Source organism: Methylobacterium sp. J-070, from assembly GCF_022829385.1.
Classification (GTDB): domain Bacteria; phylum Pseudomonadota; class Alphaproteobacteria; order Rhizobiales; family Beijerinckiaceae; genus Methylobacterium.
In genome coordinates, this window is record NZ_JAKSXX010000129.1 from 1 (window position 1) to 53557 (window position 53557).

The 53557-nt window shown below is 71.9% G+C and carries 45 protein-coding genes, 1 tRNA gene, 1 pseudogene and 2 riboswitches; of the genes and pseudogenes, 30 read left to right on the forward strand and 17 right to left on the reverse strand.

Annotated elements, in window-relative coordinates; translation table 11 throughout:
- Positions 1-57 precede the first annotated feature (57 nt).
- From MKL01_RS12485 to MKL01_RS12500, 4 genes are all read left to right on the forward strand, one after another.
- Positions 58-134: transfer RNA gene (locus tag MKL01_RS12485), tRNA-Met, on the forward strand.
- A gap of 522 nt (positions 135-656) precedes the next feature.
- A complete protein-coding gene (locus MKL01_RS12490; RefSeq protein WP_243905540.1) occupies positions 657-1142 on the forward strand; it encodes a MucR family transcriptional regulator in 486 nt (161 codons plus the stop codon).
- 133 nt (positions 1143-1275) lie between these two features.
- Positions 1276-2745, forward strand: coding sequence for a Do family serine endopeptidase (locus MKL01_RS12495; protein WP_243905541.1), 1470 nt, complete (start codon positions 1276-1278; stop codon positions 2743-2745).
- 99 nt (positions 2746-2844) lie between these two features.
- The gene (locus MKL01_RS12500) at positions 2845-4176 is read left to right on the forward strand and encodes a replication-associated recombination protein A (RefSeq protein ID WP_243905542.1); all 1332 of its coding nucleotides are present in this window, start codon (positions 2845-2847) and stop codon (positions 4174-4176) included.
- 6 nt (positions 4177-4182) lie between these two features.
- On the opposite strand, the gene MKL01_RS12505 is transcribed toward MKL01_RS12500, so the two are convergent.
- Positions 4183-4647 carry an Lrp/AsnC ligand binding domain-containing protein gene (locus MKL01_RS12505; protein ID WP_243905543.1) on the reverse strand — a complete coding sequence of 155 codons (465 nt, stop codon included), beginning with the start codon at positions 4645-4647 and terminating at the stop codon, positions 4183-4185.
- Positions 4648-4843: 196 nt separating this feature from the next.
- Between MKL01_RS12505 and MKL01_RS12510 the strand changes: the two genes are divergently transcribed.
- Positions 4844-5854, forward strand: coding sequence for a 1-aminocyclopropane-1-carboxylate deaminase (locus tag MKL01_RS12510; RefSeq protein ID WP_243905544.1), 1011 nt, complete (start codon positions 4844-4846; stop codon positions 5852-5854).
- A gap of 125 nt (positions 5855-5979) precedes the next feature.
- On the opposite strand, the gene MKL01_RS12515 is transcribed toward MKL01_RS12510, so the two are convergent.
- On the reverse strand, positions 5980-6414 hold the full coding sequence (locus MKL01_RS12515) for a cupin domain-containing protein (protein ID WP_243905545.1): 435 nt from the start codon (positions 6412-6414) through the stop codon (positions 5980-5982).
- A 30-nt stretch (positions 6415-6444) separates the two neighbouring features.
- Entirely contained in the window at positions 6445-7464 is a 1020-nt protein-coding gene (locus tag MKL01_RS12520; protein ID WP_243905546.1) for a zinc-binding alcohol dehydrogenase family protein, read from the reverse strand.
- A 482-nt stretch (positions 7465-7946) separates the two neighbouring features.
- On the opposite strand from MKL01_RS12520, the gene MKL01_RS12525 reads away from it, so the two are divergent.
- Positions 7947-9995 carry a methyl-accepting chemotaxis protein gene (locus tag MKL01_RS12525; RefSeq protein ID WP_243905547.1) on the forward strand — a complete coding sequence of 683 codons (2049 nt, stop codon included), beginning with the start codon at positions 7947-7949 and terminating at the stop codon, positions 9993-9995.
- Between the two features lie 85 nt (positions 9996-10080).
- On the opposite strand, the gene MKL01_RS12530 is transcribed toward MKL01_RS12525, so the two are convergent.
- Together MKL01_RS12530 and MKL01_RS12535 are read right to left on the reverse strand one after the other, a co-directional pair.
- Positions 10081-10335, reverse strand: coding sequence for a hypothetical protein (locus MKL01_RS12530; RefSeq protein WP_243905548.1), 255 nt, complete (start codon positions 10333-10335; stop codon positions 10081-10083).
- A gap of 108 nt (positions 10336-10443) precedes the next feature.
- Complete coding sequence (locus MKL01_RS12535) at positions 10444-11355, reverse strand: TrmH family RNA methyltransferase (RefSeq protein WP_243905549.1); 912 nt, start codon at positions 11353-11355, stop codon at positions 10444-10446.
- Between the two features lie 838 nt (positions 11356-12193).
- Here MKL01_RS12535 and MKL01_RS12540 point away from each other — a divergent pair.
- From MKL01_RS12540 to MKL01_RS12550, 3 genes are all read left to right on the forward strand, one after another.
- Positions 12194-13282 carry a replication protein RepA gene (locus MKL01_RS12540; protein ID WP_243905584.1) on the forward strand — a complete coding sequence of 363 codons (1089 nt, stop codon included), beginning with the start codon at positions 12194-12196 and terminating at the stop codon, positions 13280-13282.
- A 114-nt stretch (positions 13283-13396) separates the two neighbouring features.
- Positions 13397-14035 carry a winged helix-turn-helix domain-containing protein gene (locus tag MKL01_RS12545; RefSeq protein WP_243905550.1) on the forward strand — a complete coding sequence of 213 codons (639 nt, stop codon included), beginning with the start codon at positions 13397-13399 and terminating at the stop codon, positions 14033-14035.
- A 238-nt stretch (positions 14036-14273) separates the two neighbouring features.
- Entirely contained in the window at positions 14274-14486 is a 213-nt protein-coding gene (locus MKL01_RS12550) for a hypothetical protein (RefSeq protein WP_243905551.1), read from the forward strand.
- 32 nt (positions 14487-14518) lie between these two features.
- Here MKL01_RS12550 and MKL01_RS12555 read toward each other — a convergent pair whose 3' ends face one another.
- From MKL01_RS12555 to MKL01_RS12570, 4 genes are all read right to left on the reverse strand, one after another.
- Positions 14519-14809, reverse strand: coding sequence for a hypothetical protein (locus MKL01_RS12555; protein WP_243905552.1), 291 nt, complete (start codon positions 14807-14809; stop codon positions 14519-14521).
- 279 nt (positions 14810-15088) lie between these two features.
- Positions 15089-15763 (reverse strand): carbonic anhydrase, encoded by a 675-nt coding sequence (locus MKL01_RS12560; protein WP_243905553.1) that lies wholly within the window; start codon positions 15761-15763, stop codon positions 15089-15091.
- Between the two features lie 501 nt (positions 15764-16264).
- Positions 16265-18229, reverse strand: coding sequence for a sensor histidine kinase (locus MKL01_RS12565; RefSeq protein WP_243905554.1), 1965 nt, complete (start codon positions 18227-18229; stop codon positions 16265-16267).
- Between the two features lie 190 nt (positions 18230-18419).
- Complete coding sequence (locus MKL01_RS12570) at positions 18420-18728, reverse strand: hypothetical protein (protein WP_243905555.1); 309 nt, start codon at positions 18726-18728, stop codon at positions 18420-18422.
- A gap of 198 nt (positions 18729-18926) precedes the next feature.
- Here MKL01_RS12570 and argE point away from each other — a divergent pair, with 198 nt between their 5' ends.
- Together argE and MKL01_RS12580 are read left to right on the forward strand one after the other, a co-directional pair.
- Positions 18927-20141 carry an acetylornithine deacetylase gene (argE, locus tag MKL01_RS12575; protein ID WP_243905556.1) on the forward strand — a complete coding sequence of 405 codons (1215 nt, stop codon included), beginning with the start codon at positions 18927-18929 and terminating at the stop codon, positions 20139-20141.
- Positions 20142-20309: 168 nt separating this feature from the next.
- Positions 20310-20783 carry a DoxX family membrane protein gene (locus tag MKL01_RS12580; RefSeq protein WP_243905557.1) on the forward strand — a complete coding sequence of 158 codons (474 nt, stop codon included), beginning with the start codon at positions 20310-20312 and terminating at the stop codon, positions 20781-20783.
- Between the two features lie 85 nt (positions 20784-20868).
- On the opposite strand, the gene MKL01_RS12585 is transcribed toward MKL01_RS12580, so the two are convergent.
- The 3 genes from MKL01_RS12585 to MKL01_RS12595 form a co-directional block, all read right to left on the reverse strand.
- Positions 20869-21474, reverse strand: coding sequence for a glutathione S-transferase (locus tag MKL01_RS12585; protein WP_243905558.1), 606 nt, complete (start codon positions 21472-21474; stop codon positions 20869-20871).
- A gap of 85 nt (positions 21475-21559) precedes the next feature.
- A complete protein-coding gene (locus tag MKL01_RS12590) occupies positions 21560-21799 on the reverse strand; it encodes a hypothetical protein (RefSeq protein ID WP_243905559.1) in 240 nt (79 codons plus the stop codon).
- A 230-nt stretch (positions 21800-22029) separates the two neighbouring features.
- Positions 22030-22365: a hypothetical protein gene (locus MKL01_RS12595; protein WP_243905560.1), complete on the reverse strand. Its 336-nt coding sequence runs from the start codon at positions 22363-22365 to the stop codon at positions 22030-22032.
- A gap of 156 nt (positions 22366-22521) precedes the next feature.
- A riboswitch (glycine riboswitch) is annotated at positions 22522-22625 on the forward strand.
- A 3-nt stretch (positions 22626-22628) separates the two neighbouring features.
- Positions 22629-22741: riboswitch (glycine riboswitch) on the forward strand.
- A gap of 64 nt (positions 22742-22805) precedes the next feature.
- Between MKL01_RS12595 and MKL01_RS12600 the strand changes: the two genes are divergently transcribed.
- The 6 genes from MKL01_RS12600 to MKL01_RS12625 all read left to right on the forward strand — a co-directional run bounded on the left by MKL01_RS12600 (position 22806) and on the right by MKL01_RS12625 (position 30130).
- Positions 22806-24080, forward strand: coding sequence for a D-amino acid dehydrogenase (locus MKL01_RS12600; protein WP_243905561.1), 1275 nt, complete (start codon positions 22806-22808; stop codon positions 24078-24080).
- 163 nt (positions 24081-24243) lie between these two features.
- Positions 24244-25377 carry a pyridoxal-phosphate dependent enzyme gene (locus MKL01_RS12605; protein ID WP_243905585.1) on the forward strand — a complete coding sequence of 378 codons (1134 nt, stop codon included), beginning with the start codon at positions 24244-24246 and terminating at the stop codon, positions 25375-25377.
- Positions 25378-25413: 36 nt separating this feature from the next.
- The gene (locus tag MKL01_RS12610; RefSeq protein WP_243905562.1) at positions 25414-26535 is read left to right on the forward strand and encodes a DSD1 family PLP-dependent enzyme; all 1122 of its coding nucleotides are present in this window, start codon (positions 25414-25416) and stop codon (positions 26533-26535) included.
- A 54-nt stretch (positions 26536-26589) separates the two neighbouring features.
- Positions 26590-27528 carry an ornithine cyclodeaminase family protein gene (locus MKL01_RS12615; RefSeq protein ID WP_243905563.1) on the forward strand — a complete coding sequence of 313 codons (939 nt, stop codon included), beginning with the start codon at positions 26590-26592 and terminating at the stop codon, positions 27526-27528.
- Between the two features lie 48 nt (positions 27529-27576).
- Positions 27577-28338 carry a precorrin-6A synthase (deacetylating) gene (gene cobF, locus MKL01_RS12620; RefSeq protein WP_243905564.1) on the forward strand — a complete coding sequence of 254 codons (762 nt, stop codon included), beginning with the start codon at positions 27577-27579 and terminating at the stop codon, positions 28336-28338.
- 61 nt (positions 28339-28399) lie between these two features.
- Entirely contained in the window at positions 28400-30130 is a 1731-nt protein-coding gene (locus MKL01_RS12625) for a DEAD/DEAH box helicase (protein WP_243905565.1), read from the forward strand.
- 362 nt (positions 30131-30492) lie between these two features.
- On the opposite strand, the gene MKL01_RS12630 is transcribed toward MKL01_RS12625, so the two are convergent.
- Positions 30493-31965, reverse strand: coding sequence for a hypothetical protein (locus tag MKL01_RS12630; RefSeq protein WP_243905566.1), 1473 nt, complete (start codon positions 31963-31965; stop codon positions 30493-30495).
- 1155 nt (positions 31966-33120) lie between these two features.
- On the opposite strand from MKL01_RS12630, the gene MKL01_RS12635 reads away from it, so the two are divergent.
- From MKL01_RS12635 to MKL01_RS36200, 6 genes and pseudogenes are all read left to right on the forward strand, one after another.
- Positions 33121-33912, forward strand: coding sequence for a Tn7 transposase TnsA N-terminal domain-containing protein (locus MKL01_RS12635; RefSeq protein WP_243905567.1), 792 nt, complete (start codon positions 33121-33123; stop codon positions 33910-33912).
- Between the two features lie 12 nt (positions 33913-33924).
- The gene (locus MKL01_RS12640; RefSeq protein ID WP_243905568.1) at positions 33925-36153 is read left to right on the forward strand and encodes a hypothetical protein; all 2229 of its coding nucleotides are present in this window, start codon (positions 33925-33927) and stop codon (positions 36151-36153) included.
- A 1-nt stretch (position 36154) separates the two neighbouring features.
- Entirely contained in the window at positions 36155-37204 is a 1050-nt protein-coding gene (locus tag MKL01_RS12645) for an ATP-binding protein (RefSeq protein WP_243905569.1), read from the forward strand.
- Positions 37205-37238: 34 nt separating this feature from the next.
- Entirely contained in the window at positions 37239-38300 is a 1062-nt protein-coding gene (locus tag MKL01_RS12650; protein WP_243905570.1) for a hypothetical protein, read from the forward strand.
- A 517-nt stretch (positions 38301-38817) separates the two neighbouring features.
- Positions 38818-40860: an AAA family ATPase gene (locus MKL01_RS12655; RefSeq protein WP_243905571.1), complete on the forward strand. Its 2043-nt coding sequence runs from the start codon at positions 38818-38820 to the stop codon at positions 40858-40860.
- Positions 40861-41230: 370 nt separating this feature from the next.
- Positions 41231-41462, forward strand: a pseudogene (locus tag MKL01_RS36200) (AAA family ATPase); the annotation flags it as partial.
- A gap of 922 nt (positions 41463-42384) precedes the next feature.
- Here MKL01_RS36200 and MKL01_RS12665 read toward each other — a convergent pair.
- Positions 42385-43317: an alpha/beta hydrolase gene (locus MKL01_RS12665; RefSeq protein WP_243905573.1), complete on the reverse strand. Its 933-nt coding sequence runs from the start codon at positions 43315-43317 to the stop codon at positions 42385-42387.
- 188 nt (positions 43318-43505) lie between these two features.
- Here MKL01_RS12665 and MKL01_RS12670 point away from each other — a divergent pair, with 188 nt between their 5' ends.
- Positions 43506-44051: a cupin domain-containing protein gene (locus MKL01_RS12670; RefSeq protein ID WP_243905574.1), complete on the forward strand. Its 546-nt coding sequence runs from the start codon at positions 43506-43508 to the stop codon at positions 44049-44051.
- Positions 44052-44058: 7 nt separating this feature from the next.
- On the opposite strand, the gene MKL01_RS12675 is transcribed toward MKL01_RS12670, so the two are convergent.
- Positions 44059-45192, reverse strand: a complete 1134-nt coding sequence (locus MKL01_RS12675) for a hypothetical protein (RefSeq protein WP_243905575.1) — start codon at positions 45190-45192, stop codon at positions 44059-44061.
- A gap of 100 nt (positions 45193-45292) precedes the next feature.
- Positions 45293-46525, reverse strand: coding sequence for a sensor histidine kinase (locus MKL01_RS12680; RefSeq protein WP_243905576.1), 1233 nt, complete (start codon positions 46523-46525; stop codon positions 45293-45295).
- 208 nt (positions 46526-46733) lie between these two features.
- Here MKL01_RS12680 and MKL01_RS12685 point away from each other — a divergent pair, with 208 nt between their 5' ends.
- The 6 genes from MKL01_RS12685 to MKL01_RS12710 all read left to right on the forward strand — a co-directional run bounded on the left by MKL01_RS12685 (position 46734) and on the right by MKL01_RS12710 (position 52432).
- Positions 46734-46997 (forward strand): hypothetical protein, encoded by a 264-nt coding sequence (locus MKL01_RS12685; RefSeq protein WP_243905577.1) that lies wholly within the window; start codon positions 46734-46736, stop codon positions 46995-46997.
- 251 nt (positions 46998-47248) lie between these two features.
- Entirely contained in the window at positions 47249-47473 is a 225-nt protein-coding gene (locus MKL01_RS12690; RefSeq protein WP_243905578.1) for a DUF2945 domain-containing protein, read from the forward strand.
- A 113-nt stretch (positions 47474-47586) separates the two neighbouring features.
- Positions 47587-48090 carry a (2Fe-2S)-binding protein gene (locus MKL01_RS12695; RefSeq protein ID WP_243905579.1) on the forward strand — a complete coding sequence of 168 codons (504 nt, stop codon included), beginning with the start codon at positions 47587-47589 and terminating at the stop codon, positions 48088-48090.
- Positions 48087-49130, forward strand: coding sequence for an FAD binding domain-containing protein (locus MKL01_RS12700; RefSeq protein WP_243905580.1), 1044 nt, complete (start codon positions 48087-48089; stop codon positions 49128-49130). The genes MKL01_RS12695 and MKL01_RS12700 overlap by 4 nt, the downstream gene beginning before the upstream one ends.
- 10 nt (positions 49131-49140) lie before the next feature.
- Positions 49141-51405 carry a xanthine dehydrogenase family protein molybdopterin-binding subunit gene (locus MKL01_RS12705; RefSeq protein WP_243905581.1) on the forward strand — a complete coding sequence of 755 codons (2265 nt, stop codon included), beginning with the start codon at positions 49141-49143 and terminating at the stop codon, positions 51403-51405.
- Positions 51406-51496: 91 nt separating this feature from the next.
- Positions 51497-52432, forward strand: coding sequence for a dihydrodipicolinate synthase family protein (locus MKL01_RS12710; protein WP_243905582.1), 936 nt, complete (start codon positions 51497-51499; stop codon positions 52430-52432).
- 70 nt (positions 52433-52502) lie between these two features.
- On the opposite strand, the gene MKL01_RS12715 is transcribed toward MKL01_RS12710, so the two are convergent.
- On the reverse strand, positions 52503-53557 hold a 1055-nt coding region (locus MKL01_RS12715), incomplete at its 5' end, for an efflux RND transporter periplasmic adaptor subunit (RefSeq protein WP_243905583.1).

Consider the following 53557-nt stretch of genomic DNA (forward strand, 5'->3'; position numbering starts at 1 on the left):
ACGGCAGGTCGCACCGGACCAGCCGCACACGCTTGCGGGTCGACCGCACACACTTGGCGCGGGGTGGAGCAGCCCGGTAGCTCGTCAGGCTCATAACCTGAAGGTCACAGGTTCAAATCCTGTCCCCGCAACCAAAATCACAAAGCCCGCGCCTCCGCGCGGGCTTTGTCGCGTTCAGGACCGCGCCGTCGTGGGGCGCGACGCTCGGCCGCCGCATCCCGAGCTCGACCCGTCCGGGATGAGCTGTTCCTGCAGTTCATAACCCGAGGTTGCTTGAGCATCGTCCGCCGGCAGGGGGCATACCTGCGCCGCCGGCTCTCACAGGCGCGCGATCCCTGCGTCCGGCATGCTCGCGACACGCGGCGATCCGTGTCGCTGGCCGGATTGTGCCTGGGTGCCGCGCATAAAGAGCTTCCGTCGTCGCCGGAAGGTGGGAACGGACATGTCGGTTGTGCACAAGCAAAGACGTGACAGACTATTTTCCTTGAGGTTGAACCTTCAAGGTCGCTCTTCTCGGACAGTCTGCGCCTGTATCACCGGTTCTAAATTTAAGACTTGACCCGATTTGCGGATGCGATTGTATCGTTCTGCCGAATCGCGACGCAGTGCTTGCGTTCTGGCGAGTTTCGTCATCACGAGAAGGCAACACGCGGGAAATGGTCCGATCAGATGGCGGTGACAGCCGCTTCGTTGCACTCGCATCCGAGATCGTCTCGGCCTATGTGAGCCACAATCACGTGCAGAGCCTGGATCTGCCAAAGCTCATCAGCGATGTTCACGATACGATTCGTGGACTCTGCGCCGCAGGCCGCGGCCCGACGGCCGCCAAGGCCACGCCGCAGGAGATCCGGCGCTCGGTCACCCAGGACTTCCTGATCTCGTTCGAGGACGGGAAGCCCTACAAGACCCTGCGCCGCCACCTCACCCTGCGCGGCCTGACGCCGGAGGCCTACCGTGCCAAGTGGGGCCTCGCCCCCGACTATCCCATGACGGCCCAGAGCTATTCCGAGCAGCGCTCGCAGCTGGCCCGCTCCCTGGGCCTCGGCCAGCAGCGCGGGAAACCCGCCGCGCCGGATCCCGAGCCCGAACCGGCGCCGCAGCCCGCGGGACGGCGCCGGTCCCGCAGCAAAGAGGTCGCCTGACGGCGCGCGCGCCATCCCGCCTGCCGTGAAGGTGTCGCGGGCCTGCCGCAATCGGCCTCGATAGCGTAGGGCTGCACGGTGCGCCCGCCCGGATTCGACCCGGACGGCGCCCATCCCGACGCCGGAGCCCTGCATGCTGACCCGCCTCTTCCTGCCCGCCCTCGTCGCCGCCCTGCTGGCCGCCGGCCCGGCCGGGGCGCAGATGGCGCGCACGGAGGCCAGGGAGCCCGTCAAGGACATGGCCCGGGACGGAACCGCCAAGGCCGTGCCCCTCAGCAAGGCCGACGTGCAGCTGTCCTTCGCCCCCGTGGTGAAGCGGGCTTCGCCCTCGGTGGTGAACGTCTACGCCTCCCACGTGGACAAGCGTTCCGACGCGCGGACCAGCGCCATGGAGGAATTCATGCGCCGCTTCTTCGGCGAGCCGGAGGGCGGCCGCGGACCCCGGGGCGACCGGGCGCAGCGGTCCCTGGGCTCGGGCGTGCTGGTGGATGCCGACGGCCTCGTCATCACCAACAACCACGTCATCGACAACATGAACGAGGTGCGGATCGCCCTCGCGGACCGGCGCGAGTTCGAGGCCGCGATCGTGCTGCGCGACACCCGCACCGACCTCGCGGTGCTCAGGATCAAGGAGCCGCCGAAGGGCCTCGTGCCGATGCCGTTCGGCGATGCCGACGCCCTGGAGGTCGGCGATTTCGTGATGGCGATCGGCAATCCGTTCGGCGTCGGCCAGACGGTGACGCAGGGCATCGTCTCGGCGCTGGCGCGCACCCAGGTCGGCTCGGCGGACTACCAGTACTTCATCCAGACCGACGCGGCGATCAACCCGGGCAATTCCGGCGGCGCCCTGGTGGATCTGCGCGGCCAGCTCGTCGGCATCAACACCGCGATCTACTCGCAATCCGGCGGCAGCCACGGCATCGGCTTCGCGATTCCCGTGGGCATGGTCAAGGCGGTGGTCGAGGCCGCCCGCGACGGGGCGGGCGTCGTGCGCAGGCCCTGGCTCGGCGCGCGCATCCAGAGCGTCACCCCCGACATCGCCGACAGCATGGGCCTCGACCACCCGACCGGCGTGCTGGTGGCGAGCCTGCAGCCCAAGAGCCCGGCCGACGAGGCCGGCCTGAAGCGCGGCGACCTGATCCTCGCGGTCGACGGCCAGGAGGTGGCCGACCCGGAGGCGTTCGGCTACCGCTTCGCCCTCAAGGGCGTCCAGGGGCAGGCCCGGTTCGGGATCCTGCGCGGCACGAGCCGCCAGACGGTGGCGATCAAGCTCGCCCCCGCCCCGGAGTCGCGCCCCCGCGACGTGCTCAAGGTGAAGACCCGCTCGCCCTTTCTGGGGGCGACCCTGGTGAATACCTCGCCGGCGGTCGCCGAGGAGATGCAGGTCGATTTTCCCGCCGACGGCGTGGCCGTGCAGGCGGTGGACGAGAATTCCGTCGCGGCCCGGGTCGGGCTGCAGAAGGGCGACGTGATCCTCTCGGTCAACGGCGTGCCGGTGCCCACCACCAAGGATCTCGACCGGGCCACCCGCAACAGCCTCAATTCCTGGGAGGTGGCGATCAACCGCAACGGTGAGATCCTGACCTCGGTGTTCGGGGGCTGAGCCGGCCCGGCGCGCGGCCGGCGCGCGATCGGCTCAGGGCCGTGGGCAAGGCCCGCCACCCGGCTTGCGCCCGCCGCCGGCCCCGGTGTTGATGCGCGGATGTCCGACCTGTTCGCCTCCGCGGAGCCACCAGGGCCCCTCGATTCCAGCACGGAGACGGCCCGCCCGCTGGCGGACCGCCTACGCCCCAAGAGCCTCGCCGAGGTGGTCGGCCAGGAGCACCTGACCGGCGCGGGCGGCAGCCTCACGCGCCTCCTGCGCGGGAAAAGCCTCGGCTCCCTGATCTTCTGGGGACCGCCCGGCACCGGCAAGACCACGGTGGCGCGGCTGCTCGCCCAGGGCACCGACCTGCATTTCGAGCAGATCTCGGCGATCTTCTCCGGCGTGTCCGACCTGCGCAAGGTGTTCGAGGCCGCGCGCAGGCGCCGCACGGCCGGGCAGGCGACCCTGCTGTTCGTCGACGAGATCCACCGGTTCAACCGGGCGCAGCTCGACGCGTTCCTGCCGGTGATGGAGGACGGCACCGTCACGCTGGTCGGCGCGACGACGGAGAACCCCTCGTTCGAGCTGAACGCGGCGCTCCTGTCCCGGGCCCGGGTGCTGCTGTTCCGGGCCCTCGATCCGGGCGCCATCGCGCGGCTGCTGGTCCGGGCCGAGGCGCTGACCGGCCAAGCCTTGCCGCTCACCGAGGAGGCGCGGGGCGTGCTGGTGCGGATGGCCGACGGCGACGGCCGCGCGGCCCTGACCCTGGCGGAGGAGGTCTGGCGCTCGGCGCAGCCCGGCGAGGTCCTGGATGCCGAGGCCCTTCAGGAGATCGTGCAGCGGCGCGCGCCGATCTACGACAAGGCACAGGAGGGCCACTACAACCTGATCTCGGCCCTGCACAAGACCGTGCGCGGCTCCGACCCGGACGCGGCGCTCTACTATCTCTGCCGGATGCTCGATGCCGGCGAGGATAGGCTGTTCATCGCCCGGCGGCTCGTGCGCATGGCGGTGGAGGATATCGGGCTCGCCGACCCGCAGGCGCTGGTGGTGGCCAACGCCGCCAAGGATGCGTTCGACTTCCTCGGCAGCCCGGAGGGCGAATTGGCGCTCGCCCAGGCGGCGATCTACCTCGCCTGCGCGCCGAAATCGAACGCCGTCTACGAGGCCTACAAGGCCGCCACGCGCCTCGCCAAGGAGGCGGGCTCCCTGCCGCCGCCGCGCACCATCCTCAACGCGCCGACCAAGCTGATGAAGCGGATCGGCTACGGCGAGGGCTACCGCTACGACCACGACGAGCCCGACGCCTTCTCGGGCCAGGATTACTGGCCCGACGCGCTCGGGCGCCGGCAGCTCTACCAACCCACCGAGCGCGGCTACGAGACCCGGCTCGCCGAGCGCCTGGAGCGGTGGGAGGCGCTGCGCAAGCAGCGGCGCGGGGAGGGGTAGGAGGCCTCAGAGAGCGAGCGGCGCGTTGTCGACCACCTCCTTGATCACGAAGAAGGTGCGGGCCTGGTGCACCCCCGGCAGGCCGATCAGCGTGGCGCTGTGGAGCCGGTTGAAATCGGCCATGTCGGAGACCCGGATCTTCAGGATGTAGTCGAAGTCGCCGGCCACGAGGTGGCAGTCGAGGAGCACGGGGATCGCCCGCACGGCGGCCTCGAACGCCGAGAAGCTCTCGGGCGTCGAGCGGTCGAGCACGACGCCGACGAAGACCAGGGTGCCGCGGCCGACCCGGGCCGGGTCGATCAGCGCCCGGACCGCCCGCACGAACCCGTCGGCGAACAGGCGCTGGATCCGGCGGTGGCAGGTGGCCGCGCTGGTGCCGGAGCGCTCGGCGATCTCGGCATTGGCCATGCGCCCGTCCGCCTGGAGCAGGCGCAGGATCTTCAGGTCGATCCGGTCGAGCCCTGCAAGCATGGCGCTTTCTTTCAGATTATGCCGGTTTATCGGATGATTTCTCACTCGATCCGTCGATCGATGCAAGGCAGTGGCCAAACACCGGCCAAGATCGAGAGCACCTTTCGAACGATCCGGGTTACTTTTCCCCGTGCCCGAAAGGCGCGCCCCGCCGGACGCGGATCGGTCCCGGCGCTTCGAGACCCGGAGAGACCCGATGCTGCAGACCTTCGAGCGCTATCCCCTGACCTTCGGCCCGACGCCGATCGAGCCGCTGAAGCGCCTCACCGCCCATCTCGGCGGCGACGTCGCGCTCTACGCCAAGCGCGAGGATTGCAATTCGGGTCTGGCCTACGGCGGCAACAAGCTGCGCAAGCTCGAATACATCGTGCCGGACGCGATCAGGAGCGGGGCCGACACGCTGGTGTCGATCGGCGGCGTCCAGTCGAACCACACCCGCATGGTCGCGGCGGTCGCCGCCAAGCTCGGCATGAAGTGCCGGCTGATCCAGGAGGCCTGGGTGCCCCACGAGGACGCGGTCTACGACCGGGTCGGCAACATCCTGCTGTCGCGGATCATGGGCGCGCAGACGCAGCTCGTCGATGACGGCTTCGACATCGGCATCCGCGACAGCTGGAAGCGGGCGCTCGCCGAGGTCGAGGCCGAGGGCGGCAAGCCCTACGCGATCCCGGCCGGCGCCTCGGTGCACAAGTATGGCGGGCTCGGCTATGTCGGCTTCGCCGAGGAGGTGCGCCAGCAGGAGGCCGAGATGGGCCTGCGCTTCGACTACGTGGTGGTCTGCACGGTGACCGGCTCGACCCATGCCGGCATGGTGGTGGGCTTTGCCGCCGACGGGCGCGCCCGCAACGTCATCGGCATCGACGCCTCCTGCACGCCGGACCAGACCAAGGCCCAGGTCCTCGACATCGCCCGGAACACCGCCGCGCTGATCGGCGCGGGCGACATCGTCGCCGACGACGTGGTGCTCAACCCGGACTATGCCTACCCGGTCTACGGCGTGCCCTCCAAGGAGACCGTGGAGGCGATCCGGCTCTCGGCCCGGCTCGAGGGCATGATCACCGACCCGGTCTACGAGGGGAAGTCGATGCAGGGCATGGTCGACCTCGTGAAGAAGGGCTTCTTCCCCAAGGGCTCGAAGGTGCTCTACGCCCATCTCGGCGGCGCCCCGGCGCTGAACGGCTACAGCTACACGTTCCGCAACGGCTGAGGCGGGGCGACCCGCCCCCATCGGGCCCCCATCGGGCCGCCTTCCGGGGCGCCTTCCGGGGCGCCCGGGTCGGCTCCGCCCGGGCTTCGGCACCGGGCGGAGCCGACCGGAACGCCCGGCGGCTCTCAGCCCTCCGCGTTGCGCGCCATGAAGGTCGCGGGGGTGCCGTCCTCCGGGTTCACGAAGACGATGTCGGTGGGCGCCCGCCGGGGCGTGTCGATCGACAGGAACACCACCGGCACCCCCGGATCGATCTCCGGCATCGCGTGGACCGTGCCCTTCTCGAAGACCAGGAGCTGCCCGGGGCCGAACGCCGTCGCGGCGGCCGGGTCGCCCAGCCAGACCGTGCCCCGGCCGGACAGGCAGTAGAGGTACTCGTCGCAGGTGGCGTGGTAGTGCGGCGGGGTCGGCCGGTAGACCCGGAACACCCGGGCGCTCGCGGCCGGCCGGTCGGTCAGGTAGGTGTCGACCAGCAGGGTCCGGGCGCTGTCGGGCAGCGCCGCCGCCAGCGCCGCCACGTCGAAGATGCCGGTCCCCGGTTTCGGCCCCGCCTCCGCCATCGCGTCCTCCCGTCTCCGAAAACCGCTCGCCTACTCGGAAAAGCCCTCGAGCACGATCTTGCCCTTGGCGCGCCCGCTCTCGATCAGCGCGTGGGCGCGCCGGAGGTTCTGGGCGTCGATCCGCCCGAAATGCTCATTCAGGGTGGTGCGCAGCCGCCCCGCATCCACGAGACGGGCGATCTCGTCCAGGAGCGCCCCCTGGGCGGCGATGTCCCGCGTGCCGAACATCGAGCGCGTGAACATGAACTCCCAATGCAGCGACAGGCTCTTGCGCTTGAGCAGCGCCACGTCGAGGCGCTCCGGATCGTCGATCAGGGCCAGCCGCCCCTGCGGGGCGATCAGCTCCACGATCCCGGCGAGGTGGGCATCCGTGGCGGTGGTCGAGAAGACGAGGCCCGGTGCGCCGAGGCCCAGGGCCGCCACCTCGGCGGCGAGCGGCCTCGCATGGTCGACGACGTGGTGGGCGCCGAGATCCCGGCACCACTGCGCCGTGTCGGGCCGCGACGCCGTGGCGATCACGGTCAGGTCCGTCAGTTGCCGCGCGAGCTGGATCGCCACCGAACCGACGCCCCCCGCCCCCCCGACGATCAGGATCGCCGGGGCGGCCCCCGGCACCGGCTTGGCCGTATCGAGCCGGTCGAACAGGGTCTCCCAGGCGGTGATCCCGGTGAGCGGCAGGGCGGCGGCCTGCGCCCAGTCGAGGGACGCGGGCTTGTGCCCGACGATCCGCGCGTCGACACAATGGAGCTGCGCGTTGGTCCCCGGCCGGGTGAGGTCGCCCGCGTAGAACACCGCGTCGCCCGGGGAGAAGCCCGCGACCTCCGCGCCGACGGCGGCGACGGTGCCGGCCGCGTCCCAGCCCAGCACCTTGACGCCGCCGGGCTCCGGCTCGGCCCGCCGCCGGACCTTCGTGTCGACCGGGTTCACCGAGATCGCCTCGACCTTCACCAGCAGGTCGCCCGGGCCGGGCTCGGGCGCGGGCAGGTCGAGATCGATCAGGGATTCGGGATCGGTGATCGGCAGGGATTTCCGGTATCCGACGGCGCGCATGGCGGTCTCCTCGGGCTGTCGCGGAGGGAGATGCCGCGCCCCTTCACGGACCGCAAGCGCGCACAGGAAATGCCCGGCCTGCCCGCGGCGATACCGCACCAGGATGCCATGCCCCGCACCCGCCACCAAGCCGGCGATCGCCGCGGCGCCTCCGGGGATCCGGGGCCGGCCGACCCGCGCGACCCGGCGCATGCCGACCGACCCGTTGCGCGAAGTCGAGGCGGACGGGCCGCTCACGCAGAGGATCGACCCGCAAGTCCTGCCGAAGGTGGAGACCGGCGCGATGGAGCGCGACGGGTCCCGGAACCCGTCATCCGCGCGCCGAAGACCTGGGATACCTGCACACCAGGCAGGCAGACCTGATGACGGTTGCCGCCTGATCTGGCCGGTCTGCAGTGTCGGGGTGGGGAGACCCATAACTCTATCTTTAAGGATCGGCCGGATGGTGACGCGTTGCCTGCCGGACCGGCCCGGAAACTCCGATGCTTCTGCTCTCCTCGCTCCGCGCCCGCATCCTGGCGGTGGCGCTCGCTCCCTGCCTCGCCTTCGCGGGGGCGGCGGGCCTCGCGGTCTCGGACCAATGGGCGCGCCGGGCCGAGATGGACCGGGTGGAGAGCCTCGTCGGCCTCGCCTCGCGGATCAGCGCCTTCGTGCACGAGGCCCAGCGCGAGCGCGGCGCCTCCAGCCTGTTCCTGGGCGCCAAGGGGGCGCAGTTCGGGCCCGAGCTCACGATCCAGCGCGGGCGCACCGACGCGGCCCTGGCCGGGCTGCCGGAGGCCATGGCGGTGGCCACGGGCTTCGGACCGGCCTTCGCGGCGCGCGGCGCGGGCTTCGCGCGGGTGCTTCCCGGGCTCGCGGCCCAGCGCCGCGCCATCGACGCCCTTACCCCGAGCGCGCCGCAGGCGACCGCCTTCTACACCGGACTGATCGGCGAGGGGCTCGGGATCGTGCGGGCGCTGGGCGGGGTCATCGACGAGGCGGGGCTGGCCGCTCGGGCGAACGCCTACGCGGCCTTCCTGGCGCTCAAGGAGGCCGCCGGCCAGGAGCGGGCCGCCGCCGCGGCCGCCTTCGCCTCCGGCAGCCTGGACCTCGCCGGCGCGCGCCGGCTCACCACGCTCTCGGCCGAGCAGGCGACCTACGCGGGCCTGTTCCGGGCCGGGGCCGAGGCCGGGCAGGCCGCCCTGCTCGACGCCGCGGAGGCGACCGAGCCGGCCCGGGAGGTCGCGCGCCTGCGCAGCGCCGCCCAGGAGACGATGCCGGGCGCGGCCCTCGCGTTCCGCGACGCGCCGGCCTGGTTCCGCCTCGCCACGCAGCGGATCGATGCCCTGAAGGGGGTCGAGGACCGGCTGACCGCCGATCTGGTGGCCGCCGCCGGCACCGTGCGCGCCCGGGCCGACCGGATGCTCGCCCTCTGGGCCGCCGGCGGCCTCGCCCTGTTCGCCCTCTCGGCCGGCCTCGCGGTCTGGCTCGGCACGGCGATCGCCCGGCCGCTCGTCCGGATGGCGCGGGTGCTGACCGCGATCGGCCGGGACGAGGCGACGAAGGATCTGGCGATCCCGTCGAACGGCCCGCGCGAGGTTCGGGCGATCGCCGCCGCCGCGGTCGCGTTCCGCGACAGCGTCGCCGAGCGGCGGGCGGCGCGGGATGCGCAGGAGCGGCTCGCCGCCGAGGGCACGGCCGCCCGGCGCGCGGCCGCGCTCGGGCTCGCCGACAGTTTCGAGCGTCAGGTCGGCGGCATCGTCGAGGCGGTCTCGGCGGCCGCCGCACGGCTGGAGGCCTCCGCGCACGGCATGGCCCGCGCCGCGCAGGACGCGACCGATCTCAGCCAGGCGGTGGCCGGCTCGGCGGATTCGGCCGCGCGCTCGGCCGACACGGTGGCGTCGGCCACCGAGGAGCTCACCGCCTCGGTGCGGGAGATCGGCGGGCAGGTCGGGGCCTCGGCCGACCTCGCCGCCGCCGCGACCCGGGACGCGGACGGGATGGCCGGGGAGGTGCACCGCCTCGCCCAGGCGGCGGGCAGCATCGGCGAGATCGTCGCGATGATCGCGCAGATCGCCGGCCAGACCAACCTGCTGGCGCTCAACGCCACCATCGAGGCCGCCCGGGCGGGGGAGGCGGGGCGCGGCTTCGCCGTGGTGGCCGCCGAGGTGAAGCACCTCGCCGAGCGGACGGCCAGGGCCACCGGGGAGATCGCCGCCAAGGTCGCCGAGATCGCCGGCTCCACGGAGGCCTCGGTCCAGTCCATCGGCGGGATCACCGAGGTGATCCGCAACCTCGCCCGGATCGGCGCCGAGATCGCCACCATGGTCGACCAGCAGGGCGCGGCGACCGCGGAAATCGCCCGGACCACCGCCCAGACCTCCCAGGACACCCGCGGGGTTTCGGGACACATGGCGGCCGTCGGCGCGGCGGCCGGCACGGCGAGCCAGGGCTCGGCCCAGGTTCTGCAGGCGGCGGGCGACCTGTCCCGGCAGGCGGCCGACCTGCGCGGCGCCGTGGAGGGGTTCCTGGCCCGGGTCCGGGCGGCCTGACGATCCCGGTTTCCGGAAGGCGGGCCGTCCGGCCCCCGAGGCGCCGCCCGGCGGCAGGGCTCCGCCGCCCCCGCGATCACCCCGGTCAGTCGGGGATCGCGAAGCCGATCGACAGGCACAGGGCCGCCACCGCGGTGAGCGCCATCGCGGCCTGGCGGACCTGGTACCAGCGCGCGCAATGCGCCCGCTCCTCCGGCGTGGCGCTCAGGCCGAGTTCGTCGTCGAACCCCCGCACGAAGGATTCGAAGCTCGGGACGGCCCGCCGCGCGAGCCACAGCCAGACCCCGACGGCGATCAGGCCGAGGGCCCAGCCCCCGTAGGTAAAGGTATCGTCCAGCATCAGGCGCATGCGTCCGGCCTACGCCCCCTCGCGGGCCAGTCTACGGCAGGTTGAGGACATTGCCTACAGCCTCGTCCCGACAGGGCGCCGCAGGCCCGGCGGGCGGGCTCAGGGCAGGTCCGGGTCCGCGGTCCGGCCCAGGGCGTAGAGGGTGATGGCGGCCGCGTTCGAGACGTTGAGGCTGCGGATCGCCCCCGAGAACGGGATCCGGGCGAGCACGTCGCAGCAGTTCCGGGTGCGTTCGCGCAGGCCCTTGCCCTCGGCGCCCAGGACGATCACCAGCGGCCGGGCCACCGTCAGCCCGTCGAGGCTCGCCGGCGCGTCGGAATCGAGCCCGACCCGCGTGAAGCCCCGCTCGCCGAGGGCGATCAGCGCCTCGGCGAGGTTCCGGACGGTCACGAACGGCACGTGCTCCAGGCCGCCGGAGGCGGATTTCGCCAGGACGCCGGTGGCGCCGGGGGCGTGGCGTGCCGTGGTGACGATCCCCGCGACCCCGAAGGCCGCGGCGGTGCGCACGATCGCCCCGACATTGTGCGGATCGGTGATCTGGTCGAGCGCCAGCAGCAGGGCGTCGGCGGGCAGGTCGTCGAGGCCCGGGGCGGGGAGGGGCTCCGCCTCCAGGTACAGGCCCTGGTGAACCGCGTCCGGACCGAGCAGCCGGCCGATCTCGCTCGGCCGCACCAGTTCGGGGGCGATCCGCAGGGCGCCGCCGAACTCCGCCTCCAGCCGTGCCGCCGCGTTCTCGGTGGCGAGCAGCCGGTGCAGGCCCCGCGCCCCGTTGGCCAGGGCCTGGACCACCGGGTGCCAGCCGTAGAGAACCGCGGATCCGTCGCCGGCGGATCCGGGCTGCGGTCCGGCGTGACGGGGACCGGGCCGGAAGCCCGGGCGCTGGGATCCCGGCGGCCGGGACTTGAACGGGCGAGGCTTGGATGCGCGGGCGTCGGGCACGCGGGACTCGGTCGGGCGCGGCTCGGACGACCGGGGACCCGGCGGGTTCCCGTCGTTGCGGCGGCCGGTCATCGGACCGGGATCGGGAAGCGGGGCATCGGCACGGCCTTCTCTGAGGCCCTCTCTCTGAGGGTTCGTCGCGGGAGCTTCCGAGAAACCGGGCGCCACGGTCCGCGTCAAGCCGCCATGACGACCATCGACCCGCCGCGGCCGGCGATGCCGCGGTCTCCGGCACGGGCGCGGGGATGTGGACAAATCGGAGATATTCCTTTCGTCACCTGTGCGAGCGCTCCGCTTCCCGGGTTCGTTCGTCAGAACGAACAGGCGCGCCCGGAATAGGAAAGATATCAAGAGACGATTCTCAGAGAGTCAGTTCGGTAAGCTATATGGTGGGGGAGATCCGCTTGCGGCCCCAACGGCTTATGCCGAGTTCTCGCATCCGACTCTGCGCGGTCGCGCATTGGACTCTGCGCCCGGACGTATCGAACTCTGCGGCCGGATGCCGGCTCGGCGTATCGGAATCTGCGGGGTCGCGTATGCGATTCGGCGCGGAATCCGTCCCGATCCGGTGGATAGCGGGGACGGAATGCGCGGCGGCGGCCGTATGCGACTCTGCGCGGGGCGCGGCGGGGTCCGGAGCCGTATGAGACTCTGCGCCGTCCCGGTCGGGCGGGGGGCGGAGAACAGGGTGGAGCAGGGGGCGGAGAACGGGGCGGAGGACGGGGCGGAGAACGGGGCGGAGAACGGGGCGGAGAACGGGGCGGAGAACGGGGCGGAGAACGGGGATTGCCGGGACAAGCCGGTCCTGAGCGGGACCCCGGCGGGCGAATCGTGGCATGGCAGGGTCGGACCGCGTTCCCCCGGCCGGAAGGACGGCCCGCGACACGGTCCGAAGGACGATGGGCGTGCGATGAGCATCGAGGAGAAGATCGCCGGGATCCACGACCCGGACCTGCGGGACGAGGTCGAGGCGGCGCGCGGCGGCTTCCTGTTCGCCCAGATCGTCGAGCACGTGCTCCACCGCCAGCGCGAGCGGGACGCGCAGGCGGCGATCCTGAACGCGGCGGAAACCCGCCGCGCCGGGCTCTCCCGGGACCAGCGCCGGCGCGACGCGGTGCGCCTCGTGATCGAGAGCGAGCCGGCGCTGCCGTCGAGCCTCCAGCACATCCACTCGGTGCTGGCGCTCTGCGGCCTGCCCTACCGCGACCCCGGGCCGGTGCGGGAGTTCTCCCGGACCTACGGGCGCAACTCGCTCAACCTGATCGCCGGACGGATCAAGGATCCGGAGACCGGCGCCTTCGAGCCCCAGGGGTTGCCCTACGGGCCGAAGGCCCGGCTCGTGCTCCTGCACCTCTGCACCGAGGCGGTGCGCCAGCGCAGCCCCACCGTGAAGGTCGCCGAGACCCTGTCGGGCTTCATGCGCGAGATGGGCTTCGCGGTCACGGGCGGCGAGCGCGGCACCATCCGGCAGTTCAAGGAGCAATTGAACCGGCTGGCCGCCTGCTCCATGCAGATCGGGCTCTGGGACGGGCGCGACAGCGCCACGACCCTCAACGTCCCGCCGTTCCGGAGCCTGGAATTGTGGCGGTCCCGGGCCGGCGAGGGCGACGCCGAGGCGGGGCGCACGGTGCGCTTCGACCCGGAATTCTACGAGACCCTGATCCGCCACGCCCTGCCGGTGGACATCCGGGCGGCGCGGGCCTTCTCGGGCTCGGCGCGCAAGCTCGACCTGCTGTTCTGGACCGGCTACCGGCTGCGGTCGCTCCAGCGCCCCCTGCGGCTGACCTGGAGCAATCTCCACGCGCAGTTCGGGGCCGAGAACGCCTCGATCCGCAGCTTCCGCCAGGCGTTCAAGGCGGATCTGGCGCATCTGCGCGAGGTCTTCCCGCGCCTGCCCCTGGTGCTCGACGACGGCGGCCTGATCCTGCATCCGGCCGACCCGAGCCTGCTGCTGGTGCCGCCGCGGCCGGCGGCGAAGCGAAGCCGGGCCCGGGCCTAAGGAATAGCGCATGTTCCTTAGGGCCGCCGGATCCCGGAAGGAATTGAAGTCGCATTCCCTTTGCCCGGAAGCCGAACCCCGCTAGATATTCCGTTCGTCCAGAGGGAATGGCGAATGGGCCTGTCGGAACCTGAGATCGCGGCGCGCTTGGCCGCCCTGCGGCTCCGGCGCGAGGCCCTCGACCGCGAGATCGCCGATCTCGTGCTCTACCTGGAACTCGGCCGCCGTCTCGGGGCCGTCGGGATGGAGCCTCCGGGGAGCCCCGGCCCGGCGGGACAGGAGGCCGGCTTAGCCCCGGACACCGGGTCGTGGCCGGAGCCGGCCGTCGCCGCGCCCCCGCGGGACGCGACACCGGTCGGCCCGGGCGGCGCGCCGCGCGCATCGCCGGAGCCCCGGGCGAGCCGGGGTTCTGCGCTTCCCGGCGGGGCTTATTCCGAGTCCGGTTCCCAGTTTCGTTCCGAAGATCGAGGTGCCGCCGCCGCGATCCCCCCGGCCATTCCGTTCGCCGAGGATGTGGCCGGGGCCCGCCGCTACGGCCGGGCTGTGGTGGAGGCCGCGCGGGGGGCGATCGCGGAGGCGGGCCGCCCCCTGCACGCGGCCGAGATCCTGGCGGTGCTCCACGGCCGGGGCTTCACCGTGCCGGGCCGAGATCCGGTGGCCGCGCTCAACACGCGCCTGTGGAAGCGGTCCGGTCCGGGCGGGCCGCTGCGCCGCGTCGGCGAGGCGACCTACGCGCTGGCGGAGCCGGCATGAGCGGGGGCCGGTCGCGAAAGCGTGACGACGCCGGGCCGCGCGCGTCCGTCATATGAGGGTCGTCCGGAGGCGCGGGATCTGGTTCGTCCTCCGGGGCGACAGGGCGCGCGACCGGCGGCCGGCGCCGGCGAGGCTCGCGACACGGGTGGATGGGCGGCATGGTCGAGACGCGCGCGGTTCCAGCGGGTACGGGCGGTCGGGGTCTCGAGGTCCGGCGCGCGGGCTCGGAGCCGACGCGGTGACGTTCGCCGCGCCGGCCGCGCAGGCCCTCGCCTTCATGCTGGGCTGCGCGGTGATCCACGCCGCCCGCGCGCACGCGGAGGTTCTCACCCGGCTCCTCGCCGCCGCGGCGGTGGCCACGGCCGTGCTGGTGCTGCTCGTCGCCTCGCTCGACTGCGCGCCCGAGGCGGGGGAGAGCTTTGACGAGGTCTCGGTCTACGCGGCCTACTGAGGCCCCGACGGGACGTCCCCCCGGCGGACGGCTCAGTTGATCAGGCAGAAGCCCGTGCCGGTGCCGACCCGGCGGTCCTGCGCGCACCAGGGCCTGGGCGCCCCGGGCGGGGATTTCGGTTCGGCGCCGCGCAGGGCGAGGCTGCCGAGATCCGCGCGGACATCGTGCGCACCGCGCGGCGCGCTTCCGGTCGCCGCTTCGCCCGCCGTCGCGGGCTGCGCGAGGTCGGGCGGGCTCAGCGTCGCGAGTCCGGGCATGTCCTGCGCGGCGGCGGTGCCGCACAGGATCAGGCAGGCGGCCGGGGCCGCGAGGAACCTGAGCATCGACGAAGCTCCTGCCGAGAACGATCCCGCCGGCCGGTCCCGTGGGACGGGCCGGCCGACCGCGCGAGCATGACGGGTCCCCGTTAAGAGCGCGCGAAGATTCAGGATTAACCGGTTGCCAAGATCGCCTGAAAACAGACCCGCATCTCGCGAGATCCGAGCTCTACTGGAACGCGTCGGATCTCGGCCCTTGCCGGGATTCGGATCCTGCGCGTCGGGCCGGCACCCGGGCGGCCCGCCGGGGCGGGCGCTGGTCCGGCGCCGGGACGGGGTTCGGGCTCAGGCCGCCTGCCGGCGGCCGCCGGCGGAATCCTGCGCCACGGGCAGGTCGGCCCCGGCGATCGGCCGGAACCGCCCGGTCGCGCCGTCATAGGCCAGGAGGGCGCCGGTCTCGATCTCGAAGAACCAGCCGTGCAGGCGCAGGGCGCCCTTGGCGAGGGCGGCGGCGACGCTCGGATGTGTGCGCAGGTTGGCGAGCTGGACCACCACGTTCTCCAGGGCCAGGGCGTGGTGGCGCGCCTTCGCGTCCATCCCCTCGGGGTAGGCCTCGCAGACGATCCGCTCGGCGGCCTCGGCGTGGCGCAGCCAGGCCGCCACGGCGGGCATCCGCTTGAGCAGGTCCCGGTTCATCAGGCCGTGCATGGCGCCGCAATCGGAATGGCCGCAGACCACGATGTCGCGCACGCCGAGCGCCACCACGGCGTACTCGATCGCCGACGAGACGCCGCCGACGCTGTCGGAGGCCGGGGGCACGATGTTGCCGGCGTTGCGGCAGACGAACAGGTCGCCCGGGCCCGCCTGGGTGATGTGCTCGGGGGACACGCGGGAATCCGCGCAGGCGATGATCAGCGCACTGGGGTGCTGACCGTCGCGCGCCAGGTGCTGGTACATCTGCCGCTGGCCGGGGAAGACGCTGCCCTGGAAGCTGGCGATGCCCTGGATGATGCTGTTCATGAAACGGTCCTGAGGCTGGACGGGAGGGGATTTCGGCGGGCCGCGCACGCCCGGTGGGGATCGACGCCGCCGCGGTGCGGGTCGGGATGGGGGTCGGGATGGGGGTCGCCGACGTCGGAGCTCATGGGGCCGCAGCCCGCGCCCGCCTGGACCGCCGGCGGCGGAGCGCGGGCGCCGGGCAAGAGGGCGGGCAGGAGGCCGGGGCCTGGAGGGGCCGTGTCTTCGTCATCGCGCATCCTCGCGGGGTCGTGACCTCGCCGGGGACGCCGCGTCCCGGGCCGATGCCCCGAACATGACGGCCGACGCGCAGGATCGCTGTGCGCGCGAGCACAGTAAGGTCTTGAAAAACTTAATCCTTCTGCCTGGATCGACCCGGTGCGGGGGCGCACGTCACGACGGTTTGGCGCCGTCGACGGAATCCGCGGCCCTCCCGCGGCCGGCGACGGGACTCGCGGAGGATCGGACGGTTCCGGAGGGCGGCTCTCGATCGCGCCGGGCCTCTCAGGCGCGGGCGCGCCGCTGCGGGGCCGCCTCGGCTTCCGCGGGCGGGGCGGGCAGGGGGCTCACCGCCACGTAGACGAGGCCCGCCGCCTCGTAGGCGAGGCTGGCGGTGTTGCGCCCGGCCAGGCCCCGCAGCAGCAGCCGGGTGCCGAACCCGGTCCGCGACGGAGGCACCACGGGAGGGCCGCCGCGCTCGCGCCACGTGATCCGCAGGGTCTGGGCGTCCGGGCCGGTCTCCCGCGCCCAGGTCAGGACCGCCCGGCCGGCCGGAACCGAGAGGGCGCCGTGCTTGACCGCATTGGTGCACAGCTCGTGCAGGATCATCGTCAGCGCGAGCGCCCCCTCGGGCGGCAGCCGCAGGTCGGGCCCCTCCAGGGTGATGCGCGGCGCGTCGCCTCCGAATGCCGCGTCTCCAGCTGCCTCGACGCCAAGCGGCTCGCCCGCCACTGCCTCGCTCCGGAAGGGACGCAGGGCCTGATCGGCGATGCCGCGCAGGTCCGCGCTCGCCCAGCTCTCGCGGGTGAGGATGTCGTGGGCGCGCGACAGGGCGAGCAGCCGTGCCTCGAGGGCGTCGCGCCCGGCCGCGGCTCCGCCACCGAGATTCTTCAGGCTCTGCCCGGCCATCGACTGCACGGTGGCGAGGGTGTTCTTCACGCGATGATTGAGTTCGTCGATCAGGAGCCGGTGGGCCTGGCTGCGCCGGGCGAGCTCGTCGGCCGCCGCCGCCAGGGCGTCGGCGATCATCGTCCCCTCGCGCACGAGGGAGCGGGGGAGCGGCGGGACCGGCTGGTCGCGGCCCAGCGCCCCCGCGGCCCCGGCCAGCTCCCGCAGCGGGCGGGCGATCAGGCCGGCGAGCAGCCACGCGAGCAAGGCCGCCACGAGCGCCACCCCGCTGCCCGCCGCCAGGATGTTCCAGCGCAGGGCGGCCGCCGAGGCCAGGGCCCGGTCGGCCGACTGGCGCACCACCACCTGCCAGCCGAGGCCGGGATAGTCGCGGTAGCCGGCCGTGCGCGCCCGCGCGCTGAGATACACGGTGGTGCCGTCCGGCCAGGGGCCGACCCGGCTGATGCCCTGCGGATCGAGGGGGCGCCCGCCTGCCGGCGCGTCCCCGGGCAGGGGGGCGCCCTGCAGGACCGCTGGCCCGAGCAGGACGGCGCCGTCCCGGGACAGGATCAGGATCTCCGCCCCGGCGCGGTGGCCCCGGAGCGAGCCCTCGAGGGTGCGCGCCATGTCGCGCGCCCAGGTCCAGTCGAGATGGGCGGCGAGGACCCCGACGAGGCGCCCGTCCGCGTCCCGGACCGGGGCGGACACGTCGAGGAGGCGCAGGGGCTCGCGCGGGTCCGCCTCGCCCGGATCCGCGCCGCCGGGGATCGCTCCGCCGAGGATTCCCCGGCCGGGGGCCAACGCCGCCTGCAGGAGTCTGGCCGGATGCACGTCCCCCACGAAGGGCGCGGCGCGCGCCGCGCGGAAATAGTCCCGGCCGGAGACGTCCGCGCCCTCCAGCGCGCCGGTGCTGGTCACCACCACGCGCCCGTCCGGGTCGATCAGCCCGATGATCGAGTAGGCCGGGTAGGTCGCCTGCATCCGCTCCATCAGGGCGCGCTTGGCGGCCGCGCCGGCCCCGGGATCGCGCAGGCTGTCCGAGGCCGCGGCGATCTGGATGTCGCGCCAGCGCTCGAACATGCCGACGTCGAGGCTCCGCGCCATCTGCCCGGCGATCTCGGCGAGCTGGCCGCCGACCTCCGCCTCGAGCCGGCGGGACGCCTCGCGGCTCACCAGGGCGGCGAGCGCCAGGGTGGCCAGGATGCCGAGGGTGCCGAAACCCAGCGCCAGCACGGCGCGCAGCGGCGGCGCCGACCGCCGGCCGCGCGGCCCGGCCCGGCCCGCGGGATCGGCCTGCGCGGCGGCCGAAGCGGATCCCGCAGCGGATCCCGAAGGCGTTTCCGAGGGCGCGACCGCCTGCATCCGATCTCCCGCGGATCCGGGCCGCCTCCGCCGAAGGAGATCGCGCCCGCCGAGCCTTCTAGGGGCTGCTTCCCAGGGCTCCTACTCAGCACGCGCCAGGGGCCTCAGCAAGACAGTATCGGCCTCCGGCGACGCGCTATTACTATCGAGAGTTGCAAATATGCACCCGATCGCCCCGACACCGGCGGCGTCAGAAGCCCGGCCAGGCCCCCGGGACCGTGCCGCCGTAGCCCCAGCCGGTGAAGGGCGGCGCCGCCACCCGCTCCCGCGTGGCCGGGGGCAGCGCCAGGGCGAGGGGCCGCGGCGCCTGCCAGATCCGCCAGTCCCGCTGCGCGCGCGCGGCCATGCGGGACAGCGTCAGGTCCATGTCGGATCCGGCCGGCGGGTGATGCCGCCCGGGATGGGGCCGTGATTCCGGCCGGGCCGCCGCCGGGGCGATCGCCATCAGCACGACGGGGAGGATCAGGGCCGCGGGGAGCGGCTTGGGGCCGGCACGCATGGTTCGGGCTCGATGGGGAGGGCCTGCACGAGGTCGGTCGACGGGAGCTACGCCGGGGACGCACGACCGGTTCCGGGGACACCGCGCCCGCCGAGGGAGGCCGAGGCCAGCGCGGCGTTCCCGGGATCCTCAGACCGCCGAAAACCCCGTAGAAGGCCGGACGCCCACCCCCGGAGGCGACGCGAGCGCGAGCGGCCCATGTCAGAATCCGAACGATCGGCGCCGGTCCCGCGCGCCGCCCCGCCGTCCGCCGCCGCCCCCGATCCGGTGGCGCTGCTGGAGACGCTCGTCGCCTTCGACACGGTGAGCGCCCGCTCGAACCTGCCGCTGATCGACTGGGCGGAGGCCTACTGCCGGGGCCACGGCGCCGCGGTGGAGCGCGTGCCGGATCCGACCGGCCGGAAGGCGGCCCTGCTGGTCAGCATCGGCCCGTTCGAGAGCCGCCCCGGCTACGTGCTCTCCGGCCACAGCGACGTGGTGCCCGCCGAGGGCCAGCCCTGGTCGTCGGACCCGTTCAGCCTGCGGGAGGCGGAGGGCCGGCTCTACGGGCGCGGCACCTCCGACATGAAGGGGTTTCTGGCGGTCTGCCTCGCGCTCCTGCCGGAGATGGTCGCGGCGGAACTCGCCACCCCGATCCACCTCGCGATCTCGTACGACGAGGAGATCGGCTGCCTCGGGGTGCGGCCGCTGATCGCCCGGATGCTGGAGCGCGGCCCGCGCCCGCTGGGCTGCTTCGTGGGCGAGCCCACCGGGATGGCGGTGGTGGTCGGCCACAAGGGCAAGTCGGCCGCCCGCCTCACCTTCCGCGGCAAGGCGAGCCACTCGGCGCTGGCGCCCCAGGGCGTCAACGCGGTGGAATACGCCGCCCGCTTCATCGAGCACGTCCGGCTGTCCGCGGAGGCGCTCGCCCGGGACGGCGCCCGCGACCCGCTCTACGACGTACCCCATACCACCGGCCTGTCGAGCGTGGTCCGGGGCGGCACGGCGCTCAACATCGTGCCGGATGCCTGCAGCGTGGAATTCGAGTACCGGGCGATCGGCGCCGACGATGCCGGGGCGCTGGCCGCCGCGGCGATCGCCTACGCCACCGGGACGCTGGCCCCGCTGATGCGAGCGGGGGATCCCGCCTGCGGCGTCGCGGTCGAGCCGATGATCGACTATCCGGGCCTCGACACCGACCCGGACGCGCCGGTCGTCACCCTGGCCAAGCGGCTCGCCGGCCGCAACGGCCACGCCAAGGTCTCGTACGGCACGGAGGGGGGCCTGTTCGAGCGGCTCGGCGGCGTGCCGGCCGTGGTGATCGGCCCCGGCTCCATCGCCCGCGCCCACAGGGCCGACGAGTACGTGACCCGGGACGAGCTCCAGGCCTGCGCGGGGTTCGTGCGGCGGCTGATCGGCGATTGTCGGAGCTGAGGACAGGTCCCGGTCTCGCAAGGGCGAGACCTGTCGCGGGTGCGGGGCGCGGAGCCCTGCGACCGGGCGGATGACCCCGGCCCTCTGCAGACCCGTATGTCCGCGGGCGGCGTCCTGCCCTAAGTGACTCCCGGGCCGCCGGGGCCGGGTCGGGAGTCCGTTCAGCGCATGGCCAACCTCAGCGTCGCGATCGCGTTCGGCGTCCGCCTGCTCCTCGTGCTGCTGTTCCTGCCGTTCAGCGCCCTCGACAAGCTCCTGAACTTCAGGGGGGCGGTCGGGCAGGCCCGGGAGGCCGTGCACGCCACCCTTCCCGCCGTGGCGCTGATCCTGATCGGGCTCGGCGTCGAGATCGGGATGTCGCTCTGCGTCCTGACCGGCACCGCCGACCGGGCCGCCGCCTTCGTGCTGGCCGGCTATTGCGGGGTGACGGCGCTCCTGTGGAAGCAGTTCTGGGCGCCGGGGGACTTCTGGGCCGGCGGCCAGGGCCGCGCGCTGTTCTGGGATTTCCTGAAGAACTTCGCGCTGGCCGGGGGCTTCCTGCTGATCACCTTCGGGACGGGCGCCGGGACGGTCCAGGACGTCTTCGCCGACCCGCTCGGCTCGTCCCACCCCTACACGGTCCAGGACCGGGGCCGGCCTTAGGGCGCCGGTCCCGGCCCGGGACGGTCCCGACCCGAGGCGGTCCGGGACCCGTCGCCGGTGCGGGGCTGGGCCGAGCCCCGCCGCCTCACGCCTTCGGCGTGGTGGCGACCATGGCGGGCCGCCCCTCGAACACCGCGTACCAGGCGGCGGTGGCGGGGCGCCCCTCGCGCCAGGCGAGGTCGGGGAAGCGCAGGTCGAGGTAGCCGAGCGCGCAGGCCATCGCGACGGTGCCGATATCGAGCGCCGGCATGTCGGCGACCAGGGTTTCGAACCGGTCCAGCGCCGATCCGATCTTGCCGACCTGGCCGGCCTCCCAGGCGTCCCAGCGCCTGTCCTCCGGGCGCAGCACGCGCTCGTAGCGGGTGAGCAGCGCCGCATCGAGCAGGCCGTCGGCGAGCGCCTGCCGGGTCAGCGCGTCCCAGCGGGCGGCGCCCTCCGGGAACAGGCGCGGGCCGGCCGAGAGGCCGTCGAGATACTCGCAGATCACCCGGCTGTCGTAGAGCGCGGTCCCGTCCTCCAGCACCAGCGCGGGGATCTTGCCCAGCGGGTTGTGGGCGGCGACCTCCGGGGAGGGTCCGGTCGGGGAAGCGCCGGCGGCGGTGACGGCGATCCGGTCGATCAGCCCGGTCTCGTGGGCGAGGACCAGCACCTTGCGGGCGTAGGGGGATGCGGGGGAGTAGAAGAGCTTCATCGGACCGTCCCGGTTGGTCGTGGCGCCGGGACCTTGCACCGATGCCGCGCCGAATCCAGCCCCGGGGCGGCGCGCCGCCGGACGGTCAGGTCTTCCGCGTCATCCCGGACCCGGCATGCACCGCCCGGGCCCGGCGCCCGCCCGCCTGCCGGGCGCGCCAGGCGAGGATGGTGGTGGCGATCCGGTCCAGGAGCAGCATGCACAGGCTGCCGACGATCGCCAGCACGCAGACCGCACCGATCAGCACGCCCCAGATGCCGGGGGCCGGGATGATCATCAGGCACATCAGGCCGAAGACGGCCGCGCCGGGTATCCACTTCGCCATCGCGCAGCCTGCCTGCAACCGAGAGAGCCTCGTCGCCGCAGAGACTGTACCCGGAGTCTTAATTTGATCTCCCGATCACACTCGATTCGCAGAGATTTGATCTCTGAAGAGAAAAACGGGCATTTATAGTGTTATGACCGGTAAATACCCGGCGACGGGTGGATCGCCGCTCGGGTCGGAACTGCCGGCACCGGCTCGCAGCGAGGCCCGCGGACCTCGCGGGTCCGGCCCTAACCGGCCGGCGGCAGGGTCCGGCCTTCGCTGACGAGATGGTAGAAGCGGCCCTCGAACATCTCCATGACCGCCACGGTGGCGGCGTGCGATTCCGGACGGATCGGGGAGGCGAGGCAGGCGTCCAGCGCCGCCTGATCGGGGAAATCCATCTCCAGGATCATGGCGATCGGCCGCGCGTCCGCGTCGCCGGCGACGCAGCGCTGCACCCGCACCGCGGTGACGCCCGGGAACCGCCGCCAGAACGGCTCCAGCTCGTCCTGCACCCGGCGGAAGAACGCCGCCTCCTGGCCGTCGCGCACCCGGCCCTCGTAGATCGCGGTCCTGGTCAGCATCGGCGGCGTCTCCACGGCACCTCCCGTCAACGGTCGGAGACCGGGATCGCTCCCGCCGGGTGACAGCGGGACCGCGCTGTCCCTGCAACGGGCAGGATGGCGGAAATCCGGGCTTCACCGGCGCGGCCGAATCAGCGTACCCAGGGGACAGCCCATCGCGACGATGCGGGAGAGACCGGGATCTTCCCACCAGAGGGGGACCCGGCGCCGACGGAGCAACCGCCCCGGAAACTCTCAGGCACCGGAACCGTGTCGTCAGGGCGATCTGGAGAGTGGTGCAGCGGGTTCGAGCCCGTGGGCATCCGCCGAAGGGGACGTCCGCCAAACGCCTTGCCAGGGCGGGCCGCGGATCAAGCTCTCAGGCACCGAGACAGATGGGGCGCGCACCGGCCGGCCGCACAGCCGGTCCCATCGCGTCCAAACGTCTCGGAGTCTGCATCATGACCCACATCGCCGTCATCGGCGCCGGCATCACCGGCGTGACCACCGCCTATGCGCTCGCCCAGCGCGGCTACCGCGTCACCGTCCTCGACCGGCAGCGCTACGCCGCCATGGAGACCTCCTTCGCCAACGGCGGCCAGCTCTCGGCCTGCAACGCCGAGGTCTGGAACAAGCTCTCCACGGTGCTCCACGGCGTCCAGTGGATGCTGCGCCGCGACGCGCCGCTGCTGATGAATCCGGCCCCGTCCTGGCACAAGCTGTCCTGGATGGCGGAGTTCATGCGCGAGATCGCCCATTACCGCCGGAACACCGTCGAGACCGTGCGGCTGGCGCTCAAGGCGCGCACCGCCCTGTTCGCCATGGCGGAGGCCGAGGGGATCGACTTCGACCTGAAGACCCGCGGCATCCTGCACTTCTACCGGGACCGGGCGGGCTTCGAGAAGGCGCACGCGGTCAACGCCCTGCTGCGGGAGGGCGGGCTCGAGCGCTACGCCGTCACCCCGGAGGAGATCCGCGCCATCGAGCCGACGCTGGCCGGATCCTACCAGGGCGGCTTCTACACGCCCTCGGACGCCACCGGCGACATCCACAAGTTCACCCGGGGCCTCGCGGCCGCCTGCCTCCGCAAGGGCGTCCGCTTCGTCCAGGACGCCGTGGTCGAGACGGTCGCGCCGGGGGAGGGGATCTACGCCATCGGCTGGCGGCCGGCCGACCGCCAGGCCGGCCATTCCGCCGGGGCACAGCAGGTCCTGCGCGCCGACGCCGTCGTGATCTGCGCAGGCTGCGCCAGCCGGCGCTTCGCCGCGATGCTCGGGGACCGGGTCAACGTCTACCCGGTGAAGGGCTACTCGATCACCGTGAACCTGCTGACCCCGGAGGCGCAGCGGGCGGCCCCGGAGGTGAGCATCCTCGACGAGGCGGCCAAGATCGTCACCAGCCGGCTCGGCGACGAACGCCTGCGGGTCGCCGGCACCGCCGAGTTCAACGGCTTCAACCGCGACATCCGCCACGACCGGATCCAGCCGCTGGTCGACTGGACCCGGGAGCAGTTCCCGCTGGTCGACACCGACCGGGTCGTGGCCTGGAGCGGCCTGCGCCCGATGCTGCCGAACATGCTGCCCAAGGTCGGCCGGGGCCGCCGGCCGGGGATCTTCTACAACACCGGCCACGGCCATCTCGGCTGGACCCTGTCGGGCGCCACCGCCGAGCTCGTCGCCGGGGCGATCGCCGCCGAGCACGCGCCGGAGCGGACGGTCCTGCCGCTCGCGGCCTGAATCCCGGGCTTCCGAAGGGCTTGCAGCCCTTTGGCGGGTGGTCAGGGCAGGGCCCTGACGAACATCGCGGCGCGCCGTCCCATCTCCCAGAAGGGAGGCGCGCCGCCTGAGATTATTTTGTATTCTCTTTCCGAGCCGCCCCGGAAACCGAGCCGCGATGCGCATGCCCCCCGCCTATCTCGACCCCGCCACCGGGGCGACCTACCCGATCGAGACGCCGCGCTGGCGCTCCGAGACGGGCGGTCCGCTGATGATCACCGACCTGCCGGGGATCGGCCGGACTGAGATCGACACGGGTCGGCGCTCCCTCTGGCGCTACGCGGCGGCGCTGCCGGTGGCGGTGGCCGATCCGGTCTCGCTCGGGGAGGGCTGCACCCCGCTGGTGCGCCGGCCCTGGCGGGGCGGCGACGCCCGTTTCAAGCTCGAATGGTTCGCCCCCTCCGGCAGCTTCAAGGATCGCGGCGCGTCCGTGATGCTGTCGATCCTGCGCCAGCAGGGGATCGACGCGGTGCTGGAGGATTCCTCCGGCAATGGCGGTGCCGCGGTGGCGACCTACGCGGCAGCGGCCGGGATGCGCGCCAGGATCCTGGTCCCGGCCTCGACCTCGCCGGCCAAGACCGTGCAGATGCGGGCCGCCGGCGCCGAGGTCGAGCTGGTCCCCGGCACCCGCCAGGACACCGCCGACGCCGCCGTCCGGCAGGCGGATTCGATCTTCTACGCCAGCCACAACTGGCAGGCGCATTTCCTCCAGGGCACCAAGACGCTCGCCTACGAGTTGTGGGAGGACCTGGGCTTCCGGGCGCCCGACGCCGTCATCATCCCCTGCGGCGCCGGCAGCAACGTGCTCGGCTGCGACATCGGCTTCTCGGAGCTGCTGCGCCGGGGGGAGATCGCGCGCCTGCCCCGCCTCTACGCGGTCCAGCCGGCCCATTGCGCCCCCCTGCATGCGGGTTTCCAGGCCGGCGCGGAGGATTTCGTGCCGGTCACCCCGCACCCGACCCTGGCCGAGGGCGCGTCGATCGCCCAGCCCGTCCGGGGCCGGGCGGTGCTGGCGGCGCTGCGCCGGTCCGGCGGCGGCACCGTGGCGGTCTCCGAGGCGGCGATCGAGGCGGCCCTGATGGAACTCGCCCGGTCGGGCCTCTACGTCGAGCCGACCTGCGCGATGGCGGCGGCCGCGCTCACCGACCTCACCGCCCGCGGCGCGATCCGGCCCGACGAGACCACCGTGGTGGTGCTCACCGGCACCGGCATCAAGGCGACGCCGCGCATCGCCGAGCTTCTGGGCCTCGCCCCGTGACCCGGACCCGCTGACCCAACCCCGAGGAGACGCCCCATGCGCAACAACATTCCCGCCCGCGTCGGCATGTCGGTCGAGGAGGTCGACACCCCATGCCTGATGGTCGATCTCGACGCGTTCGAGCGCAACGTGGAGACGCTCGGCAGCTTCATGAAGGCGCACGGCCTGCGCCACCGGGCGCACGCCAAGACCCACAAGTCGTCCGACATCGCGGTGGTGCAGATCGAGCGGGGCGGTGCCTGCGGCGTCTGCTGCCAGAAGGTCAGCGAGGCCGAGGCGCTGGTGAGCGCCGGCATCCGCGACGTGCTGGTCTCCAACCAAGTGGTCGCGCCCCAGAAGATCGATCGCCTGGCCGCGCTGGCCACGCGGGCCCGGGTGCTGGTCTGCGTCGACGACCTCGGCAATGTCGACGACCTGTCGGCGGCGGCCGTGAGGTACGGCGTCACCCTCGAATGCCTCGTGGAGATCGATGTCGGCGCCGGCCGCTGCGGCGTCGCCCCGGGGGAGCCCGCCGTGGCGATCGCCAGGAAGATCGCGGCGGCGCCGGGGCTGACCTTCGCGGGGCTTCAGGCCTACCAGGGCAAGGCCCAGCACGTGCGCGACTACGGGGAGCGCCAGGCCCTGATCCAGGCGGCGATCGACGACACCCGCCGCACCGTCGACCTCCTGAAGGCCGAAGGCCTGACCTGCGCCATCGTGGCGGGCGCCGGCACCGGCAGCTTCGCCCTGGAGGGCGGCAGCGGCGTCTACAACGAGCTGCAATGCGGCTCGTACATCTTCATGGACGCCGACTATCAGCGGGTGAAGGACGAGGCCGGCCGGCCGATCGCGGAGTTCGAGAACAGCCTGTTCATCTACACGGCGATCATGAGCAAGGCGAAGGCGGATGTCGCGATCTGCGACGCCGGCCTGAAGGCCCAGAGCATCGACAGCGGCCTGCCGGTGGTGTTCGGCCGGGACGACGTGGAATACATCAAGTGCTCGGACGAGCACGGGGTGATCAGCGATCCGGGCAACGTGCTCAAGCTCAACGACCGCCTGAAGCTGATCCCCGGCCATTGCGACCCGACGGTCAACGTCTACGACTGGTACGTCGGCGTGCGGAACGGCCGGGTCGAGGCGGTCTGGCCGGTCACCGCCCGCGGCATGACGCTGTAGCGGGTTTCCGAAGGGCCCGCCCTTTCGAAACCCTGAGTCCGGAGGTCTCACGTCATGCGCTTCATCTCGGAAGAGGAATCCGCCGCCCTGGTCGACCACGCCCTGGCGTTCGCGGCGGCCCGCGAGGCGCTGGTCGCGGCCGTCGACCTGCGCACCACCCTGTTCCCGGCGGTGCTCGGGCACGGCTCGGAGCCGGCCAACCGGTTCTCGATCAAGTCGGGATCGACGGCCGACTATGCCGGCCTGAAGGTCGGCTCGTTCTGGCCGGGCAATCCCGACCGGGGCCTGCCGCGGCACAATTCGGTGATCCTGCTGTTCGACCAGGATGTCGGCCGGATCGACACGGTGATCGAGGCGGGCCGCGTCAACGCCTACCGCACCGCCGCCGCCGACGCGGTGGCGGCGAGCGTGCTGGCCCGCCCCGATTCGACCGTGCTCGCCGTGTTCGGGGCCGGCAACCAGGCGGAGTTCGAATGCGCGGCGCTCGCCCGGGTGCTGCCGATCAAGACGGTGCTGGTCGTGGCCCGGGATGCCGCCAAGGTCGCGGGCTTCGCCGAGCGCTTTGCGGGGCAGGGGGCCTCCGGGATCGACGTGCGGGCCGCCGCCGCCCGGGAGGCCTGCGCGGCCGCCGACGTGATCGTCACGGCGACCCCCGCCCGGGCGCCGCTGTTCGAGGCCGATTGGGTGCGCCCCGGGACGCATGTCGCCGCCATGGGGGCGGATGCCAAGGGCAAGCAGGAGCTGCCCCCCGCCCTGCTGGAGCGGGCGCGGCTGTTCTGCGATCTGCCCACGCAGTCGCGCACCATCGGCGAGTTCCAGCACGCCTCCGAGGCGGCCCTGGCGGGCCTGCGGGCGATCGGCGACGTGCTCCGGGCCAGGGAGGCGGGCCGGACCGATCCGGACCAGATCACCGTGTTCGATTCCTCCGGCATCGCCCTGCAGGACCTGACCATCGCCCGGGCGATCCTCGCCAAAGCGGATGCGCGCGGGTAGGGGACGCCGACGCCGGCCCTCCCCCGCCCCGGCGGAGGACAGCGCGGCATGCAGGACAGGCAGATCCGGGTCATCGGCATCGGCACGGGGGATCCCGAGCACCTGACCCTCCAGGCGGTGCGGGCGCTCTCCGACGTCGACGCGGTGTTCGTGCTCGACAAGCGCGCCGAGACCGCCGACCTCGTGGCGATCCGCCGGCGGATCTGCGCGGCCCACATCGCCAAGCCGCACCGGGTCGTCGCCGTGGCGGACCCGCCCCGGGAGCGCCGCCCGGCCGCGTACGGCAGCACCGTCGAGGCCTGGCACGCGGCCCGGGCCGAGCGGCTGGAGGCGGCCCTCGCGGCGCATCTCGGGGCCGGGGAGGTGGGGGCGATCCTGGCCTGGGGGGACCCGGCCCTGTACGACAGCATCCTGCGCATCCTCGACCGCATCCTGGCCCGGGGGCGCGTTGCGTTCCGGCACAGCGTGGTCCCTGGCCTGTCCAGCATGCAGGTCCTGGCCGCCCGCCACGGCGTGCCGCTGAACGGCATCGGCGGATCGGTGCTGATCACCACCGGCCGGCGCCTCGCCGCGGGCTGGCCGCCGGATTCCGACAGCGTCGTGGTGATGCTCGACGGCGACCCGGCCTTCGCGCATCTCGACCCCGACCTGACGATCTTCTGGGGCGCCTATCTCGGCGGCCCCGACGAGATCCTGGTCTCGGGCCGGCTGGGCAGCGTGGGCGACGAGATCCGCCGGGTCCGGGCCGAGGCGCGGGCCCGGCACGGCTGGATCATGGACATCTATCTGTTGCGGCGGGGCCTGGCGTAAGCGTCCCGGCCGTGACCCCGACGCCACGGACAGGGCGCCCCGCGCCGGATAGACCGCCGCCATGCTGCGCCTGCGGGACTATCAGCGTTCGAGCCTCGACGCCCTCGCGGCCGCCTGGGCGCAGGGCGGGGCCGATGCGGCGGCGTCCGGCCATCTGGTCGTGCTGCCCACCGGCGCCGGCAAGGCGCTCACCATCGCGGCGCTGGCCCGGGAGACCCTCGCGGACAACCCCCTCGCCCGGGTGGCGATCGTCACGCACAGCCGCGAGCTGGTCGCGCAGAACTTTTCGGAATTGACCCGCGCCTGGCCGGAGGCGCCGGCCGGGATCTTTTCCGCCGGCCTCGGGCGGCGGGAGGCCCACGCGCCGGTGCTGGTCTGCGGCATCCAGTCGGTGGCCGACCGGCTCGACGCGGTGGGACCGCGCGACCTCGTGATCGTCGACGAGGCCCACCTGATCCCCCGCGCCGCCGACACCCGCTACGGCCGGTTCCTGGCGGGCCTGCGGGCGCGCACCCCCGGGATGCGGGTGGCGGGCTTCACCGCGACCCCCTACCGGCTCGATTCGGGCCGGCTCGACGAGGGGGCGCACCGGCTGTTTTCCGGCATCGCCTACGAGGCCGACACGTTCGAGCTGATCCGGCGGGGCTTCCTGGCGCCCCTCGTCTCCAAGGCGACGCTGACCCAGCTCGACGTCTCGGGCGTCGGCCGGCGCGGGGGCGACTACATCCCGGGGGAGCTGGAGGCCGCGGTCAACCGCGACTCGATCACCCGCGCCGCCGTGGCGGAACTCGCGGATTACGGGCGCGGGCGCCGGGCCTGGCTCGCCTTCTGCGCCGGGCTCGCGCATGCCGAGGCCGTGCGCGACGCCGTGCGGGCGGAGGGCTATTCCTGCGAGGCCGTCACGGGCGGGACCCCCCGCCGGGAGCGCGACCGGATCGTGGCGGCGTTCCGGGCCGGACAGATCCGCTGCCTGACCTCGGTCGGCGTGCTCGGGACCGGCTTCAACGTGCCCGAGGTGGAGCTGGTGGCGCTGCTGCGCCCGACCCGCAGCACCGGGCTCTACGTGCAGCAGGTCGGCCGGGCGCTCCGCTGCGCCCCGGGCAAGGCCGACGCGCTGATCCTCGACTATGCCGGGCTGGTGCGGATGCACGGGCCGGTGGACGCCGTGACGGTCCGGAGCGCCACGCAGGGGCTCGGCCGGCTGCCCGGCGGGGCAGGGGGGGCGCGGGCCAAGGCCTGCCCCGGCTGCGGCGCCCTGATCGCCCTCAACGCCTCGACCTGCGAGGCCTGCTGGACCGAGCCGCAAGGGGACGCGGAGATGGACGCGCAGGCCCCCCACGAGGCCGCGGCCGACGACGAGCGGGCGATCCTCTCGGGCGACCCCGGCAGCCCGGATCCCGACCCGGCCGGCCCTGCCCCGAGGGAATCGGGCCGGGAGGCCTCCTGGGCGGCATCCTGGCGCCCGGTCACGGCCCTGAGCCTGGAACCCGCGCCGGACGGGCTCGACCTCGTGCTCGGCTGGCGGGACGGCGCCGCGGAGGCGACGTGGCGCGTGCGCCTGCGGCCCGAGCGGAGCGGTTACGAGCGGGAGAAGGCCGTGTCGTGGTGGCGCGGGCTGGGCGGCGGCCGGGACGCGCCGATGGAGACCGCGGGCTTCCTGGAGGGTGCCGAGAGCCTGACCCCGCCGGCGGCGATCCGGATCCGGCCGGGCCGGCTGTCGGAGCAGATCGCCTGTCGGGCGGCGGACGGCCGGATCCTCGGCGACCTGCGCCGCTTGGGCCGCGACGCGTGAGCCTGCCGGACGGCCCGCGGTGCCCAGCGGGGAGGGGCCTCGGACCGCCCTCGCCCGATCGGCCGGCCGTCAAAGGCGGCCCGGCGCGGCCGGCATCGCGCGGGGCCGCCGGGCTCGCCATCACGGACGGCGATCCCAGCCGCCATTCGGCCTGCCGACCCCCCTCACCCGGCGGGATCCCCGCTCGATGTTCCATAATATATCTTATGCGAATTCCGGATATGTGTCCGGGGTGGCTGTCGGCGGTGTCGTTCCCAGGGTATTTTGGCATGACGCCATGGGTATCCTGACACTGGCTGGGTCGCCCTCGCCTTCCGAGGCGACCCTGGGCACCGCGGGGGCCAGGGTCGCATCCCGATGGATCAGGACCGCATCCGGCGCAGGAACGTAAACCGCTTCCTTGAGACGCCGTCCGCTGCGGCCTCGACATGCCGCTCCATCGCCACTGCGATGACCTCGGCCATGGCCAGCAGCATCTTGTCGAGGGAATGCTCGTCGTCCCGATAGAGGCGTTCGGCGATGCGCTCGACCGTCTCGCAGTTCGGCACCCCGCCGTGGAGCTGGACCCAGTCCTTGAGAACCATCTCGGCCTTGAAGGGGCGCTCGAAGTCCCAGATCTGGGTTCGCGTCACCGGGCCGAGGAATAGCTCGCAGGTCTCCGGGGTCACGGGCAGCGTCCGGGTACTCCCGATCCTGTCAGGGTCCCCGTCGTCGGCGGTTGATGCGATCCATCGGGCAAATTCCGGGCACCTCGCCTGCGCGACGCCTTCCGCTCCGATCCTGAACGGCCCGACGTGGTCGGAGGCGGGCAAGTCGATGAACGGGAAGCCCCGAACCATGATCTCGGCCGGGTCCAGCCAGATGAGCACGTCATTCAACGGGATCGGCACCCTTGAGCGCGGTCCCCGGACGAGGGCGGTCCATGGCTCAAGGAGGAACCGCGCGGCCACGCGTCCGCCGGGGGCTCCGATCAGCGCTAGGCTGATGCCGTAGAGAAGGTCGGCCTCCATGGTCCCGATGGGCCGTGTCCGAACGTCGAAGAGCGAGGAGGGTGATCCCGATGCCTCGCCCTCCTCCTCAGGGACAGTGCAGGTGACCGAGACCTGGCCGACGACACGCGGGAGTAGGAGGAGGCGGGGCAGGTTTCCGGTCCAGTTCTCTCCAGGGCCCTCCCCGGCGAAGGCCATCGCATCCAGGTCGGAGTCGTAGGCAAGCGAGGCCCGGTCGCAGGCACCCCATAGCCGCGGCAGGTCGACGATGGTGCCGCCCGGCCCCATGCGTGGCTTGGAGAAGTAAGCGCCGATCAGGTTGAGGTGCTCGGATATCTCCTCGTAGGCGGTACGTTCGACGACCGGGACGAAGGGCAGGAGGAAATCGTCCACCGCCTCCGCCAACTCGTCCAGAAGGGCCGGGCGATCCACCGAGGCGCCCTCCTCCGTGGCGAGCCGTGCCGTCTCGACCACCAGCCGGTGGTAGTGGTTCAGCGACTGGTTGAAGCGGTCATCCCTGAACACCGCGTCCGCACCGAGCCTCAGCTCCGGTTCCGAAAGATGGAAGCCGTGGAAGTTGTTAGGCGAGGTCGCGACGCCGGCCGCCCGGCAGGCATCCGAAGGCCGCACATCGAGGCGCATCATGATCGCCGTGACGCACCTTGCTGCCTTCGTGGCCTGGGCCGGTGTGAGCTTACGCTTGATGCCTCCGAGGTCGACCCCGCTTTTGGGCGTGACCATCGCTGCGACCTTCGCCAGGACCTCTCCAGGACGAGACGTAGCTTCCAAGGCCTTGGCCATCAGGTTGGTCACGGCGGCGCTGGTTCCCTGTTTGCCCATACCCATGGTGGACCTCCTTCCGATGCCGGCGTGGCAACGGAGCCCAGACTGCCCACCTGCCCGGTCATCCGCGATCTTATCTGAAAGGTCGAGTTCGGATTTTTCGTAGAAGGTCAGGCGTCAATTTTCGCAGAAGTGATAGGGCTTTGATAGAATAGCACTGGTGCCAAATCCTATACTGGCATCGGGTGAGGGGATATTCTGGCACGGTCGCGAAGGGGTAGTTTGGCGTTGTCCGACGCGCGTAATCTGGCACTGGATCGGACATGTAATCTGGCACTGTACGAGCCGTTTAATCTGGCATGGGCTGTGTCGTAATTCGGCACCGTTCCGGTCACAGTGCCCATGATGTCGATCTAGGAGATGGTTGCACCGAAGCTGGTGCCACGGTCCGACCGCTCGGGAGGTGATGAGGCACCCCTGCCCTCATCTTCCGTTAACCATTTCTGGGGATCCGGTCGGCTTCGCCGACCAAGCGGATTGACCGACGCGGCTACGGGCATCATCTCAACGGCTATGACCGAGCTTCACGCCCCGCGCCTGAAACCGATATCCTGACCGGCCTGGCCGGTCGGTCGAGCGCTTGCGTCGCCCGTTTCCCCCCCAACCCATCGGCGTCCAGGCTTAGACGAGTCCCTCCCAGCGGAGGGCGAATCAAGCCGCGAACAGGGGCCCAGGGCATATAGCCGCACGATGCCGAAAGGTGTCCGCGACTCGGTTTGGCGGCGAACGGCCTTCGAGACAAAAACCTGTCAAGTGCTTGGCGCGGTACCGGAAACGAGTCCCTGGCCCCGCCGAGGCGAACCACTGATTCCTGTTGCGTCGAGCCTCGTGCTCGGCATGCTCGTGTCAGTGCCGGCGTGACCGGCGACAGGTTTTGGAGGACCGGCGACCAGCGCCTCGTACAAAAAAGAAGACCCGCGCCGGGGAGGCGCGGGCCGGTGCAAAGAAGTCAACCGTCAACGGCGTTCCCTTGCAAAGACCCGTCGACAGCCATCCCGATTTCGATGCCCGGCGACGATCGCATCCGACGAGTCGCGACGCAAGCGGCGCGTGAGCGATGACGCGCGCCTCCTAGGCCCCTGCCCTCCCCGGCATTGAGCAATCCCGGTCGCGAGACCGAGCCACCGAGGCGCCAGGCGCCCGCGGGAGTGAGCAGCCATGCCTAAGTTCAAGGGACGGCCCGGAAGATCCGTCACGAAGTCCAAGCCACCCGAGGAGCGTTTCGCGCCACTCGGTCCTGGCGTCGAGGTATTCCGACTGCCGGAGTGGGAGGCGGTCCGACGGATCATCACCCGTGGCGGCGGTCGCAAGGTCGGTGGCCACTTCTCGTGGAAGATGGCCGGGCATGTCGTCTACGAGTCCGGTCCGGAGGAGCGCTGCGCACGGCTTATGGACGTGCACTCGTCCGTTCAGGCTTTCTACGCCCAGCCCGAGACGATCCGTGTCTCGACCGATGGTGCCAAGCCTTTCCGGTACACGCCCGATTTCCTGGCCATCATCTCCGGCGCGGAGGCGCGGGTCGAGGTGAAGCGGGAGTGTGACCTGCGCCCTGCACCGCCGGCCGGCCCGTCGGACGAGAGGGGCCGCCGCCGCTGGGAGCGCGCCTGGGACATGCGGGCCCGTCTCCGCGACGTCCGTGCCGCCTACCGCCGGTGCGGCCTGCTCTGGGTGCTGCTCCTCGACACCGGGATGGCGGCCATGGGCGACCCCGACATCGTGGACGAACTGATCTCGCAAGGCGGTCGGCACATCACCGAGGCGGACCGGGTGCGGCTGCGCGACCACCTCGTCGCCTCGGGTGGGACATCGACCCTGGGTGCCGCCGCAGAGGTGGTCCGGGAGGCGTCCGACCCGCGCGGGACAGTCCTGGCCCGCGTGAGCGAGGGTGCGCTCGCCGTCGATCTGCACACTCCCCTCGATCACGGCGCCGCCGTGGTCCTGGTGCGCTGAGGGGAGGCCGCGATGACCGATATCCTCGAACAGGATGCCTCGTCGCCACCGAGCTTCTTCACCCTCGACCACGTCATGCCCGACGACCTGGAGGTCGGCGACATCGTGTTCTTCGACGGCGACCCGTACTCGTTCCTCCACAAGGAGGAGGGGGCTAGCCCGATGTTCTTCAAGCCCGAGGTTCGGGGCCTCGCGATGCGTCGCATCATGCCTACGGAGTACATCCGCAAGACCCGGAACGGTGAGGCGAAGCGGCCAGGGCGAAAGGGGATCGAGGTCGTCATGTCCGGCGCCGATGCCGACATGCTCGACATCGCTTACCAGGCCCTGCCCGTCCCCGTGCGCAGGAAGTCCGACCTCAAGGATTACTACGTCAACGAATTCTGGAGGAGGATCGACGAGGCGGCGAAGAGCGGCAAGACGTTCGCCCGCAACGCCGTGAACGCGCAGGCCGTGATTGCCACCGTCGATGCCGTTCTCCCGGACATGAAGCTCGAACCGCCGCGGATGCGCTCATGGCGTAGCGTCCTGCGCTGGGTCGAGAGGTCGGAGCGCTCGAAGCGGTCGCCCGTGGCCAACATCCACGGAAACGCCCTGCGCGAGTACGAACGCCAGGTCCCGCACCGGATCCTGGAGATCATCGCGACCACGATCCGGGAGACGACCGGCGAGTTCCCCCACCTTGGCCCCAAGAAGATCCGCATCCGGGTCAACGACAAGATCAAGGAGATCAATCGCGACGAGGACATCAACCTTCCCTACGCGTGCCCGACCCTGGTGAACGACGAGTTCAACCGCTTCGACGCCTGGATCCGCAAGGCCCAGATCGACGGCCAACACGAGGCCGACCTGGAGTTCGGCTCCGTCGGCAAGCTTACCCGCCCGAAGAAGATCAACATGCTGTGGGAGCTGGACCACCACGTCGTCGATCTTGTTCCCGTCCTAGGCGAGACCCCGCTCGGCCGCCTGCTGTCCACGACCGCCTTGGGGCGGTTCGGCATCACGGTCGCCTACGACGTCCACTCGGGCTACCCGATGGGGTTCTACCCATCCTTCGAAGGCACCGGCCTCCTGCCGGCCCTGATGTGCCTGTCGCACGGCGTGCAGGAAAAGACCTACGTCGCGAACCGATTCCCCCACATCGAGGGAGCCCTGCTTGGGCACGGTAAGCCCATCAAGGTCCGTTTCGACCGTGCACCGGAGTTCATCGGCCGCCAGATGGCCTTGGCGCTTGGGAGGGTCGGCATCGGCTTCGAGTTCGCGCGTCCGAGCATCGCGGACGACAAGCCGTACGTCGAGCGTCACTTCGGTACGCTGTCCCAAGACTTCCTTGGTTGGATGAAGGGGCGCACCGGCTCAAGCCCGCGCAAGCGGGGAGCCGCCGATCCGATGCTTGAGGCAAGCATCCATCTCGACGACATCATGGCGCTGTACCATGAGTACCTCATCACGGTTTACGCACGCCGGAAGCAGGCTGGGCTCGACTGGGACACGCCCGAGGAGCGCTGGCTGCGAGGGCTGAAGGTGGTGACGCCCAGGCTGCTGAATCCCGACGAGCAATCGCGCGTCGACGTGCTCGCCTCGGTCGAGGTCGACGTGAAGGCCGGGCGCGAGGGTATCCGGTGGAAGAACAAGTTCTACCAGTCCCCTGCCCTGCAGGCGATCCGTAAGACATCCGGCGACCATGGGGCGCGCAAGAAGCAGATGACGCCGCTGACGGCCAGGGTGCCGCTGCGCAACGTCGGCATGATGTTCGTGTCGGTGCCCGGCGCCAAGCCGCCGCGCGAGATCGCCGTGCCCTGCACCAAGGCCACCACGCATGGGCGTACCATGTGGCAGGACGAGGTGATCGAGGCCCTTCTGCTCAAGAAGAAGAAGGACCCGACCTCGGGTCCGGATTACGAGGAGGGGTTCGCGCAACTCTTCAAGCGTTCGCTCAACTACATGGGCGTCGACCTGGACGGCTCGGGGGCAAAGCCCGGCAGCGCCAAGGCCGCGGCGACCGCGGCCAGGTTCGCGGGCGTCATGATCGACGGGGTGGCCGAGCATGCCCTGTCGCGCGTCGAGCAGGAGGCGGTCCGCCTCGACATCTTCAAGGAAGTCGAGGCCAGCGTCGCCAAGGCGCAGGCATCTGGTGTCCCCAAGGTTGGTAAGCGCCGGTCTCCGACCGTCAAGCAGCCCGAGATGCTCGTCGACGACATCGACGTGAGCGACTTCCTCGACGACGGGGAGGACGCCTGAGATGGCCGTCGAACTCCACAAGCTGCCGCTGGCCAAGCGGTTGGCCTACATCGAACGCATCTTCATCCGGCACGCCTCCATCGTGCTCGCCGACGACACGTTGGGCATCCTTACCGACGTGCCCTCGGGCCGGCGGGAGGCCACCCTCGGCTACATCCGGGGCTATTCCCGGTGCGGGAAGAGCGAGACCCTGAAGCGCCACATCGAGAAGCTCACAGGTCTCCCGGTCCAGAAGAAGCTCGAACAGCTCATCGGGGGGAACGGACACCTCGTCGTGTACGTCGAACTGTCCTCCGGTGACACGCCGCTCGGCGTCGCCCAGCGCATCCTGGGCCTGTTCGAGGACCTGAAGCTCCACCGGCGCAACACCGCCGTTCCACAGGATCGGGAACGTGACGCGATCCGGCGCGCCGTCGACATCTCCAACGACAACGGCGTCACACTTCTGGCCCTCGACGAGGTCCAGAACCTCTTCCGGACCGGGAGCGCCGGCGACATCGCCAAGACCGCCAGCATGTTGATCTCGATGCAGAACGCGTCGGGCTTTCCTATCGCCCTGACGGCCTCCCCTCGGCTCCAGGAGCTCTTCGATGGCAACGACGCGGTCCAGGAGCGCGCCGGCCCCAGCATGTTCCTGCGCCCCCTGCCCTTCCGCGACGGGGACGAGCAGGAGGTCTTCCGGGGGCTGGTCCAGAAGTTCGAGGAGAAGCTGCCTTACCTGAAGGGACCCGGCCTGTTCTCGGACCGATGGCTGCCGGCGACGTTCTTCGCGACCCGCGGCCGCGTCGGGCGGCTGGCCAAGCTCGCCCATGCCGCCACCACCGTCGCGTTCAAGGATGCGGCGCAGGGCAACAACCCGGCGAACATGACGCTGGCCCATGTCAGGCGCGGCTTCGAGCTCCTGCACGGGAGCGATCCCAGGATGCTGGGCGTGAACCCCTTCGACGGGAAGGCCCTGCCCAAGATTCCGCTTTCGGTCGAGGAGGCGGACGCGATCACGCCGAAGACCACGAAGAAGTCGAGCCGCGGCAGGAGCCTGCTCGATGAGTAGGCCGCCCTCCCCGTCGCCTCGGTTGGTGAGGACCGTGATCCCAAGGCATGGCGAGGACATCAGGAGCGTCGCCATCCGCTACGCGAAGCTGAAGCGCCTTACGCTCGATGATCTCCTGATCGCCGGGCTCAGGGTCAAGGAAGGGCATCTGACCTCCCTGCCCCTCAAGGCAGCCCTCGCCGAGACGTTCGCCGAATTGGCCGGCCTGGACGCCGCATCGCTACGAAAGGCGTCGTTCGGCCAGGGCATGGATGGCTTCGAGGTGTTCGGTTCGTCGGCGGACATCGACATGCTGGTCCCCCATTGGCGACGGGTCGCGCCAGGCAGCCTTCGGTCGGACGGCAACGAACCATGGATCAGGGCCCACTGGCAGATCGCCTGCCTGCCCTGCGATCCGGATACCGGCGAAACCCTGACCCACCTCTGCCCCGCCTGTGGCGCGGAGCTTACGTGGATCAGGGTCGAGGACCTGTACCGGTGCAGCCGCCACCGTTGCCGTGCCGACCTGCGCCAGGCTGAGCCGCGCTACGCTTCCACGCGGGACCGGGAGATGTCCGCGCTGATGCTCGGCCTGCTGAGGCGCGAACCCTCGGCGCTCGAACGCATGCCGCCCGTGATCGCGCGCGCGACACAAGCCGAACAGGTTCAGTTCTTCTCCTGGCTGGGTGCGCTTCGCCCGCTGGTCAACGGCGTCATCGTCCCCGTCGGGCCGTTCGCGACATTCCGTGGCCTCGGGGCCGCGCTCACCTATCCGGCCTCGCTCGACTGCATGGTTCGCGACCTGATGGCCGCCCACGAGGAGCGAGACCCGAGGTTCGGGCGTCTGGTCGGGGCGATGGAAATGCGCTTCCGGACGCGGGACCTTATGGGCGGGAGGATCAAGATTTCCGTCAAGGAACGGCTGGACAAGCTGCTGTTCCGGGATGAGGTCAAAGGGCTAGCGTTGCCACCCGGCAAGGCGATGGAAAGACGGGGCCAGAAACGGCTGGTCAGGTTCGACCATCGGGCGTTCCTCTTATCATCCCAGCCAACCAATGCCGGATGGGGTCGAGCCCTGTCGGGCTTAGCTGAAAGACCGATCCTCCTGGCTTCTTGAGTTCCGTTGCCAAGCCCAGAGCGACGAGGTTGGACATCAGGAGTCGTGCATCAGCGCCAGCCGCGATCTCCCTCTTTATGTCGACATAGTTCCGGTCCCCCTGCTGCAGGTATTCTAAGAGCAGCCGTATCTCGGGGTTGGCAAGGGCTTTGAACACCTGGTCTTCCAGACGGTGGGACGGAGTATCTTGCGTCGCCATTTCAGAATTTGCCTCTTTTCAGCAGATACCTGGCTTGCGTTGTAAGCAAAAATTCTGGGGCGGGATCTGGTGTCGGGCTTAGAAGGGCCGAGGCACCACCTGGCTTGTCGGAGGCGCTCACTCACGTCCCCCCCAGGCCGTCAGCTACTCCAAGCTCCGATTGGGCTGGGTAATCGTCCGTACGGACGAGAATACATTTAGGCCAAGGGAACGGACCAAGCTTCACCGTTGTTCGGAATCCTGCCCGCCGATGTTATCAAGGCACGGGGGTAGGGGGGAATGCATTTGACGCTTGGAGCCCATCCCGGCACTCGTTGGATGAGGGTCGATCTCCAATGCCACACGCCGCGGGATCGCGGCTGGAAGGGCTCGCCCCCGTTGCCGGGCGGCACGCCGATCTTTGAGGATCGGCGCCACGCCTGGGCCGATGCTTTCGTAGCCGCGGCCATCGCGAAGGGCCTTCACGGCATCGCCGTCACCGACCATCACGACGTGGCGCTCCTGCCGTATGTGATTGCGGCGGCGGGAAGGAGCAGGCAACCGCTCGTGGTGTTTCCCGGACTGGAGATCACCTGCAAGGACGCGGTGCAGTGCCTCGCCCTCCTCGACCCATCTTCCCCAAGAGAAACCTGGCACCGGCTCATCAACAAGCTCGTCGAGGTCCGCCACGCGCCAGACCATGTCGAGTGGGGCTGTGAGGTGCTCTCATGCGGGCACACCGTTGCCGAAGTCATCGCGCTGGTCGCCGACGACCCAGTCCTTCGAAGCGACGCCCTCATCCTTCCGCATTTCAGCAACGAGGGGGCACACAAGTCCCTGAACCAGAAAGGGCACAGCGCGCGCTTTAAGGACCTGCCGAGCGATGCGGTTTACATCGAGTGCCACCACCACGAGCTCGAAGAGGCGACGCTGGACAAGATCCAGGGTCGCATCCGCGAGTGGGGCACCCGCAGGCGCGCGATCCTCCCCACGGGGGACAACAAACGGGAGACCTACGAGCGCCTCGGGCACCACGAGTGCTGGGTGAAGCTCGGCGAGAACACCGTCGAGTCCCTACGTCAAGCGCTCCTGGCCGACGAGGCGCGTGTCTCGCACGAGGCGCCGCAGGTCCCGATTGAACGCGTCACCGAGATCGAGATCCAGTCGAGCCTGACCGGCGACACGCCGCTCAGGATCACTATGAACGATGGTTTGACGGTACTGGTCGGCGGCCGCGGGTCGGGCAAAAGCGCCGTCATTGAGTTCCTGCGCTTCGCCCTCGGCAAGTCCGTCCAGGACCTCAGGCGCGAGGATCCCAGGAGGGGCGCCGGACGCGACCGCGAGCACAAGCTGATCGAGGAGACCCTGGAGAACGGCTGGGTCTCGGTGCGTTTGATGCGGGGCGGTGTCGGGGAGGTCTGGCGGAGGGACGGCGCGAACCCGGAGACCATCACCGTCACGACCGCCGGTGGTGTCGAAACGTTGACGGTGCCGGAGGCTCAGCAACGCTTCCCCGCGCGGGCCTTCCACCAGAAGGAGCTCTCCACCACGATGATCGATCCGGCGATGGCGGCGGAGAACATCACCGGCATCGCGGCGGCGGAGGTGATCGACGAGCGGCGTCGCATCGACGCCGAGATCAACGAGGCCAAGCGCACGCTCACGACGGCCCTGCAGGACGTCGCGGCCCACTGGCAGTGCGAGCTGGCGCTCGGCCAAGCCAAGAGCTCCGTCGAGGATATCCGGCGCCGGCTGTCGGCGGTCAGGTCCCAGATGGAGGACGGCGGGGTGATGCCGGAGGATCTCGCCTTGCTTGCGGACGAGCCACGGTACGGCCGCGCCCGCAACTACCTCGACAAGATCTCGTCGCAGCTGGTGGAGGACCGAGGACGTATTGAAACGCTCTCGGCCCTGATCCTGGACGTCCCCGACGACCGCTATGCCGGTGCTTTCGACTTTCCGGAGATCGCCGGGTTGCGCGACGCACTGGCAGAGGCGCGCGTGCGGCTGCGGGCCGAGCTCGACGGGATGATGGGGGCCATCGACACTCTGGCGTCAGGTCATGCGACCGCCTCCGGAGCCTTCGAGGCGACTGGTGCGGCGTTCCGGTCCGGATACGAGGCGGCCCAGGGGCCGACAGGCGGCCCACGGGGCCTTGATCACCGAGAGCGAGAGGCTGGCCTCGCAACTCCGGGAGGCCGAGGCAGTCGAGGCAAGGGAGGCGGCCAAGGAGGCCGCCACGCGGGTTGCCGTCGCGGCCTTCGACCGGGCCCGCGACAGGCTCGCCGATCTTGTCGAGGCGCGCCTAAAACTGCTTCGCCGGGCTGCCTCACAGGTCGCCGACAAGTCAGGCGGGACCCTCCAGGCGTGGGAGAGGCGTGACGCCGGTCCCATGGAATGCGTCTCGGCGTTCTGCTCCCTAATGGAGGGCACCGGTGTCCGTGGCGCCGATCTCGGATGCGAGGACTGGGTCAAGGCGCTCTTCAAGGTTCCCGGCGGCGCCGCCTGGAAAGCGTTGTGCGACGAGATGATCGAAATTTACCGGGCGAGGATCCTTGCTGGGAGCCCGACCGAGCCCGGCGCGGACGCGGCTCGGGTACTAAGGGAATGCATCTTCAGGGGACAGCAGGGGGAACTGACGGACAGGCAGGCGGCGCGGCTCTTCGCCAAGTTAACCGACCAGTCCGTAGGCCTCGTCATCTCCGCGGTGCCGAAGGATTCGATCCAACTCACTTACGTCAGCCAGGGCCAGCGCATACCGTTCGAGCGGGCGTCCCCCGGGCAGCAGGCATCCGCACTCCTCGAACTGTTGCTCCGGCAGGCGGCGGGCACCCTCATCGTTGACCAGCCCGAGGACGACCTCGACAACCGGGTGATCATGCACATCGTGAACCGCATCAAAACCTCGAAGGGTTCGCGGCAGATCATCTTCGCGACCCACAACGCCAATCTCGTCGTAAACGGCGACGCCGATAAGGTGGTGACCATGGTTGCCACCGTTCCCGAAGACCGTGCGCCGGCGGGAACCGGTAGGATCAAGGTGCTCGTCGACGGGGCCATCGATACTCCGGCGGTGCGGGACGCCGTGACCGACATCATGGAGGGCGGCCAGGCAGCCTTCGACCTGAGAGCTAGAAAATATGGTTTCGAGGGGGTCGGTCGTTGAGGAGGCGGACGATCCGGAGCGACACGACATGCCTCCTTGCCTAGCATGCGCGGTGACCTGGGAGCTCTAATCACCCAGTGCCGAATTATGGAGCGGCCTGGTCCTTCTCGTACCAATCTAGCCCGCACCAGTGACAAAATTTAAAGGTCCAGGTTTTCACTCACACACAGAGGATGCGATCAGCGCAGTGCCGAAAAAGCCTGGGCGCTACAGGCGGGCCGGGTATGGGATCGGTCGGGCTCCGGACATCCCGTCGGGTCGCCGGGCTCGTGCGACGGCCTTTGCGGAACGCCTTCACCGCCCGGGTATCGCAGACCCGGTTGGCCTCCTGCCGACCGGGTCACGGCGCCGCACGCGAGACAAAGGCCGGGCGACGCGGGCCGACGTCTTGAGCGGGAGGCGGCGTTCTGTCGGGGCCGCGCGGCGCGGTGGGGTGAGGGCGGTCGGAGCCCCCTCCCCGCGGGCCGCGCCGGGCGCGGGATGCGCATTCCGCCCGCCAGAACGCGATCTGCCTTAAGCCGCCCGGCGCCGTCGTCCCGGGCCCGCGCAGCGGAGCCCGGCGATCCAGGCACGCCGCCGTGCCGCGATCGTACACCGGCGGCGGTTCTGGATTCCGGGCTCGCCCGCGGCGCTCCGCCAGGACGGCGCGGACGGGCGAGGGCGCGGGCGAGGCCGCCCGTCCGCGCCCCTTGGATGCGACAGGTCCCCTGCCCTCCCGTCGGGCGGCGCGGACCCGCCGCTCAGCGCATCACACCGACGCTCGCCAGCCAGAGCCGGCAGAGCCTGGGCCAGAGGGCGACCGGCGCCTCGGACCGGCCGATCCCGAAACCGTGGCCGCCGACGGCGAAGCGGTGGTACTCGACCGGCACGCCCGCGGCGCGGCAGGCCTCGTCCAGGACGCGGCTGTGCTCCGGGCTGATGACGGCGTCGTCGTCGGCCTGGACCAGGAACAGCGTGGGGCAGCCGGGCCGGATGTGGGTCTGCAGCGACCAGGCCCGGCTCGCCTCCGGGCTCGGGGCCTCGCCGACGAGGGAGCGCCGGGTGGTTGTGCGGTCGTAGGGCGGCTCCAGGCTCACCACCGGGTAGATCAGCGTGGCGAAATCGGGCCGCGCCGACAGGCCGTCGGCGGCGTCGACCGGATCGTACGCCTGGAACCCGGAGCGCGCCGCGACCAGGCCGCAGAGGTGACCGCCCGCCGAGAAGCCGAGCACGCCGACGCGGTCCGGGTCGATCCGGAGACGCGCTGCGTTGGCGCGGATCAGGCGCAGGGCCCGCTGCCCATCCTGGAGCGGCGCGAGGGGACCCGCACGCCAGCCCTCCTGCGGCAGGCGGTAGGTGAGCACGAAGGCGGTGATGCCCTGCGCGGCGAGCCAGAGCGCGGCGGGGAGCGCCTCCTTGACGATGCCGATGCGGGTGTAGCCGCCGCCGCCGGCCACCAGGACCGCCACGCCGGTCGGCGTCTCCGGGAGGTACACCTCCAGGACCGGCGCGGCGACGTTGCGCACCGCGCCGCTCGCGTCGCGGGCCGGCGGCCCCAGCGGACCGCCGCCCCCCGGCGGCTCCCCCGGCCAGAGCGCGATCCGCTCCGGCGCCCCGATGGCGGCCGCGCCCCGCGCCGACAGGAGCGCCGAGGTCGTGGCCAGGGTGAGGAGAATGGACCGGCGGTCGGGCAAGGAACCCCCACGAAGGGCGCCATCCCGTGCAGCCCGGTAGGCAAGACCGGGGCATGGGATCGGTTCCCGGTCCCGGCGGCCGGTCGCACCCCCCTTTGCGCCCCCGGGGAGCGTTCCCGGCGCGCCCGAAGGCCCGGGCCGCTCGCAAACCGGCGCCGCCGTGCCATGATGGCGCCGGAGGATCCGACATGCACGACGACCACACCCAAGATCCGGCGCAAGATCCGGCGCAAGATCCGGCGCACGATCACCATGACGAGCGCGCGCACGGACCGTCCGAGCGCTGGAAGCACGACGGCGTCCGGGTGATCCCGGGCGACCGGCTCGACGCCAACACCGCCCAGACGCCCGGCATGTTCCGGCAGGCGGCGATCAACGCCGCCCGGGTCGGCGCCCAGAAGATCTGGGCCGGCACGGTGGCGATCCAGCCCGACGCCAAGACCGGCGTCCACCACCACGGCGACCTGGAGAGCGTGATCTACGTGGTCTCGGGCCGGGCCCGGATGCGCTGGGGTGAGCGGCTCGAATACGTCGCGGAGGCCGGCCCCGGCGACTTCATCTTCGTGCCGCCCTACGTGCCCCACCAGGAGATCAACGCCTCGACGGACGAGCCCCTGCACTGCGTGCTGGTCCGCTCGGACAACGAGGCGGTGGTGGTCAACCTGCCCGACGTCGCGGCCGCCGAGGCGCCCGAGACGGTCTACTGGGTCGACCCGATCCACAAGCACCCGTGACGGCGCCCTACAGGAACCGCGGCCTCAGCCGGCCGAGGAGATCCCGGCCCGGGAACCGGGCGGGCGGCATCCGCAGCGCCGGCTCCGGCGCCTCCCCGGGGATCTGTCCCTCCGCGAAGCGCGCCCCGGCCGACCAGAAGCCGTCCCGGCGCGTGCCGATCATGCCGAGCCCGACGGGCTCGCGCGCCGCTTCGGGCCGCAGCCGCCCCGCGGCCCAGACGCGCTGCCAGCAGCCGCGCCGCGACAGGTCGGCGTCGCGCCAGCCCAGCCGCGCGTAGCCGGCCGCCGCGAAGACGCGGTCTCCGGCGAAGTCCTCCGGGATCCACACCCAGCTCGAGAACACGTGGACCGCGTCGCCCCGGACGCTCGCCGGGTCGACCGCCCGCGTGAAGGCGCTGAGCGCCGTCTCCCGGTGCCGGCCGACATGCCGGCGCAGGCGACCCGACATGGGCAGCGCCTCGGGGAAGGCTCCGGCGTCGAGGCGGCTCGGCATCGCGCCCCGCTCCAGCGCGTAGACGCCGTCCACGAGGTGCATCCAGGCCTCCAGATCGACCTCCCAGGCCTGCTCCGCCGGGGCGAACCGGCGCACCTGACCCGCGATCAGGCGGTCGGCGACGCGCCGGGGCGGGTCCGGGACCCGGTCGGGCCCGGCCTCGGTCACGCGCAGCAGCGTCGAGGGGCCGTGCGCCCAGACCGCCTCGGCCAGGCGTGCGAACTCGGATTCGGGTGCGCCGCGGCCGACCTTGCGCACCAGGATCTTCGAGCCGTCGGCGAGCTCGTCCAGCATCTTGCGCTTGAGATGGGCCAGCCGGCCGTATTCCCGCTCCAGCAGCAGGTCCGGCTCGATCGAGCCGGCGGCGTGGCCGGTATTCGCCCAGATGTTGTAGGCGACGCTGTGGCAGTAATAGGTGCCGCCCGTGCTCACGGAGAGCCGCAGGTCGCCCGGCACGCCGAAGTCCGAGAACCCGCAGCGCAGGCCGCGGATCAGGTCCTCCATCGGCGTGTAGGAGAACCGCAGCAGGCCGGAGGGCTCGACGCCGCCGTAGCGCTGAACGAACCCGAACTCGCAATTGTCGCCCAGGCTCCGGAAGGCGTGGAGCCGCTCGGCGAGGACCGCCGCCGTATGCCTGATCCCGGTCACCGCATCCGCTCTGTCTCGTCGCCCCCGGACGCGCCAGATCGCGACGGCGCGGGGATTTGTCCAGTCCCGGTCTCGGCCGAGCCCTGCGCCGCGCGGGCGCTCAACCGGTCAGCGGCACCTCCAGCCGGAAGCAGGCGCCCCGCTCCCGGGCGGGAAGCGTCAGGCTGCCGCCGAGCTGGCGCGTGAGGCTGCCGACGACGCGCATGCCCAGGCTCTTCGAAGTGCGCCCGATCTCGAACCCCGGCGGCAGCCCGATCCCGTCGTCGGACACCTCGACCACGAGGGTCTCGCCGCTGGGCTCGGCCCGGACGCGGATCGTCCCGCCCGCCGGGTGGCTGTCGGGCGGGTAGGCGTATTTGAGCGCGTTGGTGACGAGTTCGTTGACCAGGAGCCCGATCGGGATCGCCCGGTCGGCCGAGATCCGCTGCGGGCGGGCCGTGCAGGACAGCCGGCGGTCCGGCGCGCCGCCCGCGAGGTTGGCCACCAGCTTCTCCAGGAAGGGCGCGAGGTCCAATTCGCCCGGCACCCCCTCCCCGTCCTCGGCCGCCTTGTCACCCTGCCGCCAGAGCTGGTCGTGGACGCCGGCGATCGCCTCGACGCGGCTGCGGGCATCCGCCAGGGCGGTCTGCACGGCCGGGTCCTCGGCGGCGCGGGCCTGGAGGGCGAGCAGGCTCGCCACGATGGCGAGGCTGTTCTTGACCCGGTGGCTCATCTCGCGGGCGAGCAGGTCCTGGCGGGCCAGCGCGGTCCGCAGCAGGCTCTCGGTGTGCTGGCGCTCGATGGCGCCGCCGAGCAGGTTGGCGAAGACCTGCATGAGGGCGATGTCGGTCTCGGCGAACATGCCCGCCCGGGTGTCGTCCACCTCCAGCACGCCGAAGGCGCCGTTCCGGTTCTCGATCAGCACGTTGATCGCCCGGCGGATGCCGTGGTCGACCATGAGCTGCGGCGTCCGGAACCGGGTCTCCCCGGCGAGGTGGTTCGAGATCACCGGCCGGCCGGTCTTGAGGGCGAAGCCCGCCGGGGAGGCGAGGTCGGCCCCGATCCGGGCCTTCCCGATCACGTCGGGTCCCCAGCCGACGCCCGCCCGCACCAGCAGCGTGTCGGCGCCGGGCCGATACTCCAGGGCCTTGCAATACTCGGCGCCCATGCCCTCCGCGCACAGCTCCGAGGCCCGCTGCAGGAGGTGGTCGACATCGGTGCCGCGCAGGGCCTCGAGGCCGAATTCCGACAGGATCGCCTGCTGGCGCAGGCGACAGGCGAGATCGGGGGGCGTGGACACGCCGGCCGCCTCTGGGCCGGGTTCCGCGTCGGTCTGGTCGGTGCGCACGGTCATGGATGGCGCCAGACTAGAGCGCGCGCCGCGCGAGTGGCAACCGGTTCGGCGAAGGAGCGCGCGTCGGAACAACAGCTTAGAGCCGCCCGGGCCCGGCATGCCGCAGGACCGGCGGGAGGGCGGCACCTGGCGTCGCACCCCCGCGGGGCTTCCGGAGCCCCCGGCCCCCTGCGGCGTTCGTCGGACTAACCCGACGCGAGGACACATCATGGCCGACGACGTGACCGGACTCTCCGACAAGGCGCTCTCGATCCTCGCCTTCGCGGCCTATCACCGACTCGTCAGCGGCGAGCGGGTCACCGCGGTGATCCGCCGGGACGGTGCCGGCCACGAGGCCGACCCGGAGGGCGTGACGGAGCTGGAATCGCGCGGCCTCGTCACCGCCGGCGCGACCGAGATCGACCTGGGCGAGGCCGCGCAGCAGACGGTCGAGACGATGGTGGCGGCCCTGCGCCGGGAGGTCGGCCGCTGAGGGCGGGCCTTCGGCGCGGCGGCCGGAGCGCCCGTGACGGCCTCGACCGGGGGCCGCGCCGTCATCCGGGGGCTCGCCCCGGGCGGGAGGCCGCAAACCAGGGACACGGGTCGGTCGGATCACGGCCCTCGGGTTCCGGGTTTCGTCGCGCGGCCCCTGCGGGACGACACGACCTGCGGCATCCCGGCCGTGGACGGCCGGGAACGCCCCTGCCCCAGGCCGCTTGTCCGCGCACCGGAAGGGAGAACGCGATGACCGCCAAGGTGAAGACGGGTGACGACGTCACCTACCGATGGGGCAAGGGCACCGTCTCGGGCGAGGTGACCAAGGTCCACACCCGGGACGTCGCCAAGACCATCAAGGGCAATACGGTCAAGCGCGCGGCCTCGAAGGCCGAGCCGGCCGTCGAGATCAAGACCGCCAAGGGCAAGACCGTGCTCAAGTCGACCACGGAGGTCACCGTCAAGTCAGCATAACCGCGCAAGCCGCACGCACGTGACGTTGCGCACATCATCCCGGGCGCGGGCCTCGCCGGGGACGGGCATCCGGCTATCTGAAACGGTTCCAGCCTTTGCAAGCCGGGACCCCCATGACCTTTCCTCTCAGGCTCACCCTGAACGGGCAGGCGCGCGAGATCGTCCTCGACGATCCCCGCGTCACCCTCCTCGACCTCCTGCGCGAGCGCCTCGGCCTGACCGGCGCCAAGAAGGGCTGCGACCGCGGCCAGTGCGGCGCCTGCACGGTGCTGGTGGACGGGCGGCGGATCAACAGCTGCCTGACGCTCGCCGCGAGCCTCGACGGCGCCGAGATCCTGACGATCGAGGGGCTGGCCGACGGCGACCGGCTGCACCCGGTCCAGGCCGCCTTCATCGCCCATGACGGCTTCCAGTGCGGCTTCTGCACCCCCGGCCAGATCATGAGCGCGGTCGGGCTGATCCGCGAGGGCCAGGCCGGCACCGATCCCGAGCGCATCCGCGAGGGCATGAGCGGCAACCTCTGCCGCTGCGGCGCCTATGCGGGCATCCTGGAGGCCGTCCGGGAGGCGTCGCACGACGCGGCCGACCGGACCGAGCAGCGGGAGGACGCGGCGTGAAGCGCTTCGACTACATCCGCCCGGCCAGCGTGCCGGAGGCCGTCGCGGCCGGGCAGCAGCCCGACACCGCCTATCTCGCCGCCGGCACCAACCTCGTCGACCTGATGAAGGGCGGCGTCACCGCCCCGGCCCGGATCGTCGACATCACCCGGCTGCCGGGTCTCTCCAGCATCGAGCGGCTGCCGGACGGCGCCACCCGGGTCGGCGCCCTGGTGCGCAACAGCGACCTCGCGCACGACGCGGCGTTCGAAAAGACCTACCCGATGGTGGCCGAGGCCCTGCTGGCCGGCGCCTCGGCGCAATTGCGCAACGCCGCCACCGTCGGCGGCAACCTGATGCAGCGCACCCGCTGCCCGTACTTCACCGACGCGGTCTCGCCCTGCAACAAGCGCGCGCCCGGCTCCGGCTGCGCCGCGCTCGGGCATGCGACCCGCATCCACGCGGTCGAGGGCTGGAGCGAGCACTGCATCGCCACCCACCCGTCCGATTTCTGCGTGCCGCTCGCCGCCCTCGACGCCGTGGTGGAGATCGCCGGGCCGGACGGCGCCCGGGAGGTTCCCCTGACGGCGTTCCACCACCTCCCCGGCGACCACCCGGAGCGGGAGACGGACCTGCGGCCGGGGGAGCTGATCACCGCCCTGCGCCTGCCCCCCGAGGCGGCCGCGTTCCAGGGGCGGGCCCGCTACCTCAAGGTCCGCGACCGCACCTCCTACGCCTTCGCGGTGGTCTCGGCCGCCGCCGCCCTCACCCTGGAGGCCGACGGCACGATCGGCCGGGCCCGGCTCGCCCTCGGCGGGCTGGCGCTCAAGCCCTGGCGGGTGGCGGAGGCCGAGGCGGCCCTCGCCGGACAGGCGCCCTCCCCCGAGGCCTACGCGAAAGCCGCCGCGGCGGCCCTCGCCGGCGCCAAGCCCAGCGGCGAGGCCAACGCCTTCAAGATCGAACTCGCCCGCCGGGTCGCGGTCCGCGCCCTGACCCTGGCGGCCGCCGGCACGCCCGCCCGGATCCCGGCGCTCCCCGCCTCCCCGTTCGGCATCGTCTGAGGAGACCCGCATGACCGCGACCTCCACCCCCGCCTCGAACCTGCCCGCCGGCGCGATCCGCCACGGCTCCAGCATCGGCCAGCCGCTCACCCGCCGCGACGGCCCCCTCAAGGTGACCGGGCAGGCGCGCTTCTCCGCCGACAACCTGCCCCCCGGCACGCTCCACGCGGCGCTCTGCGTCGCCCGGATCGCGAAGGGTCGCGTCACCGGCCTCGACGTGGCCGCCGCCGAGGCCCATCCCGGCGTGGTCGCGGTGATGCGGCCGGGCAACGCCCCGACGCTCGCCAAGGACCCGGATGCCAAGGACGGGCCGTTCACGTTCCGTCTCGACCTCCTGCAGAACGACCGCGTCCGCTACGCCAACCAGCCGATCGCCGTGGTGATCGCCGAGACCCTGGAAGCCGCCACCGAGGGCGCACGGCTGCTCGCCCCGACCTACGCGGCCGAGACGCCGCGGATCGGCCTCGACGCGGGCGAGGCCTTCACGCCGGATTCGGTCGGCGTCGGCGCGCCCCCGGCCGAGAGCGAGGGTGATATCGAGGCCGGGCTGGCGGCGGCGTCCAGGACGATCGCCGCCACCTACGAGACGCCGGCCCAGTACCACAACGCCATGGAGCCGCACGCGGCCCTGGCCCAGTGGGACGGCGACCGGCTGACGCTGCACATGCCGACCCAGGCGCTCGCCATGTCGCAGGGCCGGCTCGCCGGGCTGTTCGGCATCAACCCCGACGACATCCACATCGAGAGCCCCTATCTCGGCGGCGGCTTCGGCTCGAAGGGCGTGCCCGCGGGGCCGCAGGTGCTCGCCTGCATGGCGGCCAGGCTCGTGGGCCGGCCCGTCAAGCTGGTGCCGACCCGGACCCAGATGTACGGCCCGATGGGTCATCGCGGCCCGACCCGTCAGACGCTGCGCCTCGGCGCCGACGCGGCCGGCAAGCTCACGGCCCTCGACCACCACATCCTCACCGCCTCGTCGAGCTTCGACGACTTCTTCGAGCCCGCGGGCCGGGCGACCAGCACCCTCTACGCCAGCCCCGCCATCGCCATACGGCACGAGGCGGTGCGCCTCGACACCGGCACCCCGCTGTTCATGCGCGCCCCCGGCGAGGCCACCGGCAGCGTCGCCCTGGAGAGCGCGCTCGACGAGATGGCCCACGAACTCGGCATGGACCCGCTGGAGTTCCGGCTGGCCAACTACGCCGAGGTCGAGCCGCTCACCGGCAAGCCGTTCTCGTCGAAGGCCCTGCGCGAGTGCTACCGGCGCGGCGCCGAGGCGTTCGGCTGGGCCGGGCGCCCGCTCCAGCCGCGGCAGACCCGGGACAGCGACGGGTTCCTGGTCGGCACCGGCATGGGCACCGCCACCTTCCCGGCGCTGATCTTCGAGGGGCTAGCCCGGGCCGAGATCCGCGCCGACGGGTCCGGCACGGTGGAACTCGGGGCGATCGACATGGGCCAGGGCTCGTGGACGGCGCTCGCCCAGATCGCCGCCGACGGGCTCGGGATCGGGATGGACGCCCTCACCTTCCGGATGGGGTCCTCCGACCTGCCGAATGCCGGCATCGCGGGCGGCTCGGGCCACACCGCCACGGCGGGCGGCGCGATCCACGCGGCGGCCGGCGACGTGATCCGGCAACTGGCGGACCTCGCCACCAACGATCCCGCCTCCCCGCTCTACGGGGCGGGCAATGCCGGCGTGACCGCGGCGGAGGGGCGGCTGACCCGGCGCGACGACCCGGGCCGGAGCGAAGCCTTCACCGAGATCCTCAAGCGGGCCGGCCGGTCGAGCATCGAGGGTCAGGGCAAGGCCGGGGCGGATCCGGCCGCGCAGGCGACCTACGCCATGCATGCCCACGGGGCGGTCTTCGCCGAGGTGAAGGTCGATCCCGATCTCGGCCAGATCCGGGTCAGCCGCCTCACCGGCGCCTTCGCGGCGGGACGGGTGATCAACCCGCGCCTCGTCCAGAGCCAGTATTACGGCGGGATGATCTGGGGCCTGTCCTTCGCCCTGCACGAGCGGGCCGAGATGGACCCGCGCACCGGCCGCTTCCTCAACGACAACCTCGCCGAGTACCACGTGCCGGTGAACGCCGACGTGCCCGCGATGGAGGCGATCCTGGTCCACGAGGACGACGCGGTGGTGAACGCCCTCGGCGTCAAGGGCGTCGGCGAGATCGGCATCACCGGCACGGTCGGCGCCATCGCCAACGCGATCTGGCACGCCACCGGCGTGCGGGTGCGCGAGATGCCGATCACCCTGGACAAGCTGCTGGGCTGATCGCAGCCCGGGCGTATCGCGGCGCCCGGGATTTTCCAGTATGGGGCATGCCACCGGCGGCCCGTGACCGCCGCGGAGCGCGGAGACCGGCATGCCCCTCACCAGCGACATCGGCGGCGTCGTGCCGATCGCCCCGACGCCGTTCCACCCGGACGGCCGGATCGACACCGTGTCCCTCGACCGGATGACCGACTTCTTCGGCTCCGCCGGGGTCGACGGCCTGACGATCCTCGGCCAGCTCGGCGAGGCCGGCAAGCTCGACCAGGCGGAGGGCCTCGCGGTGGCCAAGCAGGTCCTCGGGCGGACCCGGCTCCCGGTGATCGTCGGCGTCACGGCGCCGGGCTTCGCGGCCATGCGGGCGCTCGCCCGGGAGGTGATGGAGCTGGGCGCTGCCGGCGTGATGATCGCGCCGCCCAACACCCTGCGCACCGACGACCAGGTGGTCGGCTACTACCGCAACGCCGTCGAGGCGATCGGGCCGGACGTGCCCTTCGTCCTGCAGGATTACCCCCTCACCTTCTCGGTGCAGATGACCCCGGCGGTGATCCGCCGGATCGTGTCCGAGAACCCCTCCTGCGTGATGCTCAAGCACGAGGACTGGCCGGGGCTGGAGAAGATCTCGACCCTGCGCGGCTTCGAGGCCGACGGCACGATGCGCCACATCAGCATCCTGGTCGGCAACGGCGGCCTGTTCCTGGACTTCGAGACCGAGCGCGGCGCCGACGGGGCCAATACCGGCTACGCCTTCCCGGAGATGCTGGTCGACGTGGTCCGCCTCGGCCGGGCCGGCGCGCGCGAGGCCGCCCACGACCTGTTCGACGCCCACCTGCCCTATCTGCGCTACGAGCAGCAGCAGGGCCCGCTGGGACTGGCGGTGCGCAAATACGTGTTCCAGCGCCGGGGGATCTTCGCCTCCGACGCGCAGCGCAAGCCCTCGCAGGCGCTGACCGCGCAGGCCAAGGCCGAGGTCGAGTACCTGCTGGCCCGCCTCGCCCGCACCGATCCGCGGGCACGGCTGGCGCCCTGAGGCCGGGCGCGACGCCGCCCGTCTCCCGTCCACGGGTCCGCCCGCTCCGCTTGCCCGGTCGGGCGGACCCTCAAGCCCCCGCCTTGCCCTCCGGCTGCGGCGTGACCCTGTCCCCGTCGCGCAGGGAGGCCGGCGGTCCCACGACGACGCGCTCGTCGCCGGTCAGGCCGGCGCGCAGCTCCAGCGCCGTCGCGGTCTGGCGGAAGATCGTGACCGGGCGCATCCGCGCGACGGTGCGCCCGTCCGCGTCCGCCTCGACCACCGCCACGCGGGTGCCGTGCTGGTCGAAGATCAGGGCGTCGCTCGGCACCGTCACGGCGGGCGAGGCCCGCGGGATCTCCAGGGTGATGGTGATGTACAGCCCGGCCCGCAGGACGCCGTCCGGGTTGGGGATGTCGACCTGCGTCACCAGCGTGCGCGCGGCCGAGAGCAGCGTCGTCGACGAGCGCGCGACCTTTCCGGGGAAGACCTTTCCCGGGATCTGCGCCACCTCGATCCGGGCGTCGAGCCCGTCGCGGACGCCCTCGGCGGCGTAGAGCGGCACGTTCACCGCCATGCGCAGCACGTCGTCCCGCGCCAGGGTCAGGAGCGGCATCCCCGTGTTGGTGTCGGCGGTGACCGCGTCCCCGACATCGTTGTTGCGGGTCGTCACCACCCCGTCGAAGGGCGCGCGGATCTCCTCGAAGCCGGTCAGGACCTTGAGCCGCGCGACCTGGGCCTCCTGGGCGGCAATGTTGGCCTGCGCGACCTTCACGGCGGCCTTCACGGCGTCGAGGTTGGCGGTCTGCGCGAGCACGCCGGCCTGCGACGTGTCGGCGTTCTGGCGGGTCTCGGCCCCGCTGCCGGCCAGCGTCGAGGTCCGCCGGTTGGTCACGTCCGCGAGGTGGCGGTTGGCCTCCGCCTGGTCGACCATCGCGTGCGCCTGGATCAGCGCCGCCTGCAGCTGCAGCACCTGCGCCTGCGCCTGGACGAGCTGCTGGTCGAGGTCGGGGGCGCTGATCCGGAACAGCAGGTCGCCCTTCCGCACATGCGTGCCGATATCGACCCTGCGCTCGACGATGTAGCCGGTCGCCCTTGGGTAGAGGCTCGCCGTGTCGAAGGCCTGGGTGGTGCCGGTCTGGGTGA

Coding starts and splice junctions, on each gene's coding strand:
- MKL01_RS12490 (WP_243905540.1), top strand. CDS start 657: ATGGTCCGATCAGATGGCGGTGACAGCCGCTTCGTTGCACTCGCATCC.
- MKL01_RS12495 (WP_243905541.1), top strand. CDS start 1,276: ATGCTGACCCGCCTCTTCCTGCCCGCCCTCGTCGCCGCCCTGCTGGCC.
- MKL01_RS12500 (WP_243905542.1), top strand. CDS start 2,845: ATGTCCGACCTGTTCGCCTCCGCGGAGCCACCAGGGCCCCTCGATTCC.
- MKL01_RS12505 (WP_243905543.1), bottom strand. CDS start 4,647: ATGCTTGCAGGGCTCGACCGGATCGACCTGAAGATCCTGCGCCTGCTC.
- MKL01_RS12510 (WP_243905544.1), top strand. CDS start 4,844: ATGCTGCAGACCTTCGAGCGCTATCCCCTGACCTTCGGCCCGACGCCG.
- MKL01_RS12515 (WP_243905545.1), bottom strand. CDS start 6,414: ATGGCGGAGGCGGGGCCGAAACCGGGGACCGGCATCTTCGACGTGGCG.
- MKL01_RS12520 (WP_243905546.1), bottom strand. CDS start 7,464: ATGCGCGCCGTCGGATACCGGAAATCCCTGCCGATCACCGATCCCGAA.
- MKL01_RS12525 (WP_243905547.1), top strand. CDS start 7,947: ATGCTTCTGCTCTCCTCGCTCCGCGCCCGCATCCTGGCGGTGGCGCTC.
- MKL01_RS12530 (WP_243905548.1), bottom strand. CDS start 10,335: ATGCTGGACGATACCTTTACCTACGGGGGCTGGGCCCTCGGCCTGATC.
- MKL01_RS12535 (WP_243905549.1), bottom strand. CDS start 11,355: ATGACCGGCCGCCGCAACGACGGGAACCCGCCGGGTCCCCGGTCGTCC.
- MKL01_RS12540 (WP_243905584.1), top strand. CDS start 12,194: ATGAGCATCGAGGAGAAGATCGCCGGGATCCACGACCCGGACCTGCGG.
- MKL01_RS12545 (WP_243905550.1), top strand. CDS start 13,397: ATGGGCCTGTCGGAACCTGAGATCGCGGCGCGCTTGGCCGCCCTGCGG.
- MKL01_RS12555 (WP_243905552.1), bottom strand. CDS start 14,809: ATGCTCAGGTTCCTCGCGGCCCCGGCCGCCTGCCTGATCCTGTGCGGC.
- MKL01_RS12560 (WP_243905553.1), bottom strand. CDS start 15,763: ATGAACAGCATCATCCAGGGCATCGCCAGCTTCCAGGGCAGCGTCTTC.
- MKL01_RS12565 (WP_243905554.1), bottom strand. CDS start 18,229: ATGCAGGCGGTCGCGCCCTCGGAAACGCCTTCGGGATCCGCTGCGGGA.
- MKL01_RS12570 (WP_243905555.1), bottom strand. CDS start 18,728: ATGCGTGCCGGCCCCAAGCCGCTCCCCGCGGCCCTGATCCTCCCCGTC.
- argE (WP_243905556.1), top strand. CDS start 18,927: ATGTCAGAATCCGAACGATCGGCGCCGGTCCCGCGCGCCGCCCCGCCG.
- MKL01_RS12580 (WP_243905557.1), top strand. CDS start 20,310: ATGGCCAACCTCAGCGTCGCGATCGCGTTCGGCGTCCGCCTGCTCCTC.
- MKL01_RS12585 (WP_243905558.1), bottom strand. CDS start 21,474: ATGAAGCTCTTCTACTCCCCCGCATCCCCCTACGCCCGCAAGGTGCTG.
- MKL01_RS12590 (WP_243905559.1), bottom strand. CDS start 21,799: ATGGCGAAGTGGATACCCGGCGCGGCCGTCTTCGGCCTGATGTGCCTG.
- MKL01_RS12595 (WP_243905560.1), bottom strand. CDS start 22,365: ATGCTGACCAGGACCGCGATCTACGAGGGCCGGGTGCGCGACGGCCAG.
- MKL01_RS12600 (WP_243905561.1), top strand. CDS start 22,806: ATGACCCACATCGCCGTCATCGGCGCCGGCATCACCGGCGTGACCACC.
- MKL01_RS12605 (WP_243905585.1), top strand. CDS start 24,244: ATGCCCCCCGCCTATCTCGACCCCGCCACCGGGGCGACCTACCCGATC.
- MKL01_RS12610 (WP_243905562.1), top strand. CDS start 25,414: ATGCGCAACAACATTCCCGCCCGCGTCGGCATGTCGGTCGAGGAGGTC.
- MKL01_RS12615 (WP_243905563.1), top strand. CDS start 26,590: ATGCGCTTCATCTCGGAAGAGGAATCCGCCGCCCTGGTCGACCACGCC.
- cobF (WP_243905564.1), top strand. CDS start 27,577: ATGCAGGACAGGCAGATCCGGGTCATCGGCATCGGCACGGGGGATCCC.
- MKL01_RS12625 (WP_243905565.1), top strand. CDS start 28,400: ATGCTGCGCCTGCGGGACTATCAGCGTTCGAGCCTCGACGCCCTCGCG.
- MKL01_RS12630 (WP_243905566.1), bottom strand. CDS start 31,965: ATGGGTATGGGCAAACAGGGAACCAGCGCCGCCGTGACCAACCTGATG.
- MKL01_RS12635 (WP_243905567.1), top strand. CDS start 33,121: ATGCCTAAGTTCAAGGGACGGCCCGGAAGATCCGTCACGAAGTCCAAG.
- MKL01_RS12640 (WP_243905568.1), top strand. CDS start 33,925: ATGACCGATATCCTCGAACAGGATGCCTCGTCGCCACCGAGCTTCTTC.
- MKL01_RS12645 (WP_243905569.1), top strand. CDS start 36,155: ATGGCCGTCGAACTCCACAAGCTGCCGCTGGCCAAGCGGTTGGCCTAC.
- MKL01_RS12655 (WP_243905571.1), top strand. CDS start 38,818: ATGAGGGTCGATCTCCAATGCCACACGCCGCGGGATCGCGGCTGGAAG.
- MKL01_RS12670 (WP_243905574.1), top strand. CDS start 43,506: ATGCACGACGACCACACCCAAGATCCGGCGCAAGATCCGGCGCAAGAT.
- MKL01_RS12680 (WP_243905576.1), bottom strand. CDS start 46,525: ATGACCGTGCGCACCGACCAGACCGACGCGGAACCCGGCCCAGAGGCG.
- MKL01_RS12685 (WP_243905577.1), top strand. CDS start 46,734: ATGGCCGACGACGTGACCGGACTCTCCGACAAGGCGCTCTCGATCCTC.
- MKL01_RS12690 (WP_243905578.1), top strand. CDS start 47,249: ATGACCGCCAAGGTGAAGACGGGTGACGACGTCACCTACCGATGGGGC.
- MKL01_RS12695 (WP_243905579.1), top strand. CDS start 47,587: ATGACCTTTCCTCTCAGGCTCACCCTGAACGGGCAGGCGCGCGAGATC.
- MKL01_RS12705 (WP_243905581.1), top strand. CDS start 49,141: ATGACCGCGACCTCCACCCCCGCCTCGAACCTGCCCGCCGGCGCGATC.
- MKL01_RS12710 (WP_243905582.1), top strand. CDS start 51,497: ATGCCCCTCACCAGCGACATCGGCGGCGTCGTGCCGATCGCCCCGACG.